Annotated in this window: 45 protein-coding genes; 25 read left to right on the top strand and 20 right to left on the bottom strand. The window is 65.6% G+C overall.

Annotated elements, in window-relative coordinates; all coding sequences use genetic code 11:
- The first annotated feature begins 357 nt into the window (after positions 1-357).
- Both mgtE and FEF27_RS10900 read left to right on the top strand, forming a co-directional pair.
- Positions 358-1,725: a magnesium transporter gene (mgtE, locus tag FEF27_RS10905; RefSeq protein ID WP_138170891.1), complete on the top strand. Its 1,368-nt coding sequence runs from the start codon at positions 358-360 to the stop codon at positions 1,723-1,725.
- Positions 1,726-1,924: 199 nt separating this feature from the next.
- On the top strand, positions 1,925-3,169 hold the full coding sequence (locus tag FEF27_RS10900) for a cation:proton antiporter (RefSeq protein ID WP_138170890.1): 1,245 nt from the start codon (positions 1,925-1,927) through the stop codon (positions 3,167-3,169).
- Between the two features lie 63 nt (positions 3,170-3,232).
- Here the strand turns inward: FEF27_RS10900 and FEF27_RS10895 are convergent, their stop codons facing one another.
- From FEF27_RS10895 to nth, 6 genes are all read right to left on the bottom strand, one after another.
- On the bottom strand, positions 3,233-3,808 hold the full coding sequence (locus FEF27_RS10895; protein WP_138170889.1) for a type II secretion system F family protein: 576 nt from the start codon (positions 3,806-3,808) through the stop codon (positions 3,233-3,235).
- Positions 3,801-4,556 (bottom strand): hypothetical protein, encoded by a 756-nt coding sequence (locus FEF27_RS10890; RefSeq protein ID WP_138170888.1) that lies wholly within the window; start codon positions 4,554-4,556, stop codon positions 3,801-3,803. The genes FEF27_RS10895 and FEF27_RS10890 overlap by 8 nt, the downstream gene beginning before the upstream one ends.
- Positions 4,535-5,656, bottom strand: coding sequence for a TadA family conjugal transfer-associated ATPase (locus FEF27_RS10885; RefSeq protein ID WP_138170887.1), 1,122 nt, complete (start codon positions 5,654-5,656; stop codon positions 4,535-4,537). The genes FEF27_RS10890 and FEF27_RS10885 overlap by 22 nt, the downstream gene beginning before the upstream one ends.
- Entirely contained in the window at positions 5,577-6,761 is a 1,185-nt protein-coding gene (locus tag FEF27_RS10880) for a CpaE/TadZ family protein (RefSeq protein ID WP_138170886.1), read from the bottom strand. The genes FEF27_RS10885 and FEF27_RS10880 overlap by 80 nt, the downstream gene beginning before the upstream one ends.
- Positions 6,762-6,870: 109 nt before the next feature.
- A complete protein-coding gene (locus FEF27_RS10875; RefSeq protein WP_138170885.1) occupies positions 6,871-7,746 on the bottom strand; it encodes an NUDIX hydrolase in 876 nt (291 codons plus the stop codon).
- Complete coding sequence (gene nth, locus FEF27_RS10870; RefSeq protein ID WP_138170884.1) at positions 7,739-8,518, bottom strand: endonuclease III; 780 nt, start codon at positions 8,516-8,518, stop codon at positions 7,739-7,741. Before nth ends, FEF27_RS10875 begins: the two co-directional genes overlap by 8 nt.
- 189 nt (positions 8,519-8,707) lie before the next feature.
- On the opposite strand from nth, the gene acs reads away from it, so the two are divergent.
- Entirely contained in the window at positions 8,708-10,699 is a 1,992-nt protein-coding gene (gene acs, locus FEF27_RS10865) for an acetate--CoA ligase (RefSeq protein ID WP_138170883.1), read from the top strand.
- A gap of 124 nt (positions 10,700-10,823) precedes the next feature.
- Positions 10,824-11,264, top strand: a complete 441-nt coding sequence (aroQ, locus tag FEF27_RS10860; protein WP_138170882.1) for a type II 3-dehydroquinate dehydratase — start codon at positions 10,824-10,826, stop codon at positions 11,262-11,264.
- A 228-nt stretch (positions 11,265-11,492) separates the two neighbouring features.
- Here the strand turns inward: aroQ and FEF27_RS10855 are convergent, their stop codons facing one another.
- Complete coding sequence (locus FEF27_RS10855) at positions 11,493-12,668, bottom strand: MarP family serine protease (RefSeq protein WP_166429999.1); 1,176 nt, start codon at positions 12,666-12,668, stop codon at positions 11,493-11,495.
- 89 nt (positions 12,669-12,757) lie between these two features.
- Between FEF27_RS10855 and FEF27_RS10850 the strand changes: the two genes are divergently transcribed.
- Complete coding sequence (locus FEF27_RS10850) at positions 12,758-13,435, top strand: Crp/Fnr family transcriptional regulator (RefSeq protein ID WP_138170880.1); 678 nt, start codon at positions 12,758-12,760, stop codon at positions 13,433-13,435.
- Positions 13,436-13,508: 73 nt separating this feature from the next.
- Here FEF27_RS10850 and FEF27_RS10845 read toward each other — a convergent pair whose 3' ends face one another.
- From FEF27_RS10845 to FEF27_RS10835, 4 genes are read right to left on the bottom strand one after another with little or no spacing between them, the layout of a single operon-like run.
- On the bottom strand, positions 13,509-14,780 hold the full coding sequence (locus tag FEF27_RS10845; protein ID WP_208009811.1) for a carboxylate--amine ligase: 1,272 nt from the start codon (positions 14,778-14,780) through the stop codon (positions 13,509-13,511).
- On the bottom strand, positions 14,773-15,231 hold the full coding sequence (locus tag FEF27_RS10840; RefSeq protein ID WP_138170879.1) for a RidA family protein: 459 nt from the start codon (positions 15,229-15,231) through the stop codon (positions 14,773-14,775). Before FEF27_RS10840 ends, FEF27_RS10845 begins: the two co-directional genes overlap by 8 nt.
- A gap of 14 nt (positions 15,232-15,245) precedes the next feature.
- Positions 15,246-15,410 carry a Sp36 family protein gene (gene sp36 / locus FEF27_RS13360; protein ID WP_166429998.1) on the bottom strand — a complete coding sequence of 55 codons (165 nt, stop codon included), beginning with the start codon at positions 15,408-15,410 and terminating at the stop codon, positions 15,246-15,248.
- Between the two features lie 9 nt (positions 15,411-15,419).
- Entirely contained in the window at positions 15,420-16,676 is a 1,257-nt protein-coding gene (locus FEF27_RS10835; RefSeq protein ID WP_138170878.1) for a carboxylate--amine ligase, read from the bottom strand.
- Positions 16,677-16,764: 88 nt separating this feature from the next.
- Here FEF27_RS10835 and FEF27_RS10830 point away from each other — a divergent pair, with 88 nt between their 5' ends.
- From FEF27_RS10830 to FEF27_RS10810, 5 genes are all read left to right on the top strand, one after another.
- Complete coding sequence (locus tag FEF27_RS10830) at positions 16,765-19,023, top strand: transglycosylase domain-containing protein (protein WP_138170877.1); 2,259 nt, start codon at positions 16,765-16,767, stop codon at positions 19,021-19,023.
- A 99-nt stretch (positions 19,024-19,122) separates the two neighbouring features.
- Positions 19,123-20,013, top strand: a complete 891-nt coding sequence (locus FEF27_RS10825) for a metallophosphoesterase (RefSeq protein WP_243729206.1) — start codon at positions 19,123-19,125, stop codon at positions 20,011-20,013.
- 48 nt (positions 20,014-20,061) lie between these two features.
- Positions 20,062-22,098 carry an ABC transporter ATP-binding protein gene (locus FEF27_RS10820; protein WP_138170875.1) on the top strand — a complete coding sequence of 679 codons (2,037 nt, stop codon included), beginning with the start codon at positions 20,062-20,064 and terminating at the stop codon, positions 22,096-22,098.
- 65 nt (positions 22,099-22,163) lie between these two features.
- Complete coding sequence (locus FEF27_RS10815; RefSeq protein WP_424991681.1) at positions 22,164-24,023, top strand: ABC transporter ATP-binding protein; 1,860 nt, start codon at positions 22,164-22,166, stop codon at positions 24,021-24,023.
- Between the two features lie 22 nt (positions 24,024-24,045).
- Positions 24,046-25,104, top strand: coding sequence for an ion transporter (locus FEF27_RS10810; protein WP_208009803.1), 1,059 nt, complete (start codon positions 24,046-24,048; stop codon positions 25,102-25,104).
- A gap of 446 nt (positions 25,105-25,550) precedes the next feature.
- On the opposite strand, the gene FEF27_RS10805 is transcribed toward FEF27_RS10810, so the two are convergent.
- Positions 25,551-26,453, bottom strand: coding sequence for a phosphoribosylaminoimidazolesuccinocarboxamide synthase (locus FEF27_RS10805; protein WP_138170874.1), 903 nt, complete (start codon positions 26,451-26,453; stop codon positions 25,551-25,553).
- Complete coding sequence (gene purD, locus FEF27_RS10800; RefSeq protein WP_138170873.1) at positions 26,450-27,778, bottom strand: phosphoribosylamine--glycine ligase; 1,329 nt, start codon at positions 27,776-27,778, stop codon at positions 26,450-26,452. The genes FEF27_RS10805 and purD overlap by 4 nt, the downstream gene beginning before the upstream one ends.
- 133 nt (positions 27,779-27,911) lie before the next feature.
- Between purD and FEF27_RS10795 the strand changes: the two genes are divergently transcribed.
- From FEF27_RS10795 to FEF27_RS10745, 11 genes are all read left to right on the top strand, one after another.
- Complete coding sequence (locus FEF27_RS10795) at positions 27,912-28,937, top strand: asparaginase (protein ID WP_138170872.1); 1,026 nt, start codon at positions 27,912-27,914, stop codon at positions 28,935-28,937.
- Between the two features lie 191 nt (positions 28,938-29,128).
- Positions 29,129-29,479, top strand: a complete 351-nt coding sequence (locus FEF27_RS10790; RefSeq protein ID WP_138170871.1) for a sterol carrier family protein — start codon at positions 29,129-29,131, stop codon at positions 29,477-29,479.
- A 10-nt stretch (positions 29,480-29,489) separates the two neighbouring features.
- A complete protein-coding gene (locus tag FEF27_RS10785) occupies positions 29,490-29,771 on the top strand; it encodes a hypothetical protein (protein WP_138170870.1) in 282 nt (93 codons plus the stop codon).
- 2 nt (positions 29,772-29,773) lie between these two features.
- Positions 29,774-31,405, top strand: coding sequence for an amidophosphoribosyltransferase (purF, locus tag FEF27_RS10780; protein ID WP_138170869.1), 1,632 nt, complete (start codon positions 29,774-29,776; stop codon positions 31,403-31,405).
- Positions 31,398-32,552 (top strand): phosphoribosylformylglycinamidine cyclo-ligase, encoded by a 1,155-nt coding sequence (gene purM, locus FEF27_RS10775; protein ID WP_138170868.1) that lies wholly within the window; start codon positions 31,398-31,400, stop codon positions 32,550-32,552. The genes purF and purM overlap by 8 nt, the downstream gene beginning before the upstream one ends.
- A gap of 39 nt (positions 32,553-32,591) precedes the next feature.
- Positions 32,592-33,650 carry a nucleoside hydrolase gene (locus FEF27_RS10770; RefSeq protein ID WP_138170867.1) on the top strand — a complete coding sequence of 353 codons (1,059 nt, stop codon included), beginning with the start codon at positions 32,592-32,594 and terminating at the stop codon, positions 33,648-33,650.
- Positions 33,634-34,542 (top strand): histidine kinase, encoded by a 909-nt coding sequence (locus tag FEF27_RS10765; RefSeq protein WP_138170866.1) that lies wholly within the window; start codon positions 33,634-33,636, stop codon positions 34,540-34,542. The genes FEF27_RS10770 and FEF27_RS10765 overlap by 17 nt, the downstream gene beginning before the upstream one ends.
- Positions 34,520-35,302 (top strand): energy-coupling factor transporter transmembrane component T family protein, encoded by a 783-nt coding sequence (locus FEF27_RS10760; RefSeq protein ID WP_138170865.1) that lies wholly within the window; start codon positions 34,520-34,522, stop codon positions 35,300-35,302. The genes FEF27_RS10765 and FEF27_RS10760 overlap by 23 nt, the downstream gene beginning before the upstream one ends.
- Complete coding sequence (locus FEF27_RS10755) at positions 35,295-36,782, top strand: ATP-binding cassette domain-containing protein (protein ID WP_166429997.1); 1,488 nt, start codon at positions 35,295-35,297, stop codon at positions 36,780-36,782. The genes FEF27_RS10760 and FEF27_RS10755 overlap by 8 nt, the downstream gene beginning before the upstream one ends.
- Before the next feature lie 93 nt (positions 36,783-36,875).
- Positions 36,876-37,388, top strand: coding sequence for an excisionase family DNA-binding protein (locus tag FEF27_RS10750; RefSeq protein WP_138170863.1), 513 nt, complete (start codon positions 36,876-36,878; stop codon positions 37,386-37,388).
- 27 nt (positions 37,389-37,415) lie between these two features.
- Positions 37,416-38,021: a PIN domain-containing protein gene (locus tag FEF27_RS10745; RefSeq protein WP_138170862.1), complete on the top strand. Its 606-nt coding sequence runs from the start codon at positions 37,416-37,418 to the stop codon at positions 38,019-38,021.
- A 62-nt stretch (positions 38,022-38,083) separates the two neighbouring features.
- On the opposite strand, the gene FEF27_RS10740 is transcribed toward FEF27_RS10745, so the two are convergent.
- From FEF27_RS10740 to FEF27_RS10725, 4 genes are read right to left on the bottom strand one after another with little or no spacing between them, the layout of a single operon-like run.
- Positions 38,084-38,635 carry a TetR/AcrR family transcriptional regulator gene (locus FEF27_RS10740; RefSeq protein ID WP_138170861.1) on the bottom strand — a complete coding sequence of 184 codons (552 nt, stop codon included), beginning with the start codon at positions 38,633-38,635 and terminating at the stop codon, positions 38,084-38,086.
- Between the two features lie 12 nt (positions 38,636-38,647).
- Complete coding sequence (locus FEF27_RS10735) at positions 38,648-40,252, bottom strand: MFS transporter (protein WP_341805720.1); 1,605 nt, start codon at positions 40,250-40,252, stop codon at positions 38,648-38,650.
- Positions 40,253-40,296: 44 nt separating this feature from the next.
- The gene (locus FEF27_RS10730; protein ID WP_138170860.1) at positions 40,297-41,226 is read right to left on the bottom strand and encodes a Sir2 family NAD-dependent protein deacetylase; all 930 of its coding nucleotides are present in this window, start codon (positions 41,224-41,226) and stop codon (positions 40,297-40,299) included.
- Positions 41,227-41,234: 8 nt separating this feature from the next.
- Complete coding sequence (locus FEF27_RS10725; RefSeq protein WP_138170859.1) at positions 41,235-41,420, bottom strand: DUF3073 domain-containing protein; 186 nt, start codon at positions 41,418-41,420, stop codon at positions 41,235-41,237.
- 145 nt (positions 41,421-41,565) lie between these two features.
- Here FEF27_RS10725 and FEF27_RS10720 point away from each other — a divergent pair, with 145 nt between their 5' ends.
- Positions 41,566-42,303: a hypothetical protein gene (locus FEF27_RS10720; protein ID WP_138170858.1), complete on the top strand. Its 738-nt coding sequence runs from the start codon at positions 41,566-41,568 to the stop codon at positions 42,301-42,303.
- Positions 42,304-42,318: 15 nt separating this feature from the next.
- On the opposite strand, the gene clpB is transcribed toward FEF27_RS10720, so the two are convergent.
- The 3 genes from clpB to cmtR all read right to left on the bottom strand — a co-directional run bounded on the left by clpB (position 42,319) and on the right by cmtR (position 46,310).
- Positions 42,319-44,928 (bottom strand): ATP-dependent chaperone ClpB, encoded by a 2,610-nt coding sequence (gene clpB / locus FEF27_RS10715; RefSeq protein WP_138170857.1) that lies wholly within the window; start codon positions 44,926-44,928, stop codon positions 42,319-42,321.
- A gap of 423 nt (positions 44,929-45,351) precedes the next feature.
- Positions 45,352-45,954, bottom strand: coding sequence for a cadmium resistance transporter (locus FEF27_RS10710; RefSeq protein WP_138170856.1), 603 nt, complete (start codon positions 45,952-45,954; stop codon positions 45,352-45,354).
- Entirely contained in the window at positions 45,951-46,310 is a 360-nt protein-coding gene (cmtR, locus tag FEF27_RS10705; protein ID WP_138170855.1) for a Cd(II)/Pb(II)-sensing metalloregulatory transcriptional regulator CmtR, read from the bottom strand. Before cmtR ends, FEF27_RS10710 begins: the two co-directional genes overlap by 4 nt.
- A 183-nt stretch (positions 46,311-46,493) precedes the next feature.
- On the opposite strand from cmtR, the gene FEF27_RS10700 reads away from it, so the two are divergent.
- The 3 genes from FEF27_RS10700 to FEF27_RS10690 all read left to right on the top strand — a co-directional run bounded on the left by FEF27_RS10700 (position 46,494) and on the right by FEF27_RS10690 (position 49,336).
- The gene (locus FEF27_RS10700) at positions 46,494-47,051 is read left to right on the top strand and encodes a dihydrofolate reductase family protein (RefSeq protein WP_138170854.1); all 558 of its coding nucleotides are present in this window, start codon (positions 46,494-46,496) and stop codon (positions 47,049-47,051) included.
- A gap of 201 nt (positions 47,052-47,252) precedes the next feature.
- Complete coding sequence (locus tag FEF27_RS13865; protein WP_424991680.1) at positions 47,253-48,059, top strand: TnsA-like heteromeric transposase endonuclease subunit; 807 nt, start codon at positions 47,253-47,255, stop codon at positions 48,057-48,059.
- On the top strand, positions 48,056-49,336 hold the full coding sequence (locus tag FEF27_RS10690) for a DDE-type integrase/transposase/recombinase (protein WP_138170852.1): 1,281 nt from the start codon (positions 48,056-48,058) through the stop codon (positions 49,334-49,336). Before FEF27_RS13865 ends, FEF27_RS10690 begins: the two co-directional genes overlap by 4 nt.
- Positions 49,337-49,415 lie beyond the last annotated feature (79 nt).

Genomic DNA, 49,415 nt, shown 5'->3' with positions numbered 1-49,415 from the left:
CCTTGCGGCCTTCATTGGAGGGAAGAAGCGGTTCGATACGCGCCCACTGCTCATCAGTGAGCTGCTGATAGCGAGAAGTGGCCGAAGAAGGCATGACCCCAGACTGCCGCAGGAATCACCTCACATATAGGAGACATGCCCTAGTCTCAGCGTCGACCGCCAGTTGTCTGCTCCCCTCTGGATTTTCTCATCTCGCTCGCTAACGAGCCTTTGAGCTTCTCTGGCGTTCGGCGCCCTCCACCTATGGTCAACGACCAAGCCACGCAAGAACCCTTCTGACCGCACGCCTTCTTCTCTCGCCTGAGAGCGTGGAGGGAGAAGTGTGTCCGTGGGTCCCGATACTTGAGGAGCACTGCCATGTCCACAGATGTCCTGGCCGATCTGATTCACACCAATGACACCGACCAGGTCCGCACCTGGGTCCAGGAAAATCATGCTGTGCGGGTGACCGAGGAGATTGCCCGTCTAGACCCCTCCGAGCAAGCCATCGCGTTTCGGCTCATGGAGAAGGACAAAGCGCTCGAGGTGTTTGAGCGCCTAGACCCGGAACACCAAAGCACCCTCCTTGAGGGGCTCAAAGAAGAACGCGTGCGTGAGCTCGTTGCAGCGATGCCAGCTGACCGACGTGCCCGCCTTCTGGATGAAGTCCCGGCCAAGGTTGCCACACGGCTCATGGAGGGCCTGACGCGAGCGCAACGAGACACCACAGCAGAACTGTTGGGCTACGGACCGGAGACCGCTGGGCGCATGATGGTCCCGGCCGTGGTCACCGTCTCTCCTGACACGACGCGTGAGGAGGCCCTGCAGAAGCTGCAGGACCGACCGGGCCGTTCCGATGAATACTCGGTGCTGCCGGTCACCGACCAGCAGCGGCGGCTAGTGGGCCTCGTCTCATTGAGTGACATTGTGACGAGCCCACAGGCCACCCCCGTCCAAGAGGTGATGCTCACCGACACCTACAGTGTCACTGCTCATCAGAGCCGGGAAGTTGCTGCACGCCTCATCCAGGACGCAGACCTTCTCGGACTCCCCGTGGTGGACTCCGAAGACCGCGTCATCGGAATTATCACCGTCGACGACGCCATGGAAGCGTTGGAACAGGAAGTCACGGAGGACGCCTACCGTGCCGGTGGTGCTGAACCGCTCGGCCGGCCGTACCTGGCGGCCACGGTGTTCGGGCTGGCCCGAAGCCGAGCCGTTTGGCTGCTGGTGCTGGTGGTCGCAGCAGTGCTGACGGTCAATGTGCTGGAGTTCTTCGAGGACACGCTTGAGTCGATGGTTGTGCTGGCCCTGTTCATCCCGCTGCTGATCGACACCGGCGGTAACGCGGGCTCCCAAGCAGCCAGCGCCATGATCCGTGCACTCGCCGTGGGGGAAGTCCGGTTCCGAGACTTGCCAAGAATTCTGTGGCGGGAGGCCCGGGTGGGGTTGCTCCTCGGTGTGATGCTGGCAGCTGTCGGGTTCCCGATCGCCTCGATCTTCTATGGCACTGACATTGGGCTGATCATTTCTCTGACATTGCTGGCCGTCTGCTTCTGGGCCTCGAGTGTCGGTGGAATCCTGCCGCTGATCGCCACTCGGTTAAAGATCGACCCGGCGGTGTTTTCGGCGCCAGTGGTGACCACGCTGGTCGACGCCACCGGTCTGGTGATCTACTTCTTGATCGCTAATGCTGTGCTCGGTGACCAGCTCAGTACAGCCGCCTCAGCGCTGACTGTCTGGTAGGCCCCGGCTCTTCGGATCTGGGGGTTGGTCTGGCGCGCTTCGCTGGCGGGGGCCAAGACCCACATCGCGGCCTCCGGCACCTCCCGGGCGGCCCGCCGGAGGCCTCACGATGACCACCCAGGCACGGAGTACACTGCTATTGCCCTTTGTGAGGTGACCCGGCGGCCTGAAGACCTGTTCTGAAGGGACAAGTTGAACAATGGATGTCAACGTAGTGCTTGCGCTCTTCGCCGGGTTTGTTGTTCTGTTCTCACTGTTCTCCACTCTTTGGCAGCGTCTGTCTCTCCCGGCCCCCACACTGTGTTTAGCATTTGGAGTACTTCTGGGTCCGTTCGCGCTGGATGTCATGCGCCTCGAAGACTTCGGCCCGCCGCCCAGCACACTGCTGGAGCAAGCAGCGCGCATTACCCTGGCGTTGAGCCTGGCAGGGATCGCGCTTCGACTTCCCCACGGATACTGGCGGCGCAACATTCGTTGGATTGCCGTCATCATTGGGCTGGGCATGGCCGGCATGCTGCTGGTCGCGGCTGGAGTGCTCTGGGCAGGGCTGCAGGTGCCATTGTTCGCAGCCTTACTGTTGGCGGCAGTGCTGACGCCCACAGATCCGGTCGTCACCACTCCCATCGTCACCGGGCCTCTGGCTGAGAAGCGAATTCCTGAGAAAATCCGGCACAACCTCTCCGCGGAGAGCGGCATCAATGACGGCTTAGCACACTTTTTTGTGATGTTGGCGGTGTTGTTATTCACCGGCTCGGCCACGGCACCTCAAGAACTCGTCGCCGTCCTGACATGGGAGATCCTGGGCGGGGCGCTCTTCGGTCTGGGCACAGGGTTCCTCATGGGACATCTGTTCATCTACGTGAAGAACAGGGGGCTGATGGACCAATCGTCATATTTGGTGTTTGTGGTGCCGTTCAGTCTCCTGGTCTTGGGCGGAGCCGAACTGCTGAACACTGAAGGCCTGTTGACTGTTTTCCTCGCCGCGGCAGTCTTCGCCCAGGTGATTCCGGAGCGGGACGAAGCGGAAGAGGACAGGATCGACGACGCGGTCAATCAGCTGTTACTGCTTCCTGCCTTCATACTGTTGGGGCTGGCGCTGCCCATTGAGCAGTGGATTCAGCAGGGTTGGTTAGTAGCACTGATAATTGTCGCCGCGGTCGTCCTGCGCCGATTGGTCACATTGTGGACGCTGCGGCCGTTGCTCAAACCACTGCACAATCGAAGTGAAACGCTGTTCCTCAGTTGGTTCGGCCCCATCGGGATCTCCACTTTGTATTACGCGTTGGTGGCGCAGAAACACACCGGCCACCCTGAGATCTTCGTGTGGGCCACGTTGGCAATCACAGCTTCCGTCCTACTTCATGGAACGTCCACCGGCATCCTGAGCCGGTGGCTGCAGCTGCACGACATGCCGAGCGGGGCGACTAGCCGTCAGAGACACTGACTCAGGTGGGCGCAACCCGTCGCTTTGCGGCGCATGAAGCACATACCGACTGGCGGGTGTTTCTCATATCCCGAGGGCCTCCGGGAGCATGCTGGCCACCACCGGCACCACACCCAGCAGCACGAACGCCGGTAAGAAGCAGACGGCTAGCGGCAGCAACATTTTCACACTGAGTTTCTCCGCCTCCGTGGCGGCCGCGTTCCGCGCCTGAGACCTGACTTGCCCTGCCGCCGCCTGCAGCATCCGAGCACTGGGAGCCCCCGTGGCGTAGGCGAAACTCAGATGTTCGCAGTAGGTGTGCAGCTGCGGGTGCTCGTCCACCGCCTCCGCCGCCTGGGCCCAGGGCGCCCCCGCGATGAGCCGGCGATGCACCCCGGCCAAAGGCTGGGCATCCGGGACCACAGCAGCCAAGCGATCTAGCGCCGCCTCGATTCCGACCCCTGCTGAGAGCAGCCCGGCAGTCAGGTCAAGCAGAAGATCGCATTCAGCAGTCTGCACCGGCTCTGCGCGACGGCGAGCCCGGAGGCCGAAACGGGTGCGCCACCTCCCTGCTGCACTGTGTCTTGTCACCGGCGGCAGGGCGATCAGGACGGCAGCCACCGTGGCGAGGGCGGCAAGCACTACCACCGGGTCAGGCATAGCGCCTCACTCGTTGGATCATGTGACGGCTCCAGAACCGACCACATCCCAAGAGCAGCAGCCCCGCCCCTAGGAGAACGAGACCGAACCAGCTGCCGAGCAGCATCGCCAACGGATCTGCACCCACCATGTGGCCCAGTGCCAGCCCGCCCACTGGGAGCAGCGTCAGGATCAGCTGAGTCAGTGTGGGACCGGCAATCGCAGTCTCCACCGCTGCCGCGAGCTCTGCCGCCTCGTCCACAGACTCGGCGAGCTGTTCGACCAGTTCGGATAGCGGTGCCCCGGTCTGCTCCGAGAGGGCAGTGACCGCCAGCAGCCGGCGGAGCAGCCGGTTCAGCTCGGGGTCGGACCCGGCGTCGGTGGCCAAGTACCGGCGCAGCCCGTCAGCGGTGCCCGTGCCCGCGGCCTCTGAGCCCGCGATCTGGGCGGTGACGTGGCGCAGCGGGTGGTCGGGCTCTCGGGTGCGCCACAGGTCGTGCAGCTGAGACCAGGCCTGCGCTTCACTGCGGCCGGAGACGAGCAGCGCTGCGAAGTGCCGCAGCAATTGGGCTACCTCCTGCCGCACGCGGGCAGGTCGGGGGCTCAACCGTCCCCGCAGCTGCTGAACCGCGATCCACAGGCGCTGGCCTCGCTGCGGGGTGGCTGTGGCCGCACGGGCAGGCGTGGGGGCGGCCACGAGAACCATGGCGGCTGCACACCCTGCGGCGGTGAGCACCAGCAGCGCCGTCACTGGGAAAGGTCCTGCCACGCCGGACCTCGTACCACGTCGCCTCCACAGGTCCTCAACGCCGGTACCAGCGTGAGCCGGCCGTCCTGGTAGCCCAGTGCGGAGAGCGCCACCGGCATTCGGCGCCCGCCGCGGCGCTCCACGTGGACCACCGCGTCCAGGGCCGCAGCCGCCTGCACCGCAACTGTCTCCGGCGCCAGACCTGCCAGCGCACCCATGGCGATGAGCCGGGCGGGCACCGCTTGCGGCGAATTGGCGTGGACAGTACCTCCGGCTCCGGCATGACCGGTGTTCATGGCGGTCAGGAAGTCCCGCAGCTCAGCACCGCGGCACTCGCCGACGATGAGCCGATCAGGCCGCATGCGCAGGGTCTCACGGACAAGCTGACCCATGTCGACCCGCCCAGCCCCCTCGACGTTGCCCTCCCGGCTCTGCAGATGCAGCACGTGGGGGTGCTGAGGTGTCAGTTCAGTGGTGTCTTCGACGACCACAAGGCGCTCCCCGCGGGAAACCTCACCGAGCATGGCCGCCAATAACGAGGTCTTCCCGGAGCCTGTGGCACCCGAGACCAGGTAATTGCGTCTGCGGGTCACGAGTGATTGAAGCGCCGCCACCCACTGTGCAGCGCCAGTCCAGTGCCGCGCCAGCTCACCCAATCCCGCGGTGGAGCGGCGGGCCACCCGCACCGAGATCATTGTTCCCTCCACAGCGATAGGGGGTATCACCGCATGGATCCGGCAGTTGCCGATTCTTCCGTCCGCGCAGGGGTGTCCTTCGTCGAGCCGTCCGCCGGCGACCGAAACCAGCCTGCGGGCCAACGCGCGGGCATGATCCTCCGATCCGACCCGCGCCCCGGTCTCGACCAGCCCCTCCTCGCCGTCAGTCCAGATCCTGCCCTGTCCGTCCAGGACCACATCTGTGACTCCGGGCAGGTCCACAAACTGCTGCAGGGGCCCCAGCCCCACCAACTGATTCCGCAAGGTTCTCACCAATTGGGCTGTGGTGCCGGTGCCCAGGGCTAAGCCTTCGGCCCGGACGGCTTCAGCGATCCGTTCGGCTGTCACCGGACCGGCCGAGGTGGTGAGTCGCTCCCGCACAGCGGCAATCTGCTCCCCACGCATCCGGTGCACCCACTGCGTGCAGGAGCCCGCCCAACAGCTCGGCTCCACGGCGGCTGTGCAGCAGCTCGTAGGCCTGGGTCAGCTCATCGTCACGGGCCAGCCACTTCTGCCGCGGCAGATCAGCAACCACCCGCGTATTCAGTGCGGCGGAGACATCCGCGGCACTCCACCCTGGTGCGGCAGGCCCATTGACCGCCAGACCGAGGCGCCGCTGCGGAACCGTGCTGATCAGCTCCCGGGCAGCGTCCACTCCCCTGCGGCTTGCCCTCACCACCACCAACAGGTCCTGCGCCAGCTCACCGAGACTCTCCAGCGCCGCGGTGCGCTGGCCGCTGTCAATCACCACGGCGTCGTAGCCCCGCCGGGACGCGACCGCCGCAGCGCGGACCGTGGCGTGGCTGGGCGCAGCGGCACCTGCGGTGAGGAACCCGATGCCTTCCCAGACAGGCACGGCTTCCCGCAACTGGGTCACCGAGAGTTCCCCCTCCACCGCTTCCAACTGCTGCCAGTCGAGGTCCCCGCCGCTGAGCTCACCGGAGGAGCGAGCCCCGCGCACGAGATCGGCCGGACCGCTGCCGGGGCCGCCGACGGCATCCAGCAGCAGCGGACGCATACCGCGGGCCGCCAATTCGGCCGCGCAGAGATAGGCAAACGTGGTGACCCCGATGCCTCCCGTGGCACCTGCCACCACAAGCACCCACCCCTGGGAGCGGTGGAGCACTTCACCTGCAAGGTGCTCAGTGAGCCACTTTTCCCCCGTGGGCAGCGGGACCGGCAGCAGACCAGGCCGCTGTGCTGCCGCCTGCCAGACAGCTTCGGCGTCATGGCCGACCACCAGACACGGCTCCACCTGCGCCGCCATGACCGGCAGGCATGTGGGGGCACACAGTACGGCCACCGCAGCACCAGCGGTGGGGCGGTCCACCTGGTCCCAGTGCCGGAAGACTGCCAGACGGGCTCCGACCACTGCCGCGATCAGCGCGACCTCATCGCGGAGCCGTTGGTCCTGCGCCACCAGGACCAGAACCGGCTCTGCATGGGAGGCCCCGGCCGCCTGGCCCGAGGACCGCCTCGACCGCGAAGCGGCACCTTTGGTCCGTGTCATGGGAACAAGCCTGCCCGCAGCAGTGTCCCAGCCGTGTGCTGCCCGTTCCGGGGTGTGCGGTCTCAGGCGCGCCGGTGACTGCGGGCGAACCCCTGGGGAGAACCGCGGTTCAGTTCGGCGGGCGGCGTCGGAACTGCCGGGGGTCAATCTCCCGGCCCCGGTCCCACTCCCCGGCCCACCCCAGTTGGGTGAGCATGCGGTCCAGCAGGGTGCCGGTGAACCCCCACACGAAAGCGCCGGAGTCACCATATTCGTGGGTCAGCGAGCCGGCCTCAGCATGCGGCTGGGCGTTGATCGACGACTGTCCCGCCCCGCCCTGGACCCCGTACAGGAAGGCTGGGGAGGGCAGCCGCGGCCCCCGGTGCACCACCACTGCGGTGTACCTGTGCGCCGGCTCCACCAGGTCCGCCACCCGGGTTCTCAGCACGCGGGAGACCTCCCCTGTCTGCGGGGCTAGTGGGCCCGGATCCTCCGCCACGGCGATCACCGGGGTGACATGGAACCCGCTGGTCAGAATCGGCGCCACCGGCAGCGTGCCCAGCACCTTCGCCCGCGCGGGGTCCAATCCGGTCTCCTCCCGGGCCTCCCGCAGCGCCGTCTCAGGAAGGTCGGCGTCGCTCTGCTCTGCTCCCCCACCTGGGAATGCGATCTGCCCGGGGTGCTTGGCCAACTCCGGGCTACGCTCGGTCAGCAGCAGCTGCGGCCCGCCCTCACCCACCCAGAACAGGGCCAACACAGCGGCTTCCCGGGAGGGTTCAGTCACCGGCATATGACGGTGCACCTCAGCGGCAGGCACCCCCCACCACCACACCCCCGAGCTCGCGTCTGCAGGGTTGTGCGCAGCGAACTGCTCTCCGTGCCCCACCAGCTGGGTCAGTGACTCGGTGAGCTCCGCCTGGGTCTGCGGCAGCGGGGCGGGCGTCTGAGCGGCCCTTTCGGCACCTGGGGTGGCTGCGGCGTCGTCGTGGTGGAATCTCTCAGGCACTGAGCGGGTACCCTTCTGCGCGCAGCTGGCGGCGAGTGGACCCGCTCATCAGCTTCTGGTGCAGCTCTTCCCGCCCGGGGGCGAGCTCATATTTCAGCAGTTGGCGGGCTGCCTCCGGGTCAGTCTCGCCCGCACCGTAGCTGGGGCACAGATGCGCCACGGGGCACGCCCCACAGGCCGGACGGCGTGCGTGGCAGACCCTGCGGCCGTGATAGATCAGCCGGTGGCTCAGGTCCGTCCAATCCTTGGGCTCGAACAGTTCGGCCACCGCATGCTCGACTTTGACCGGATCGGTGTGCTCGGTCATGCCCAGTCGCCGCGCCAGCCGCCCAAAGTGCGTGTCGACCGTCAGCCCGGGTTTGCCAAATGCATTGCCCAGCACCACAAATGCAGTCTTGCGGCCCACACCGGGCAGTGCCACCAGCCCCTCCAGGCTGCCCGGGACTTCCCCGTCGTGATCGTCCACCAGGGCCTGGGCCAGGCCCAGCAGAGCACGCGTCTTGGCCTGGTAGAACCCGGTAGGACGGATCAGCTCAGCCAGCTCAGACTCCTCAGCAGCGGCCATCGCGGCGGGGTCGGGGTAGCGGGAGAACAGCTCCGGGGTGATGGAATTGACCCGGACATCGGTGGTCTGCGCGGAGAGCACCGTGGCCACCAGCAGCTCGAACGGGTTACTGAAGTCCAGCTCGGCGACCGCGTAGGGATAGGTCTCGCCCAGGATGCGGTTGACCTTGCGCACCCGGCGCTTCTTCCCGATCAGTGTCTTGTCCATCACACCCATACTATGCGGCCCCGGGAGCGGAACGGGCATGCGCCGGACGCTTACCGGTTGCCGCTCATGGACGCATATCAACCGCTCACCTGTGATGCTGAGCACTCGGCCATATCACTCTCGCTTCCAGGGGCAGGACCGCGCTATTGTGAGGCGAGACACAGCCGTGAAGCTCAAGGAGGTACGTTCATGACCACCACGCCTGACACTGAAAGCGTTCAGACTTTCCCGCCCAGTGATGCGTTCGCCCGCGACGCCGTGGCCACCGCAGAGAAGTACGAGGCCGCGAAGGCCGACCGGCTCGGCTACTGGGCTGACCAGGCGCGCAGCACGCTCAGCTGGGACACCGACTTCACTGAGACCCTCGACTGGTCTGAGGCTCCGTTCGCCAAATGGTTTGTGGGCGGGAAGCTCAACGCGGCTTACAACTGCGTGGATCGGCATGTGGACGCCGGAAACGGCAGCCGGGTGGCACTGTACTTCGAAGGCGAACCCGGAGACACCCGGGAGATCACGTACGCAGACCTCAAGGAGGAGGTGGCCCGGGCCGCCAATGCCTTCGAATCCCTGGGCGTGACCAAGGGCGACCGTGTGGCCATCTACATGCCGATGATCCCGGAGACCATCGTCACCATGCTCGCCTGCGCCCGCATCGGGGCCATCCACTCTGTGGTCTTCGGCGGATTCAGCGCTGACGCTCTGCGCTCCCGGGTCGACGACGCGGAGGCGAAGCTGGTCGTCACCGCGGACGGATCCTACCGCCGCGGCAAACCCTCTCCGCTGAAGCCCAATGTGGATTCTGCCCTGGCCCGGACCGGGCACACGGTCGAGAACGTCGTCGTCGTGCAGCGCAACGGCGAGGATGTGGAGTTCGAGTCCGGGCGCGACATCTGGTGGCATGAGCTGGTGCCGAAACAGTCCGCTGAGCACGCCTATGTGCCCCACGACTCGGAGCACCCCCTGTTCATCCTCTACACCTCAGGCACCACGGGTAAGCCGAAGGGGATCCTGCACACCACCGGCGGCTACCTGACCCAGAATGCGGTCACCCACCGGGACAGCTTCGACCTCAAGCCCGACCAGGACGTGTACTGGTGCTCTGCCGACGTCGGGTGGGTGACCGGCCACAGCTACATCGTCTATGGGCCGATGGCCAACGGCACCAGCCAGGTCATCTACGAAGGGACCCCCGACACCCCGCATAAGGGCCGGCTGTGGGAGATTGTGCAGAAGTACGGGGTGACCCAGTTCTACACGGCACCCACGATGATCCGCACCTGCATGAAATGGGGCCGGGAGATTCCCGATGAGTACGACCTCAGCTCGCTGCGGGTCCTGGGCACTGTGGGCGAGGCGATCAACCCCGAAGCGTGGATGTGGTTCCGCGAGGTCATCGGCGCCAACAACGGGCCGGGCAAGCCGCCCAAGGAGCACCCGGCTCCGATCGTGGACACCTGGTGGCAGACCGAGACCGGGGCCCATATGATTGCCCCGCTGCCCGGAGTCACCCACACCAAACCGGGCTCGGCCCAGACCCCGGTGCCGGGAGTGGAAGTGGGGATCGTCAACGAGGAGGGCAAGGCCCTCGGCAAGGGCGAGGCCGGATTGCTGGTGCTGAAGGAGCCGTGGCCGGCGATGCTGCGCGGCATCTACAAAGACCCGGAGCGGTACAAGGAGACCTACTGGTCCCGGTTCGGTGATGTGTACTTCGCCGGCGACGGCGCCCGCTACGACGACGATGGGGACATCTGGCTCATGGGCCGGGTCGATGACGTGATGAACGTGTCCGGACATCGGATGTCCACCACTGAGATCGAGTCCGCCCTGGTCGCTCACGAGGCAGTGGCGGAGGCTGCGGTGGTGGGCGCCAAGGACGCCACCACCGGCGAGGCAGTGGTCGCATTCGTGATCCTCACCGGCTCGGCAGCTGAAGCGATCTCCGATGTGGAGGCGCTGGAGCAGCAGCTGCGCCAGCACGTGGGTCAGGAGATCGGCCCGATCGCCAAACCGCGCAATGTGCTGGTGGTCCCGGAGCTGCCGAAGACCCGCTCCGGCAAGATCATGCGCCGGCTGCTGAAGAACGTCGCCAACGGCGATGACGTCGGCGACGCTTCCACACTGGCTGATCCTTCAGTGATGGAGAAGATTGCCGAGGACATGCGCGCCAAGCACTCCAGCTGAGCCTGACCACACGGCGGGGCGCACGGGGACATCAGTTCTTCGTGCGCCCCGCCGTGTGTCGAGTAGTCTGAGCGGGAAACGCACCGGGGTCCCGGTGCCGCGGATCTGGGAAGCGAGCGAATTCATGACGGGGCGACTGCTCATTTTGCACGGGCCGAACCTGAACCTGCTGGGTACCCGGGAGCCGAACATTTACGGCTCCGCCACACTGGAGGACGCCAACGACGTCTGCCGCGCCGCCGCGGACGCTGCCGGCTTCGCTGTGGACATTGTGCAGTCCAATCACGAAGGCGCGCTGGTGGACGCGATCCAGGCCGCCCAAGGCACCGCCGAAGGGATTGTGATCAATCCGGCCGCCTACACCCACACCTCCGTGGCGATCGCCGACGCCCTGGGGGCGGTGGGCCTGCCGGTGGTGGAGGTGCACTTGTCGAACGTGCATGCCCGGGAAGCGTTCCGCAGCCACTCCTACGTCTCACCGCGGGCGGCTGCCGTGATCGCCGGGGCTGGAATTCAGGGGTACCGCTTCGCTGTGGAGCACCTCGCGGCTCTGCTGCGCGGGTAAGGCTTCGCGCCGCTGGCCGGGCGTTGGCGTGCGCGCGGGGATAGTGCCGCGGCATGCGCTGCGGATGACCCCGCCTTGTCGGTATGACCCCACCTTGTCCGGAGGACCCCACGCTATAGCGCCGTGTCATCCCGAAAGCGGGGGGTATTGCTGCGCTGGGGCAGGCGTGGGCCGACGCTGGGAACCCGGGGGCTAACGTGGTGGCCTATGAGGGGCTGACGTGGTGGTCTATGACCGGTCGACGCACTGACCGGTGGACACCGTTTCCGTGAACGCCTCTGGGTCAGTGAGGACCTCCCCGGCGGCGTCGGCGGTGACCGCGAAGCCCACCGAGTCGCCCTCCAGCGCGCGAGCGAACACGATTCCGGCCACCGTGCCGTCCTGGTTCACCAGCGGACCTCCGGAGTTGCCCCGCCGTACATCGGCGTTGAGCTGGTAGATCTCCATCTCCGTGGGTGAGGCGCCGTAGATGTTGTTCACCTGGGAGACCTCCCGGGCCTGCACCACCGCCGGTCCAGCCGTGAACGGCCCGCCGGAGGGGTAGCCCATCACAAAGCCGTGCGCGTTGGGGGCCATCGCCTCCCCGACTTCAGCCGGCGGCGCCTCCAGGGTATCGACCGCCAGCAGTGCCAAATCCTTGCCGGGGTCGAAGTGGACCACCCGCGCGGTGGCGATCTGCCCGTCGGGCATCTCCACCGAAGGCTCGCTGACGCCTCCTACCACGTGCGCATTGGTCACCACCCGGTGCGGGGAGATGGCCACCCCGGAGCCGAATTGGGACTGCCCGCACTGCTGGGCCACGCCGGTGATGCGCGCGACCGACTGCACTGTCGCGGATGCCGCCTCGGTCAGTTCCCCGTTCTCCGGGGGATCCTCTGCCATCGGCACCAGAAGCTGGGCAAGCTCTGGGATGTCCGAGGCCTTCACGGTGGAGCGCAGATCCGCGAAGAGTGACTCCACCTGATCGGGCATGGCAGCGTTGATGCCCTGCAATACAGCAGACTGTTTCATCTGGTGATTGACCTGAGGGAAACCCATGGCATGCACCGAGATGCTCAGCGCGGAGATCACCACGAACGCCACCGCAAAGTTGACCACTGCGCCCACCAGCGCGGAGACGGTCCGCAGCGTCGGGGAGCGGAACAACCGTTGCACCTCTGCTCCGGCAGCGGTGCCCAGGGCGTGCCCGGCGACTATCAGCACCAGCACACTGCCGATCACTGCCACCTCCCTCCACGGGGAGTCCGGGACCCAAGAGGCCACCAGCGGAATGGCGAAAAATGCGGCGGTCGCCCCGATCAGGAAGCCTGCGGCGCCACCGACAGTGGCCCAGACTCCGCGAGCGAAGCCTGCGAGCACAAAAAGAAGCACCACAAACACCAGGATGATGTCCAGTAAAGTCACGATCACTTAGGTTAGCCTGACAGCACTACAACCTGGTAACTTCTAATCAAACCAAATCATCAATCCCACCCCCCACGAACGGAACGGTTATGGATCTCGAAGTGCTGCGCCGCGCGCCACTGTTCGCCACGTTAGACGATGACGTCTTCGTAGCACTGAGCAACAAGCTTGTGGAAGTGGAGCTCTCCCGCGGAGCGTCGGTCTTCCACGAGGGGGATCAGGGGGATCAGCTCTACTTCATCGTCTCCGGCAAGATTAAGCTCGGCCGTTCCACCAGCGACGGCCGGGAGAACCTGCTGGCAGTGCTCGGCCCCGGAGAGATCTTCGGCGAGATGGCCCTGTTCAACCCGGCACCCCGCACCGCCACGGCCACCGCGGTGTCCGAGACCCGGCTGGCCGGTCTGAAGCACCAGGACCTCCGCGAGCTGGTCATCGACAACCCGGAGATTTCCGTGCAGCTGCTGCAGGCGCTGGCCCAGCGGCTGACCCGCACCAACGAGTCCCTGGCGGACCTGGTGTTCTCCGATGTGCCCGGCCGTGTGGCCAAAGCGCTGCTGGATCTGGCCGACCGCTTCGGCCGGCCCGCACCGGACGGCATCCTGGTGGCCCATGAACTCACCCAGGAAGAGCTCGCTCAGCTGGTGGGCGCCTCCCGCGAGACGGTCAACAAGGCGCTTGCGGAGTTCGTGCAGCGGGGCTGGATGCGGCTCGAAGCTCGTGCAGTGGTCATCCTCGACATCCAGCGCATCCGCCAGCGCTCGCGCTAGAGCGCACCTGCGGGCCCACCACCGGGTCTGAGCTCATTCTCTTCCGGTGGTGCGCTGCTGGCCTGCGGCCGGACTAGACCGGTTGCGCCCAGGTGGCGTTGGCGTACTTCCTGCGGTACCGCACCGCCCGCACCGCCAGCCAGGCACGGCGCAGCACTGAAGTGTCCCCGCTGTAGTACAGCGGGTTGCGGACCTTCTTCTGCCGAATCATACGGGCGACGTCGTCGCGCACCCCGGGCGCGGTGACGTACTTGCGCAGAATGTACTGCGGCACCACGGTGAACAGCACCTCCTCGTCCACGAAGGCGCACTCCCCCGGTTCACGGCGCTTGTCATGAATCAGGTCCTCCACCAGGTAGCCGGCCAGGTTGTGTCCCTGCGCCGTGGCGTACCAGCTGGAACGGCCCTGCCGCACATTGACCTCCAGGACTTTGAACGCGTCGTCGCGGGGGTCGTACTTGATGTCAAAGTTGGCCAGCCCGGTGTACCCGATGGCCTCCAGGAAGTCCTTCAGCTGTGTCATCACGTCCCGGTTGAACCGGGAGATGATCGCGGTGTAGTTCCCGATGGCCGAGGCCTCATGCTCCTGGAGCAGCACCTGCCCGAAATTCACAAACTCCGCCCGGCCGGCAGTGTTGAGATACAGCACTGAATCCCAGATGAAGGTGTCGTCCCCGGGAATGAAATCTTGGATGATCAGGGTCCCCCGGTACCCGGAGTCACTGATCCGGGCGACGACGTCGCCCACCTCCTGTGCGGAATTCAGCCGGTAGACCTTCTCCTGGCCCGGAAACTTATTGCGGTAGTACTCCACACTGTTACCGGGTTTGAGGATCACCGGGTAGCGGGTGATGCCCTGGGTGAGCTGATCGACGGTCTCACCTATCTGGTGGATGTGGGTCTCCGGGATCTGCAGACCGTGCTGCTGGGCCAAGGGGTAGAACGCGTCCTTGACGTGCAGGGCGTTGAGCAGCTCTTCAGTGGGGTAGTTGAACCGGTAGAGGTCCTCCAGCTGCGCCGAGTTCTCAATGATCAGCCGCACATAGTGATCACTGGTACCCACCAGAAGCAGTGCAGGCTCCGGCTGACCGGGACTCTCGGCTGCAGGATGGGACCGGCGCAGCTTCTCGGCGTAGTCGCGCAGCGCCGGAACGAATACCTCCGGGTTGTCGAGATCGTCCACGAAGGTGGTGCTGGCGATGATCGTGGAGTAGTGCGTGAAGCCCAGCTGGATCTTGCCGATCACATGCGGCTTGATGCCATAGGCCTCATGGAAGGAGGCGGCCATGTGATAGGCGTTGAGGTCAGTCCCGATAATCACCGGGAGGAAGTTGTGCTCAGCCAAGGTGCGCGATCAGGTCCACTTCGACCGGTGTGTTCAGCGGCAGCACCGGCACCCCCACGGCGCTGCGGGCGTGGATTCCAGCATCGCCGAAGGCCTCGCCGAGGATCTCGGAGGCGCCGTTGATCACCTGAGGCTGGCCGGTGAAGTCCGGTGCGGAGGCGACGAACCCGCCGACCTTGGCGATCCGGGTCACCCTGTCCAGGTCAGCGACAGACTTCAGCGCCGCAATGAGGTTCAGTCCGCACTGCTTGGCGAGTTCATAGGCCTGCTCGGGGGTGACGTCTGCGCCGACCTTGCCGACTGCGGGCAGTTCACCACTGACCAGCGGCAGCTGACCCGAGACGTAGACGACGTTGTCGACCACCACGGCGGGCTGGTAGGCCGCCACCGGAGGGACTACCTCCGGCACGGTCAGGCCAAGTGCGGAGAGACGCTGTTCAACTGCAGACACGGTCACCCTCCGCCCTACTGCTGAGGACGCTTCAGGTATGCCACCGGGGCGTTGCCGTCGGGGCCGGGGAGCACGGTGACCAGCTCCCAGCCGTCGTCTCCCCACTGGTCCAGAATGCCCTTGGTGTTGTGAATGATGAGCGGAATGGTGGCGTACTCCCACTTTGTCTGTTCAGCCATAGCCTCAGCCTAACTCAGACCGTCCCGCCACGTGGAGGCGGAGTACTTCTTTCCCTGACGGAGGTGCCGTCCCGCCAGGTAGGCCAGGCGTTTCGGCGAACGGTCGGCCCGGTACCACAGCGGATTGGTGGCTTTGCCCTGCTTGATCAGGCGCTTGACCTCGCCGCGGACCTCCGGGTTGGTCACGTACTTGCGCAGAATGTAGCGCGGCGCCACATGGAACAGCGCATCTCCCTGGGCCAGGGTGAGCTCCTTGCGCCGGCCGTAGATCAGATCATCGACCAAGTACGTCATCACGGGGTGACCCAGCAGCGCCGTGTAGTAGCTGGACCGGCCCGGACGAGCGTTGATCTCCATCACCTTGTACTTCCCGTCCCGGGGGTCGTACTTGATGTCCACATTGGCCACCCCGGTGTACCCGACTGCTTCGAGGAAGTCCTTGTAGGTGCGCATCAGTGACTCGTCATAACGGGACACGATGGCGGTGTAGGAACCCACCAGGTGGGATTCGTGCTCCTGGAGTGCCACCCGGCCCAGCGTCACCAGTTCGCACTCGCCCTCAGTGTTGACGTAGAGCACCGAGTCCCAGATGTTGGTGTCGTCGCCGGGGACGAACTCTTGGATGATCAGTGCTCCCCGATAGTCGGATGCCTCCACGGCGGAGACCACGGCGGCCACTTCAGCGGCAGTGTTCAGCCGGTACACCTTCTGGTGTCCGGCGATCTTGTACTGATTCATCCACCATTCGTTGGGGTTGGCGGGTTTGATGATGACGGGGAAGCGGTCGACTTCCAGTTCGAACGGTTCGCCGACCCGGTGCACCTGCGTCTCCGGGATGTCCACCCCGTGCTCGGCGGCCAGCTCGTAGAAGAGCTCCTTGTGCATGAACTTCTTCCGCACCGGTTCAGCGGGGGTGTTGAACCGGTAATGCCCGGCGAGCGCTTCCTGGTGCCGGGTGACCAGCTCCACGTAAATATCAGTGCTGGGCACCAGCAGCAGCGGCACTTGGTAGAGGGCGCTGAGCTCTTTCGCCCGCTCGGTGAGGATGCGGAGGAAGGCGGCGTCGTCGGCGATGTCCTGATGAAGCTCCACGTCCAGAATGCTGCTGTCCCAGGTGAACCCCAGCTTGATCTTGCCGATCATCAGAGGCTTGACCCCGTAGGTCTCGTGGAAGCTCCGGGCGTGGGTGTACCCGTGGATATTGGTCCCGAGGATGACAGGCAGGAAGCCTGCCGATTGGGCGGCGCGCACAGCTTGTGAAGTCACCGCCTCATGCTAGCCGACACCGCCGGCGTTCAGGTGGGGCTTGAGCCTGGAACCCGCGCGGTTTGACGGGCTCGATATCATATAGCTCATGGCTTCCCGCAAATCCCCCCTTTTTGACACGGCTACCACCGTGGGCAAAATTATGTCTTTCCTGGGTGTGAGCGCCCTCTGCGGCCTGCTTGCCGCTGGCCTGGTGTTCCCCCTGGCAGCCACCGGCGGGGCTGCCGCCTCGGCGGGAGGCGACATCCTTCATGAGGTGCCGGCCGAGCTGCAGGAGGAGCCGCTGTCGACTCCTTCGCATATGTACGCCAGTGATGGTGAGACCCGTATTGCGACGTTCTACGCGGAGAACCGCGTGCCGGTGGACCTCGAGGATGTTTCCCAGGAGATGCGGGATGCGCTGATCGCCATTGAGGATGAGCGGTTCTACGAGCACGGCGGCGTCGACGCCCAAGGTGTGGCGCGCGCGGCTGTGCACAACATGACAGCCTCCACTCAGCAGGGTGCCTCCACGCTGACCATGCAGTACGTCAACAACGTGCTGAACAACGCTGCCGTGGTCTCCGGGGAGGGCAACTTCCTGGCCGCCGGCATTCAGGAGAAGACCTACGCCGACAAGCTGCGGGAGATGAAGCTGGCGGTGCAGGTGGAGCAGGAGATGACCAAGGACGAGATCCTTGAGGGCTACCTGAACATCGTGATGCTGGGCGGACGGAACTACGGTGTGGAGGCCGCCGCGCAGTACTACTGGGGCATCTCCGCCTCTGAGCTGGACTATCAGCAGGCCGCCACCCTGGCCGGCATTGTCCAGGCGCCCAACTTCTACCGGCCGGACCTCGCCGACAACGTGGCACGTGCCGAGACCCGGCGCAACACCGTGCTGCGCAATATGCTCATCCACGAGTTCATCACTGAGGAGGAGTACGAGGAAGCGGTCGCTGTCGACCTCGGTGAGAGCCTCGACATCCAGTCCAATGAGATCGGATGCATCGCGGCGCAGTTCGCCGAGTACTTCTGCGACTATGTCACCGAGGACTTCCTGCAGAACGAGACATTCGGCGAGGATCCCAGTGACCGGGCTGAGCTGCTGGCCCGCGGAGGCCTGCGCATCACCACCACGCTGGATGCTGACATGCAGCGCGAGGCCGAAGACACCGTCTGGGATCACCAGCCGCGCGGCAGCCAGGCTGCAGCACTGCTGAACTCCATGGACCCCGAGACCGGAGACATCCTGGCCATGGCCCAGTCCACCACCTACGACCCCAATGAGGAGCTCGACGACTGGAACTCCACCTCGCTGAACCTCAATGTGGGCAATTCCCACAACGGGGGCCTCGGGTTCCAGGGGGGCTCGATCCTGAAGCCGTTCGTCGCGGCCGCCTGGGTCGAGGAGGGCAACTCCATGGATGACATGGTCGACGCCGACCAGACCGAGTACGACTACGGCGAACGGTGGCAGGCCAGCTGTATGCCGGGAGGCTCCGTCACCCTGCTGCAGGGAGAAGGCGAGCCAGACGCCTACTCGATCTCCAACGTGCTGGACGACACTGAGCGCGAGATGACGGTGGACTGGGGGCTCTTCCACTCCATCAACACCGCAACCATGGCCACCGCCAATGACATGGACCTCTGTGCCATCACGGATCTGACGGACCGGCTCGGCATCGAGGGCACCAGCGAAGGCATTGAATTGGGCCCATTGCGCCCGGACACGCCCTCGTTCGTGCTGGGTTCGGCCTCGATCACCCCGCTGGTGATGAACCGCGCCTACGCCGCCTTCGCCAATGACGGCACCATCTGCGCCCCACGGTCCATCCTGGAGGTCACCGACGCTCACGGCAACGAGTATGAGGTCCCGGAGCCGGACTGCGAGGACGTGGTGGACCCTGATGTGGTGGCCCAGGTCAACGACACCATGATCAACATCGCAGAACAGAACCTCTACGTGGGAGAACGTGACGGTGAGCCGCCGTTCCCGATGGCGGGCAAGACCGGTACCAACCACAACGTCTCCGGCATGTCTTTCCAGGGGTACACCCAGGGGGTCGCCACCAGCGCCTACGTGACCCGTATGCACGACAACAACCGCATGTGGGATGAGGGCAACGTGCCCCCGGACTCATTCGCCGGCTCGGTGGCCTTCCCGCTGTGGTACGACTTCATGCGGGAAGCTGCCGGGGACCGCGCCACCGGTGACTTCCCGGAGGCCCGCAACTCGCCCTTCGACGAGCGCCGGTCCGGATACGGCGGCCGCTACGCGATGTCCGAGCTCGGCCCCAGCACCGGCTCCAATGACGATGATGATGACGACGACGACAACGAGGGCTCTACCAGCGATGACAACTGAGCCGGTGCTGTCCGGCCCACAGCCTGGCACGCCGCCCAGCCCACAGTCCGGCACACTGCCCGGTTCACGCTGGGAGGCCGGTGACCAGTGCTGCGCGGTTTGAGTGCTGCCGCAGGTGCCGCCTGCGCACTCGGGCTGGGAACATTGGCGTACGCCAATCGGGTGGAGTTGAACCGTTTCACCCTCCGGCATGCGGAGGTGGTGGTCCCGGGATTGGCCGTACAGCTGCGGCTGCTGCACATCTCGGACATCCACTACGTGCCGGGGCAGCAGAAGAAGCACGACTGGCTGCAGCAGCTGGCCGCCTGGGAGCCCGACTTCGTGGTCAATACCGGAGACAATCTCTCCGACCCCAAGGCGGTCCCGGAGGTGCTCAGCGCACTGGGGCCACTGATGGACTTACCGGGCTGCTTCGTCCCCGGTTCCAACGATTACTACGCCCCGCAGTGGAAGAACCCGCTGAAATACTTCACCGGCCCCTCCACGCTTCACCCCACGGCGTCGTCGCTGCCCACCGAAGACCTGTTTGGCGGGTTCGACGCCGCCGGCTGGATCAATCTGTCCAACACCCACGCTGCCACCACAGTCGGCGGGGTGGAGCTGGCGCTCTCCGGCGTTGACGATCCACACATTGAACGCAACGAGTTCTCCGGCTGGCCGGAGACGGACCCCCAGCTGCGAATCGGTGTGGCCCACGCCCCGCAGCTGCACGTGCTGGAGACTTTCACCGCGGCGAAAGCGGACCTGGTGCTGGCTGGTCACACCCACGGAGGCCAGGTCTGCCTGCCGAGCCTCACCGGCACCGGGCGCGCACTGGTCACCAACTGCGACCTTCCGGTGCGCTACGCCAAGGGGCTGCACTCCCGGGAACGGCCCGGCGGAGGCCACACCCATGTCCATGTCTCCGCCGGCCTGGGCACCTCAGCCAAAGCCCCAGTGCGCTTGTTCTGTCCGCCCGAGGCCACCCTGCTGACCGTGCGGGGAAGCTGACCAGCAGTGTTTGGTCCTCCCCACCAGGAGGAGTAAAGTAGTTGCGGCATGCAACAATCTGATCAGAACAGCAGCGCGGCCTCTTCCCGCAAGCTCGGAGCACAGCAACGGGCCGCTCAAGCGCGTGTGGAATCCGGTCAGCGCCGCACACTCATCCAGGCTCTCGCCCGCCTGACCCCCTATCTGGAGGGGTTGAAGCTGCGGTGGTTCTTTGGCATGCTCTCCGCCATCGGTGCGGGCATCATCGCGCTGTCTGTGCCGGTGGTCCTGGGCAGACTGGTCGATGACATCGCCGCCGACGACGCCGCAGCCGCCGTGGTCTGGACCGCCTTCGGCATCGTGCTGGCCCTGGGTGTCCTGGAGGCGTTCCTGGTCTTCCTGCGCCGGTTCTTCGTCATCCCCCCGGCATCCGATGCCGAAACCAACATGCGCGTGTCCCTGTTCACGCGGCTGATCCACCAGTCGGCGGCGTTCCACGGTGCGTGGGAGGCGGGGCAGTTGCAGTCCCGCGCCATTGCGGACCTGAACATGCTTCGCCGGTTCTTCGCCTTCGGCTCGCTGATGCTGGTCACCTCATCCATCACCGTGCTGGTGGGCATCAGCGTGATGTTCACCTGGTCGCCGGTGCTCGGTGCCCTGTTCCTCTGCGCGGCGATCCCGGTGATGGTGCTGGGGCCTGCCTTCCGGAAGAAGTTCATCCACTACTCACGCTCCGCGCAGGACCAAGCCGGGCAGGTGGCCACCAAGGTGGAGGAGTCCGTCCACGGCATCCGGGTGCTGAAAGCGTTCGGCCGCGGCGACTGGGCCCGCTCCAGCTTCAAGGAAGAGGCCGCCACCCTGCGGGACCTCGAAGTGTCCAAAATGCGCACCCTGGCGAAGTTCCAGATGTTTATGGTGCTGCTTCCGGAGACGGTGCTGGCCCTGTGCATCTTCACCGGTCTCTACCTCGCCGCTCAGGGAGACCTCACACCCGGTTCATTGGCAGGATTCTTCGCCATGGCCGTGGTACTGAAACAGCCCATCGAGGGCATCGGCATGCTCATCGGCATGGTCTTCATGGCCAAGACCTCCATCGACCGGCATATCGACGTGATGGATGTGGAGCCCGACGTCGTCTCCCCCGCCCAGCCCCGCACCGCGCCCGAACGGGGCCTGGTGGAGCTGGAGGATGTTCACTTCCGGTACCCGGACGCTGGGGAGGATCTCATTCGGGGTGCCACCCTGCGTGTGGAACCGGGGGAAACTATGGCGCTGGTCTCGGCCACTGGGGGCGGCACCTCCACGCTGCTGAACCTGGTGCCCCGGCTCTACGACGTCACCGGCGGCCGGGTGCTGGTCGACGGCGTCGACGTCCGCGACTACAGCCTGCCGGATCTGCGGTCCCGCATCGCCGTCGCCTTTGAAGACCCCACGCTCTTCTCCGCCACAGTGAAGGCCAATGTGCTGCTGGGCACCGAGTACCAGCGTGAGGATGCCGCGCTGGAGAGGACCACGCACACCGAGGCAGCTGGCGCTCCCCCGGCCCGGCGCGAGCAGGCGCCGGACGCCGAGCACCTGGACCAGGTGCTCACTGAGGCGCTGCACACCGCGGACGCGGAGTTCGTCCACCATCTTCCGGAAGGCCTGGAGACCCGAATCGGCGAAGAGGGCATGAGTCTCTCCGGGGGACAGCGGCAGCGCCTCGCCCTGGCCCGCGCCATCGCAGCAAAGCCCTCAGTCCTGCTGCTCGACGATCCGCTCTCGGCGCTGGATGTGCGCACGGAGGAACGGGTCACCGCCCGGCTGCGCGAGGTGCTCAGCGGCACCACCACTCTCATCGTGGCCCACCGTCCCTCCACCGTCGCCATGGCCGACCGGGTGGCTCTGCTGCACCAGGGCCGGGTGGCCGACGTCGGGACCCACACTGAGCTGCTGGCCCGCAGCAGTATCTACGCCAGCATCATGAAACCCGCCCCGCCCAGCGGCGAGGAGCTCATGGACGCCATCCCCGCAGACCATCCCGCCAACCGAGACTCCCCAGCCCCGGGCGACGACGTCGCCCCCTCCTCAGCTGGTCCCGCTGACTTTCAGGAGATCAATCGGTGAACGCCCAGGACCCGGTGAGCACACCAAGCCGCAATGGACGCCCGGTGACGGAGGACACCGCCGCCCTGGACCTCTCCAGAGCGGCGCCACCGCGGGAGGAGGATGAGTTCGCTCATCTGCGCGGCACCGCAGCGGAGGAGGATGTCTCCTTCGGCAAGGCGGAGCGGAAATTCATTCGGCGCCGCTCGCTGGCTCTGCTGTGGCGAGCCTCTGCGGGAGTGCGCGGGAAACTGCTGCTGACCGCGATCGCCGTGGTCATCTCCCAGGCGGCTCAGGCTGCCACCCCGTTCATTGCTGGCGGACTGGCCATCGACTGGGGCCTGCCGCGTCTGCTGGACGGCGACGCCTCAGGCCTGTGGATTCCTGCCGCGCTGTATCTGATCTGCGCGGTGACCGCCGGGAGCCTGCTGTACTGGTACACCCGGATGACCGCCGAGGCCTCGCAGACCATGCTTTACAAGCTGCGCGACGAGGTCTTTCGGAAGACTCAGGCGCTGAGCCTGGACTTTCATGAGGACTACACCTCCGGGAAGGTCATCTCCCGGCAGACCTCTGACCTGGAGGCGCTGCGCGAACTGCTCGACGGTGGCGTGAACCAGCTGGTCCAGGGCGTGATGTTCATGCTCTTCACCACCGTCTACATCTGGATCAGTGATGTCCGCTCCGGGTTGGTGCTGCTGTGCGCTGTAGTGCCCATCTACTTCCTGGGGCGCTGGTACCAGAAGAACGCGGAGGTCGCCTACCGGCGGACCCGGATCTCCTCGGCCCGGATGATCGTGCATTTCGTGGAGTCCATGACCGGTATCCGCGCGGTCCAGGCCTTCCGCCGGGAGGACGCCCGGACCCGCCAGTACCGGAAGCTGGCGAAGATCTACCGCGATGACATGGTCCGCTCGATCGGCCTGTTCGGTGTGCTGCAGCCCTCCCTGATGCTGATCGGGAATCTCTCAGTGGCCGCGGTGCTGCTCTGGGGCGGGTACCGGGTGCTGCAGGGCGATCTGGGTGCAGGCCTGCTGCTGGGCATCGTGCTCTCCACCAAGCGGGTCTTCCAACCTCTGGACATGATCGCCATGTTCTACAACTCGCTGCAGTCTGCGACGGCTGCACTGGAGAAGGTCTCCGGCCTGCTGGAGGAGACCCCGCATGTCCGGCAGGCGAAGAACCCGCAGCGACTCCCGGAATGCCGCGGGGAGATCGAATTCCGCGGCGCCGAATTCCAGTACAGCGCTGAGGGTCCGGTGGTGATGAAAAAGCTTGACCTGCACATCCCCGCCGGCCAGACCCTGGCGGTGGTCGGGCGCACCGGTGCTGGCAAGTCCACCCTGGTGAAGCTGCTGGCCCGGTTCTACGACGTCACCTCCGGATCGCTGACCCTGGACGGGGTGGAGCTGCGCGAACTGGCCGAGGATGACCACCACCGGCATGTGGCCATGGTGACGCAGGAGGCGTTCCTGTTCTCCGGGTCCATCCGGGAGAACATTGCGCTCTCCCAGCCCGATGCCACCGATGAGCAGGTCATCCAGGCGGCAAAGGCGGTGGGCGCCCATGAGTTCATCATGAGCCTGCCGGAAGGGTATGACACTGACGTCAATAAGCGCGGGGGCCGCATCTCTGCTGGCCAGCGCCAGTTGGTGTCCTTCGCGAGGGCGTTCCTGGCGGACCCGGCGGTGCTGATTCTGGATGAGGCGACGTCGTCGTTGGATCTTCCCTCCGAGCAGCTGGTCCAGGAGGGGCTGCACCGGCTGTTGGGCAACCGCACCGCGCTGATCATCGCCCACCGGCTCTCCACAGTGGCCATCGCTGACCGGGTGCTGGTCATCGATGAGGGACGCGTGGTGGAGGACGGGTCCCCGGAGGAGCTGATCGCCGCCGGCGGGTACTTCTCCAAACTGCATGCGGCCTGGTCCGCCACCATGGGCTCCTAGCGCACCGGCTACCATAGGGGCAATGTCTGATCCTGCTTCCCGGGCCACACCTGTGACCACTTCCGAACACACCGACCTCCCCCACTGGCGCCGCCGGCTGGGCGCGTGGGTGGAGTCCACCGCTGTGGAGCGGTTCGTGATCGCCGTGATCCTGCTCAACGCTGTGGTGCTGGGCATGGAGACCTCGCCAGCACTGATGAACGCCTTCGGGGGTGTGCTGATCGGGATCGACGCCGCCTGCCTGGCGATCTTTGTGCTGGAGATCAGCCTGAAGCTGGTGGCCTTCGGCTGGAGGTTCTTCCGCAGCCCGTGGAACGTGTTCGACTTCGTGGTGGTGGGGATCGCCCTAGTGCCAGCCGGTGCAGGCTTCGAGGTGCTCCGCACGCTGCGTGTGCTGCGTGTGCTGCGGCTGATCTCGGCGTTGCCGCAGCTGCGCAAGGTGGTCAGCGCCCTGCTGCACGCGGTGCCGGGGATCCTCTCCACTGGTGCGCTGCTGGCGCTGATCTTCTACGTGGCCTCGGTGATGGCCACCACCTTCTTCCGCGACACGCTCCCGGAGTACTTCGGCAGCTTCGGGGCCTCACTGTTCAGCCTGTTCCAGATCGCCACCCTGTCCAGCTGGGAGACGATCGTCCGGCCCGCCATGGACGAACACCCCTGGGCGTGGGCCTTCTTCATTCCGTTCATCATCCTGGCCGCCTTTACCGCGCTCAACCTCATCATCGCGGTGATTGTGGATGCGATGAACACGCTGCACGACATGCCTTCGGCTGCGGTGCTCGCCTCCGAGACGGGGACTGCCGATGGCGGCGGCTCTCCCACCGCGACCGACGCCGCCGGGATCGACACCGCCGGCGGGATCGACACCGATGGCGCTGGGACCGATGGCGCTGGGACCAGCGGGGAGACCATTGGTGCTCAGCCCGGCAGTGCCGGGAGCGACGGCGCACGGGCAGGGGCCAACGGCACTTCCACCGGTGGGCTGGACGATCATCATGTGCTCTACCGGGAAATCCGTCAGCTCCGGGGCGACGTCGCCGCGCTCACCGCCCAGCTCAAAGGCGCCGACCAGTCCCGATAGCGGGCGCGCTGCCCGGGTGCCGGCGGTACTGCCCGGGGGATACAGGGGTACTGCCCGGGATCCGAGTGGCGCTGCCCGGGCGCCGGGGGTGGTCAGCGTGCAGTCCCCGCCTACGCGTTCCCCCGCTAAACGCAACATTCATGGGGATGCACAGCGCTTGCAGCGCCTGGTTTCCCATCGATTGTCCCGCTAACGGCCCCACAGCGCCCCCGAACGCTACATTCGTTGGGTTTCCGGCCTCCCCCACGCTGGGATGTCCCATCGGATGTTGCGTCCGCCCACCCGGTGGTGGCGCCTGAGGGCCTCAGCTCCGCCGCGCAGTGCCCGTCATACGCCCCTGAGGCTCGGGTACCAGTAATCTGTGGCGACCCGGCACGCCAGCGGCCGCACCTCACCGCCACACGTAGGAGCGCCCCCGCCAAGCCAGCGGCGCACACGCGGCGCGATCACACCGGGTGCGGCAGCTCCGCGCCGGTGAGGCGCCGGTAGGCATCCAGGTAGCGGTCCCGTGTGGCGGCCACCACGTCGGCCGGCAGCTCTGGTGGCGCGGCGCCTGAGCCGCGGTCCCATCCGGAGGCAGGGCTGGTCAGCCAGTCGCGGACGTACTGCTTGTCAAAGCTGGGCTGCGTCTGGCCCGGTGCCCATTGTTCGGCCGGCCAGAACCGCGAAGAGTCGGGGGTGAGCACCTCGTCGGCCAAGATCAGCTCCCCCTCGCCGTCGAGCCCGAACTCGAACTTGGTATCAGCCAGGATGATCCCGGCCGCCCGCGCCCTCCCCTCAGCCAGGGTGTAGATCCGCAGCGCGGCATCGCGCAACCGCTCAGCCAGCTCGGTACCGATGCGCTGCTGAAGCGTAGCGAAGCTGATGTTCTCATCGTGCTCGCCCTGCTCAGCCTTGGTGGACGGGGTGAAGATCGGCTCCGGCAGCCGGGACCCGTCGGACAGGCCTGCGGGAAGTTCGACGCCGGTGACGGTGCCCGCCGAACGGTATTCGGCCAGACCCGAGCCGGTGAGGTAACCACGCACAATGGCCTCGGCCTCCACCATCTTCAGCGAGCGCACCACGACGCCACGGCCGGCCACTTCCTGAGGCACCCCGGTGCTGACCACGTGGTTCCCGATACCGGCAGCGGCCAGCTGCTCGAACCACCAGAGGCTCAGCTGAGTCAAGATCACGCCTTTGCCCGGGATCCCAGGGCTGAGCACGTGGTCATAAGCGCTGATCCGGTCAGTGGCGACCATGAGCAGCACGTCCTGACCCGCCCAGTCGGACCCTTCCGCGGGAGTGTAGAGGTCGCGGACCTTGCCCGAGCTCAGGTGCCGCCAGCCAGGCAGCTCGGCGGCGGTCACTGCTGCGACCCCTCAGCCGCCGGAGCCCCCGGTCGGATGAGCCCAGCCAGCGCCTTGGCCGCAATGTCTGTGCGGTACTGGGCGCCGGCCCAGTCAATGCGCTCCACCCCGGCGTAGGCACGGTCCACCGCCTCACGGAGGGTCCCGCCGGTGCCCACCACTGCCAGCACGCGGCCACCTGCGGTGACCAGGTCACCGTCGCGCTCAGCGGTGCCGGCGTGCAGCACGGCGACGCCGTCGATCGCCTCGGCCTCCGCCACTCCGGTGATCCGGTCACCCTTACGGGGGGTGTCCGGGTAGTTCTCCGCCGCGAGCACCACATCGGCGGCGTAACCCGCGGTCCACTCCAGGTGGCGCTGAGCTCCCAGCTGTCCATTGGCGGCGTCGAGCAGCAGCCCGCCCAGCGGGGTGGCCAGGCGTTCCAGTACTGCTTGAGTCTCGGGATCTCCAAAGCGGACGTTGAACTCCACGACCCGCACCCCGCGGGAGGTGATCGCCAGCCCGCAGTAGAGCACTCCGACGAACGGGGTACCGCGGCGGGCCATCTCCTGCAGTGTGGGCCGGGCGACGCGGTCCACCACGATCTCGGTGAAGTCTCGGGTGACCCCGTCGGCGGTTTCGGTGTACCCGGTCAGCCAGTCCAGGGGCGTGTAAGCGCCCATACCGCCGGTGTTGGGGCCGGCGTCGTTGTCATAGATGCGTTTGAAATCCTGCGCCGGGGTCAGCGGCACCAGGTTCTCACCGTCACAGAGCACGAACAGCGAGACCTCGGGGCCGTCGAGGAACTCCTCCACCACCACGGTGCTGCCTGCGGCGAGGCAGGCCGAGGCATGGTCCAGCGCCGCCTGGTGGTCCTCGGTGACCACGACCCCCTTACCTGCGGCCAGGCCATCGTCTTTAACCACATATGGGGGGCCGAACCTGCCCAGTGCGTCCTGTGCCTCTGCGGCGTTGGTGACATGCACCGCCTGGGCAGTGGGCACTGCGGCTGCGGCCATGACGTCTTTGGCGAAGGCCTTGGAGGCCTCCAGCTCTGCGGCCGCCTGTGAGGGTCCGAAGACGGGGATCCCGGCGGCGCGCACGGCGTCTGCGACCCCTGCGGCCAGGGGGCCTTCGGGACCGACGATCACCAGATCGTAGGCACCTGCTGCAGCCAGCTCCGCCACGGCTGCCGGGTCTGCGGCATTAACTGGCCGGCACGTCACATCCCGGGCGATCCCGGCGTTTCCCGGCGCAGCCTCCACGGTCTGAACGGCCGGGTCGCGCAGCAGCGCACGGACAATGGCATGTTCTCGACCCCCGGGGCCCAACACCAGAATCTTCACGGTTCCTTACCTTACCGCCCGGCCCGCTGCCGTGGGATGGCGCTGGACCACGGTGGGGCGTCAGCACAGGGACCCAGCCTCAGCACCGGTTACACCAGTGCGCGCGCGGCCAGCTGGACGTATTGTGGGTTTCATGAGCACTGATGCTGCCGCACCACATACTGCCACCGCCGCAGAGTCCGCCGAGCTGGCCGTGGTCACCCGTGCGGGGCTGGCCGAGTCCCGCCATGTGGGTTCCGCCGTGCTGGTCGGCCCCGAGGGTGAAATCATCACGCGCATCGGAGCCCCGGAAGGCATCATGTTCCCGCGCTCGTCACTCAAGCCGCTCCAGGCCCTGGCCTCGCTGCGCGCCGGTGCGTTGGTCAGCCCGGAGGCAGTGGCCCTGGCCTGCGGTTCGCATGTGGGGTCGCAGCGGCACCAGAGCGCGGCGGCGAACATCCTGGCCCGGGAGCGACTGGACGAGTCGTATCTGAAATGCCCGGTGGCCTACCCAGCACGCCGCGCTGACCTGGAGGCGCATCTGCGCGCCGACCGGCTCGAAACCCCGCTGGCTTACAACTGCTCCGGCAAGCACGCGGTCTTCCTGGCCGCGGCCCGCACGCAGGGCTCACGCCTGGCCACCTACACTGACCCCGACCATCCGCTGCAGCAGGTGGTCACCCAGGTCTACACCGAGTACTGCGGTGAGACGCCCACCACGGTGGGGGTCGACGGCTGCGGAGCCCCGGCGGCGGCCATGAGCCTGACCGGCCTGGCCCGGGGCATCGGCCGGCTGGCCTCCGCCCTCACCCAGCGCGACGCCGAGGTCCACGCCTTCACCGTCGCCCAAGCCATGCTGGACTACCCCTGGGCGGTGCGCGGTGAGCGGGAGCCTGACACCGTGGTCATCGAGCAGCTCGGCCTGCTGACCAAGTCCGGGGCCGAAGGAGTGCTGGTAGTTGCCGCCCCCGACGGCACCACCGCCGCGGTGAAGACCCTGGACGGTTCCGGGCGCGCCAACCATCTGGTCGCCCTGAGTCTGCTGGCCGCCGCCGGCAAGATCGACCTCGATGACCTTGAGCGCACGCTGAAGATTCTGGTCACCCCGATTACCGGTGGGGTGGACCAGCGCCCGGCCGGGGGCCTGCGCCTGGCCGAGGCCGTCACCTCCCAACTGTGATGCCCTCCCGGTTCAGCACCGTCCCGCCCGGATCCTGCGCCCCTACCCCTGGATCAGGCCCTCCCCCTATATCAGGCCGGTGTTGATTCTTCAGCACACTATGGGAGCCTGAGACCTCAACAACCCTCTGAAGAACGGAGCCTGATGGCACGCCGCCGCCTCCGCCACCCCATCAACCCGAACGGAGCGTGATGGCACGACGCCGCATCACTCACCCGGACGGCCGCGCAGCGGTCCAGGCCTGGGCAGAGGGACAGGATGACCGCCGCACTCTCGCCACCGCAGTGCGGTACCTGTTGGAGGAGCTGAGTGAACGCGCCCCCGGCGGGGCAGTGGAAGTACGAGTCCCCCCATTCGGGGTCACCCAGTGCATGGCCGGCACCGCGCACACCCGCGGCACCCCGCCCAATGTGGTGGAGCTGACTCCTGCCACCTGGCTGGAAGTGGCGACCGGGAGACTGGCGTGGGACCAGGCGCTCCAGGCCGGGCGAATCACGGCGTCAGGCACCCGGGCGGACTTGAGCCGCGTGCTTCCCCTGTAGAATTGACCACATGCCTTCTGAGACGCAGCACCGCAAGGTCAGCGTGCGTACCGCCCCCAAGCTCGTGCCATTCTTAGCAGGCGCGGTTCTCCTGGCGTTCACCGTAGCAGTGATTGTGGTCTACAACACCCCCGAGGACCCGAACTACTCGCGGACCTCATCAGTGGGGTACATCACGCTGGTGCTCTGCATGCCGGCATTGGCACTGGCAGCTACCGCCTGGCTGGTGCTGGAGAGGGTGCTCCGGCGCCGCAGCACCACATATGACATCAAACCGGCAGGAGAACGCTGAGCATGGCCCGTGCAGACGGTCGCCTCAACCACAACCTACTCGACGAAGATCCCCTTCCGCAGGATGAATGCGGGGTCTTCGGCGTCTGGGCCCCGGGAGAAGAGGTCGCGAAGCTGACCTTCTACGGGCTGTTCGCCCTGCAGCACCGCGGCCAGGAATCAGCCGGGATCGCCACCTCAGACGGGGAGCACATCCACGTGTACAAGGACGTCGGCCTGGTCTCGCAAGTCTTCGATGAAGCCACGCTCAATGCGCTGCGCGGGCATATCTCCATCGGCCACTGCCGCTACTCCACCACCGGCGGGAACCAGTGGTCCAATGCACAGCCCACCCTCGGGGCCACCCCGCACGGGACAGTGGCCTTGGGCCACAACGGCAACCTCACCAACTCCGCCGACCTCTACGACCAGGTGGTCTCCCGGCACGGCGCCACCAAGTTCGGTGAGCTCGCTCAGGGCAACACCACTGACACTGCGCTGGTCACCGCCCTGTTGAAGGACCAGCCCGGTGACTCCATGGAGGAGCAAGCCCTGGCGCTGCTGCCCACGCTCAAAGGCGCCTTCTGCCTAGTGTTCATGGATGAGAACACCCTCTACGCCGCCCGTGACGCTCAGGGTGTGCGGCCCCTGGTGCTGGGCCGGCTGAACAACGGCTGGGTCGTGGCCTCTGAGCAGTCCGCGCTGGCCACGGTGGGGGCCTCCATCATCCGGGAAATCGAACCCGGGGAGCTGATCGCCATTGACGCCGCCGGCGTACGCTCCCACCAATTCGCCGATCCCGCCCCGGCCCGCTGCGTGTTCGAATACGTCTACCTGGCCCGGCCGGACGCCAACATCAATGGTCGCAGCGTCTATGAGTCCCGGGTGGAGATGGGCCGCCAGCTGGCCCGGGAGGACTCCAACGACGCCGACATCGTGATTCCGGTGCCCGAATCCGGCACCCCGGCCGCCGTCGGTTACGCGGAGGCCTCCGGTCTGCCGTTCGCCCAAGGGTTCATCAAGAACGCCTACGTGGGCCGGACCTTCATCCAACCCAGCCAGACGCTGCGCCAACTGGGCATCCGGCTAAAGCTCAACGTCCAAGACCACGTGGTGCGCGGGAAAAAAGTGGTGGTGGTGGACGACTCCATCGTCCGCGGCAACACCCAGCGGGCGATCGTCAGGATGCTCCGCGAGGCCGGCGCGTCGGAGATCCACGTGAAGATCTCCTCCCCGCCCATCAAATGGCCGTGCTTCTACGGCATCGACTTCGCCACCCGGGCGGAGCTTATCGCCAACGGCGCCACCATGGAGGAGATCACCCACGCGGTGGGAGCCGATTCGCTGGCCTACATCTCCGAAGAGGGCATGATCGCCGCCACCGGCCAGCCGCGCAGCACCCTGTGCACCGCCTGCTTCTCCGGTCAGTACCCCATTGAACTGCCACCGGAGGAGCGCCGGGGCAAGATGCTGCTGGAGCAGCCGGCCCTGCCCGGGATGCCGCACCGGCGGGCCCAGACCGGTTGCGAACCCGGGCCGGACACGGAGTTCGAACTCGACGACACCGAGGTCCCGCTCACCCAGGAGCAGGAATTGGAGCCTGCTGAGCGCAGCATGTACGAGCCAACACTGTCAGGAAGGGCAAGCGGTGACTGAGACTTCACCCATCACCTACGCGTCCGCGGGCGTGGATGTGGAGGCCGGCGACCGCGCCGTGGAACTGATGAAGGCCCACATCGAGGCCACGCACACCCCGCAGGTGATCGGTGGGTTCGGCGGCTTCGCCGGACTCTACGACGCCTCCGCCCTCAAGCGCCTGCCGCGGCCGCTGCTGGCGACCTCCACCGACGGGGTCGGCACCAAAGTCGCCATCGCCCAAGCCATGGACATCCACGACACCATCGGGTTCGACCTTGTGGGCATGGTGGTCGACGACATCGTGGTCGCCGGGGCCACCCCGCTGTTCATGACCGATTACATCGCCTGCGGCAAGGTGGAGCCGACCCGCATTGCGGGCATTGTCTCCGGGATCGCCAGGGCCTGCTCAGAGACCGGGACCGCACTGGTGGGCGGTGAAACCGCTGAGCATCCAGGATTACTCGGTGAGCAGGAGTACGACGTCGCCGGGGCCGCCACCGGCGTGGTGGACGCCTCCGCAGTGCTGGGCCCGGAGCGGGTGCAGGCCGGGGACCTCATCATCGGCATGGCCTCTTCCGGGATCCACTCCAACGGGTACTCCCTCATCCGCCGCATCGTCCGGGAAGCCGGCTGGGCGTTCTCCCGCGAGGTCCCGGAGTTCGGACGCACCCTGGGTGAGGAGCTGCTGGAACCCACCAGGCTCTACACGGTGCCGTGCCTGGAGGTGGTGACAGCCTTCAACGGTGACCCCGCCCAGCAGGAGATCGCCCCCGATGCTCCGGTGCGCGGTTTCAGCCACGTCACCGGCGGCGGAATGGCCGCGAATCTGGCCCGTGTACTGCCTTCAGGCATCATGGCCACCGTGGACCGCTCCACCTGGGCATGGCCGGAGGTCTTCTCCGTCATGGGTCAGCTGGGCCGGGTGCCGCAGGCGGACCTCGAACGGACCCTGAACCTCGGTGTCGGCATGATCGCGGTGGTGGCTGCCAAGTCCGCTGACGGCGTCGTCGAGCACCTCAACGCTGCCGGTCAGACCGCGTGGGTCATGGGTGAGGTCAGCACCTACTCGCCAGAGGATGTGGCCGGCGCTGGTGAGGACTTCGTGCAGGGCGCCAAAGGCGTGGACGGCGGCGGCGTGCTGCTGACCGGCCAATACCGGCGCTGAGTCAGACTCCCGGCCGGAACGTGCGGAGAAGGACGCCCCATGATTCCCCTCTTTCTGGACTGTGATCCTGGAATCGACGACGCCGTGGCCCTGGGTTATCTGGCATGTCAGCCCGACGTCGAGGTGGTCGGTATCGCCGCCTCCGGCGGCAACGTGCCCACCGCGCAGACGGTGACCAACACGCTGAGCTGGCTGGAGCTTGCCGGGCGCAGCGAGGTCCCCGTCCATCCCGGTGCGCCGCTTCCGCTGGCACAGTCGGATACGGACACACCGGCCGCACCAGCGCCAGCAGCGCCACTCTATGCAGATGACACCCATGGCCCAGTGGGCACCGGCCACGCTGTGCTTCCTGCACCGACGACGACGCCGTCGCCGGTCTCAGCTGCCGAGGCGTGGGTCGCTGCCGCCCGCGCCCACCCCGGGGACCTGATCGGGGTGGTCACCGGACCGTGCACCAACCTTGCGCTGGCGTTGGAGCTGGAACCGGAGCTGCCGCGGCTGATCCGGCGGCTGTTCATCATGGGCGGGGCGTTCAACTACCGGGGGAACACCAAGCCGACCACCGAGTGGAACATTGACCATGACCCGGAGGCTGCAGCCCGGGTCTTCGCCGGGTTCACCGGGGCCGACCCACGTCCGGTGGTGGGACCGATCGAGGCCACCGAATCCATTGTGATGACGCCGCAGCGGTTGGACCGAATCGTCTCCGGCGCCACAGAGCCGCGCTGGCGGAGGTGGCTGGAGCACCTGGCGGAGGCCCTGCGGTTCTACTTTGAATTCCACGCCGCCGATGGGCACGGGTATCTGGCTCAGATCCATGACCCCTACGTGCTGGCCGCAGCCCTGCAGTGGGCCCGCCATACTGACGCCAGTGCACCAGAAGGCTCAGCGGCCATCCCCTGGGCCGAATCCGCCGCCGCCGCGGTCGATGTGGAACTGAAAGGCACCCTGACCCGCGGGGAGACTGTGGCAGACTGGCTCGGGCGCTGGGGCGCAGCCCCGAACGCCGAACTGATCCGCCGGATCCAGGCGGAAAACTTCCTTGATCACCTAGAAAACACCTTGACGAGAGGACCGACCTATGACCACGCCCGATAACGGATCTGGGCAGGGGTCCGCAGCCGCTGCGGCCCCCGGAGAAACCCAGAACGCTCTGCTGACCGCCAACGCCGCCTCCCGTCCCGGACTGCTGTCCACCCTGCTGATCACCGCCGGTGCCGCCGTGATCACAGGAACATATCTCTGGGTGCTGGCCACCCAGCCCGCCACACTCGGCGCCGACCTCGGCCACACCACCCTCGGGGTGATGATGGGCTATCTGCTCGGCGCGGTGCTGATCGCCGCAGGCACTTTGCCGCGCGTTCCGCGCAGCGTCTTGGCTCTGATGCCGGTGATGATCGCGCTGAACACTGCCGCCGGGCAAATCGTGGGAACCATGACCCCGATCCCGCTCTACCTGGACTCGCTGGGCACCGTCATCATCGGCGTACTCGCTGGCCCCGCCGCCGGAGCACTGACCGGCATTCTGACCAATGTGGTCTGGGGATTGACCATCAACCCCACCGTTCTCGCCTTCACCGCAGGGGCGGCGTTCATCGGCGCTGCCGCCGGGTGGGCTGCCCGTCTCGGTGGCTTCCGCCGCATCTGGTGGGCGGTCATCGCCGGCGCCCTGGCCGGAGTCCCCACCGGACTCATCAGCGCCCCAGTGGCGGCTTTCCTCTTCGGCGGCGGTCTCGGCGTGGGCACCGGTGGGGTCGTGGCAGCGCTCCAGGGTGCCGGCATGTCCATGCTGGGAGCGGCCACCGTCCAGGGGCTCGGCAGCGATGTCGCGGACAAGGCCCTGATCTTCGCCGCCGCCTTCCTGGTGATCGCGGCGCTGCCGTCACGCCTGCTGAGCAGATTCCCCTACACCCAGCACTCTGCGCCGCGTCGGTATCAGCGTGGGGCGCCACATCCGAGGCCCGCGGATGCGTCTGCATCCAGCCACTGAGCTGGTTCTGCTGGGCTGTGCGCTGCTCCTGGTCTACGGAATCCCCTCCCCGGTAGTCCCCGCCGCGGTCCTGCTGGGTGCCGCCATGGCGGCGGTGATCTCCCCGCGGGTGCAGCTGCGCACCTGGCTGCTCACTGTCGCAGTCCTGGCTGGCCCTATGCTGATCATGGTCGGGGTCATCCAGGGACTTTTCTACCCCGGTGAGCCGGCGCAGCTGGTAGCCGAGTTCGGTCCGGCGGCGGTCACCGTCGAAGGTCTGGCCCTGGCGATGCAACTGTGGCTGCGGGTGGCGGCAATGGTGGCCGTGTGCGCTCTCTTCGCCTTAGGCTCCGACCCTTCCCGAGCTTTTGACGGTCTGCTGACACTGCGGATGCCACTGTCCCTGGCCTATGTATGCGCCTCAGCGTTGAGCCTAGTGCCGCTGGCCCGGCACCAAGTGCGCCGGGCCATGGCCGCCCGTGCGGCACGAGGCTGGGACACCGACCGGCTGCGCGTGCGGCTGAGACTGCTCACGGGTGTGCTCACCGGGCTGCTGGTCACCGCCATCACGCAGTTGGACCAACGCCAGCACGCGCTGGCTCAGCGCGGATTCGGGCAGACTCCGCGGCCCACCCCGGCTCAGTTCTACCCGCACGGCCCGTGGCAGGGCCGCCTACGCTGGGGTGTCTCCGCTGCGACGGTGCTGCTGGTGGCAGGCTCCGTCACAGGGGTGCTGCCGCTGCCCTCGGCCACGGAATTGTTGGGGTTCACCAGTGCCTGAGCACCCTGCGCTGCTGCACCTGGAGGACTACGGTTTCGTCTACCGCGGCGCGCAGGTGACCGCCCTGAACGGTGTGCACTTGACCCTGCGCAGTGGGGAGGCGGTGGCCGTACTCGGGGCTCAGGGCGCAGGGACCTCCACGCTGGCCCGCGCCGTGGCCGGACTGCTGGACGAGCATGGCCACAGCGCGGGGATCCGGCTATTCAGCGGATCCCGGATCGGGATGCTGGGTGAGGACCCCGAAGCGCAGCTGACCGGTCTGACTCGCACGGTCTGGGATGAGGCCGCGCTGCCGGGCAGGCTGCTGGGCAGGCCGCTGCAGGCGTGTCTGAACGACGCCCAGGACAGTCTGGCGGCCCTGGGCATCTGGGACCTGGCGGATCGGCAGCTGAGCACGCTCTCCGGCGGGGAGCGCCAACTCACCGCGCTGGCGGGGTTGCTGACCTTGCGCCCGGAGGTCCTGGTGCTCGATCAACCCTCGCAGGCGTTGGATCACGGCGCCCGAGACCGGCTGGCTCGGTGCCTGGAGCAGTTCCGCGCCAACGGCGGGGCTGTGCTGATCACCGGTCACCAGCACGATGAGCTGACCGCCACCTGCGGCCGCGTGGTCTTCCTCGACCATGGTCGCCTCGCGGAGGTTCCGCCCAGCAGCACCGTGCACGCGGCCGCGGCGGACAGAACGGAACTCGACCGCCACGGAGTCTGGCACACCCAAAACCAGCCTGTGGCTGATGCGCACGCTCCCCCACCCTCGCGCAGCGATGGAGGGCGGGCACTGCTGACGGTGACGGGCTTGTCGGTCCGCCGCAGTGGCACCCAGGTGCTCGACGGCGTCGGACTGGAGCTTCGTGCCGGCGAGACGACCGTCCTGCGCGGCGCCAACGGATCCGGTAAGTCCACCCTGCTCAGCGCGCTGGCTGGAGGCGTTGTGACTGAACCACAGACCCGGATCGCCGACTCCGCAGGAAGGGACCTCGCAGTACTGCCGGCCCACCTCCGGGCGGGCTGTCTGGCGTGGGTGGGACAGGATCCGGGCGAGCAGCTCTCCGCCTCCACTGTGCGCGGGGAGCTGCACAGTGCGGTGCCGCTGCACACTGCCGTGCAGCGGCACCGTGGGGGCCGTCGCCTGCGGCGGGAGGAGCGGCAGCGTGCCACCGCAGAACGCGCCGAGCAGGTCCAGCAGGTGATGACGACTGCCGCGCTGAGCCACCATGCGGATGACCATCCCTATGATCTACTGCCGGCGCGGCGGAAGGACTGCGTGATCGCCTCAGCGCTGCTGCTGAACCCGTCAGTGCTGCTGCTCGATGAGCCCACCCTGGGCCGCGACGCGAAGGACATGGCCCGGTTGAGCGCACTGCTGAAGGACTTCACTGATGCCGGTGGCGCGGTGCTTGTCGCCACCCATGATGAGCGCTGGGCAGCCGAGATCGGCGACCACCAGCTGCACCTGCGCGATGGCCGCCTGGCAGAACTCTGAGACCGGCGTGGGGAACGCCGCAGGACCGGAAAGGTTTCGTAACTTTCGAAACTTAGCTATGCTGGTCTTCATAGACCCGCTAAGGAATGCCTGATGAGCGAATTACAGCAACCCGACCAAGCATTTGCCTCCCCTGCCCAAGGAGAGAGGGAGAACGCCGCACAAGTGCTGAGCTTTCTCCAGGCCCACGAGGCCCGTCACGGCACTCCAGTTTCCCCCGGTTATTTCCTGTCCGGCGCAGATGAGCATGACCGCATTGAACTCACCGAACACATGCATCAGATGTTGAAGGGCATCGCAGAAGCCCTCTCAAAAGGTCGCTCCGTCAGCGTGCTGGCGCGGGATCACGAGATCACCACCCAACAAGCAGCCCAGATCCTCGGTTTGAGCCGTCCAACAGTCGTGCGCCTGATTGACGAAGGAGAGCTTGAAGCCTCCGTACCCGGCAAGAACAGAAGAAAACTCAAACTGGCCGACGTGCTGAGTTACCGTGAGCAATTACATGCTCGGCGAAGCACATTCGTTGAGGATTCTTCAGCGGCATATGCCGATATCGATGAAAACCAGATTCCAGACCTCCTCGCGCAAGCGAGGAAGAGCCGATAACTCGCGCCTCGTGCGACACTGACCCGCATGTTTCGAGCTGTTCTAGACACCTCCGTGCTCGTGCCGGGACTTCAGCGAGATTTTCTGTTACAGCTCGCCGCAGAGCGAACATATGCTCCTCTGTGGGGCACCGGAATACTCCACGAATTGGACTATGTCCTGGAACGCCTGGATGCCATGCGAAGTGTCACTGTTGCTGACAGCAAGAGTCGCCGCCAGCACCTGTTCTCACAGATGAAGCGCGCGTTCCCGGGCGCCTGCATGAATAGTCCCAAAGATGGAGACTACAGTTATGCGCTCACCGACGAGTTCGACGGTCACGTGGCTCACGCTGCGGTGATTGGCAAAGCAGATGCGATCGTTACCAATGACCGGCGTGCTGGATTCGAAAACTCTCCCATGCTTATCTCGGCTGAGGTTGAAATTCTCGCCCCTCACGTTTTCGCGGCCAACACTGTTTTCGCCCACACCGAGGGCGGACTCCAGGCGCTCTTGGCTATGGCCGCCCGGACCGGATCTCCCCCGATGGACCCACGCGCACTACTTGATCGCTTGGCCACCACGTATCAGATGGAGGAAGTGGCAGAAATGCTGGCTCCGCGCCTTGGCTCCTCCCACCAGGGTCATTCGTAATATCTCCTGGGTGAGCCGCAACGTCGCCCTTGCACAGCGGCGCATCACACGCGAGGGCTGGCTCAGTCTGTCGAGGCCTCGGGGGCGCCCCAGGCGGTGATTTGGTCGGCCAGCTTGCGGCGCAGCTCTGGGTCCAGGTGCTCGGTAGCCAGGGATTCATAGAGCCACAGGCCATCGGCGGCAAGACGAGCGATGAAGCGCTGCACCTCCTCAGCAGAGGCATCAGCGGAGTCCGGCACCGGGTCCACCCACCGGTGATAGATGTCATCCCAGATGGCATTGTTGACCGGGTTCTCAGATGCTTCGAGCATCAGCAGCAGCTCAGCGCGGTCCGGATACTGTGAGGCGCGGACAAACGCCCCGAAGCGTGAGGCTCTGTCCAGCTCGGCAGCCGGTGCGCCACCTTCGGCCTCCATGGCCTGTTCCCACCGCTGAGCGACATGCCCGTGCAGTGCGACCAGAAGGTCCTCCCGGGACGGAAAGTGGTAGAGAAGCCCGCCCTTGGTCAGCCCCGCCTCGGCCGCCACAGCCTCATAGGAGAGCCCGGTGACGCCGTCGCGCTGGATGATACGCTTGGCAGCTTCGAGCGCTGCTTCCCGTTTGGACTCCCTCATTGGACCACTACCTTAGTGGTTGTCCGGATAGGCCTGGGATTCGGTGCCGGGGGTATAGCGCCGCAGCAGCACCACACAGCCCAGCGCCCCCAGGGTGACGACGACGCAGGTGGCCACCAGAACTGCCAGGTAGGCCGAGTCGAAGGCTGCTGTGGCAGCTGCGACCACTGCGGCGTCGTCGCCGGTCAGCGCCACCGCCGGGGAGCTGCCGACCAGCTGTTGGTCTCCTGCGGGCAGGTCCAGTGTGCGGGTGTAGACGAAAGTCAGCAGCGACCCCAGGGTGGCCACGGCCACCAGCCCGCCGAATTCGTAGGAGACCTCCTCCAGGGAGGCCGCCATGCCCGCCCGGCGCGGGGGCACATTGCCCATGATCGCGGTGGAGGCCACTGACATGGACGCACCCAGTCCGATCCCGGAGACCACCAGCCCGGCAATGAGCAGGCCCAGGGCATCCTGTACGGCGGCGGCAATGACGATTCCGGTGCCGAGGGCGGCGGTGCCGATACCGCCGGCGATCAGCACCAGCAGCCCCACCCGGTGCAGGACTGCGCCACCGAAGATCGCGAAGGGCATCGAGGCCACCGCCAGGGCGGTGACGAGCAGGCCTGCCTGTAAGGGGGTGAACCCTTCCACCAGCTGGTAGCGCTGGGTGATGACCAGCTGAAGCCCCATGATGGTGAAGATGGAGGCTCCGGCGGCCACCACACCGCCGCTGAAGCCGCGGTTGCGGAAGACGGCGAAGTCCACCAGGGGTTCCACCGGTGAGCGCATCAGCCGCAGCTGGCGGCGGACGAAGAGGGTCATCGCGGCGGCACCGAATACGGTGGAGATCAATGCCAGCGGGAGGTTCAGCGGCGCCTCGGCCCAGGTCTTGATCGCCAGTACGGAGGCGGCCATGCCCACCAGCGCCTGAGTGGAGGACACCGCGTCCCAGCGGCGGGCCGGGTTGGTGAGATTGCGCGGCCCGATGGCGACCATCAGGATGCTGGCGGCCAGAACGATGGGGACGTTGATGAGGAAGACCGAGCCCCACCAGAACCATTCCAGCAGCACACCGGAGACCACGGGTCCGGCGGCCATCCCCACGGTGGCGGTGGCCGCCCAGATGGCGATGGCGATGTTGCGCTCACGTTCGGCCGCGAAGCTGATGCGGATCAGCGCCAGGGTGGCCGGCATCATGGCCGCGGCCCCCACGCCTTTGAGCAGGCGGGCGATGATCAGCGACTCAGGGTTGGCGGAGAAGGCGGCAGCCAGTGAGGCGGCGCCGAATATCAGCAGCCCGATCTGGAAGACCCGCTTGTGCCCGAATCTGTCACCGAGCGCGCCGGAGCCCAGCAGCAGCCCGGCCATGGTCAGCGGGTAGCCGTTGATGATCCACAGCTGCTGGGAGTTGGTGGCGCTGAGCTCATTGGAGAGGATCGGCAGCGCGGTGTAGAGGATGGTGTTGTCCAGCGCGATCAGCAGCAGGGCGGAGGAGACGATGCCCAGCACCGTCCACCGCTGCCACCTCGCCAGCGTCCGGTCAGGGGCAGCGGTGGTGTCTGCAAGCCCAGCCAAGCGCATGGATCCGGTGTCAGTCATCACCAGCTCGCGTTGACGCTTTCTGTTCACTACCACCACCCAAACTATACCGTACGTTCGGTACAGTTTGAAGCCTGAGGTCAGTTCAGCTCCACGCTGAGGCTCTGCAGGGCCGGGGTGATGGGGGTGCGCCAGCGCCAGGTGGCTTTGGCGTCAGCACGGGAAGGACCCCCGTTGATGACGCTGACCTGCTTGCCAGCACGGTGCATGCGCAACGCAATGGAGTACCCGCTCATCACCGCCATGGAAGACCCCACAATCAGCAGGGACTCCGATTCCGCGACCAGCCGGTCCACCGAGGCTTTGCGCTCAGCCGGCACATTCTCACCGAAGTAGACGACGTCGGGCTTGAGCGTGTCCGCCCGGCACACCAGACAGGCGACCAGCCGGAACCGCTGGACCCACTCCTGCGCCAGAGTCACGTCCCCGTCGGGGTTGACGTTCTCTGCCGCCACCGCGGCCGCCTCAGAGTAGCCGGGGTTGGCCTCCTCCAGCCGCTCATCCATCGAGCTGCGCGATTCGTAGTATCCGCAGCTGAGGCACACCACCTGGGATAAGTCCCCATGCAGGGGAACGACGGCGGCATCGGGCGGACTCGCCGCAGCGTGCAGCCCGTCCACGTTCTGGGTGACCAGGCCGGTCAGCAGCCCTGAGGCCTGCCAGTCGGCCAAGGTGGTGTGTCCAGGATTCGGTTTCGCCCGGCCCAGGTGGCGCCAGCCCACAAAGGACCGTGCCCAGTAGCGGTGCCGTGCCGCGGCGTCGTACTTGAACTCCTGATACGTCATCGGCCGGTGCTTCTTCAGCGACCCGGCCGGTCCCCGGTAGTCCGGGATCCCGGAATCGGTGGAGATGCCAGCGCCGGTGACACACAGGACCGCGCCGCGGCGCAGCTGCTGCAGAATCCCCGCCTTGGCTTCGGCCGGCTCATGCGGCGGCGCGGATTCCTCCACGGTGCGCGCAATGGACCTCAGTGCCCCTTGGTGGGCCTGCTCAGCCTGCGGAGTGAACACCTGACCGGTCAGCGGTCGTCGTCGTCCCAGTCCCCGCCGGGTTCCTCGTCAGCGTCATCGCTGCTTGGGCTGGGAGCCTCTCCCCGTGCCTGGGCAAGCTCGCGCTCCAGGGCAGACAGATCAGTATTCGGGGTGTAGTACTTGATCTCCCGCGCCTGCTTCGTAGCTTTCGCCTTCTGACGGCCACGCCCCATGAGCGGGACCCCCTTAACGTCGTCTCGAAATGGCCACACGATGAACATTCACCGCCGGCTTGACTCTTGGATGAAGTGGTTAGTGCTCTCTAGGTTAACATGAGTGCCAGCATGGCGTCGCACTGAAGGGGAGGCCCGCACACCGATGAGCCACACACCGCAGGAGAACGACGCCCCCGCACAGCCTTTATCACGCCGAGCTCGCCGCACCGCTGCTGGGGACACCGGCCGGCGGCTCAACGCGGTGCCGTTCGTGATCGCCGGGGCGGTAGTGGTCATTCTCACAGCGGCCCTGCTGTGGTGGTTCTTAGGCCGGAGCGAGCCCGAGCAGACTGGTGACTGGACCTGGACCGAGGAGCCTGCTGACGGCGTGCACGCCCGCGATGTTCCCCCCGAGGACTGGGAGACGGGATGGTGCTTGGCCGGCTTCTCCGATGAAGACTCCCCGGCGAATGTGATCGACTGTGAGCGCAATTATGACGTTCAGGTCCTTCACCGGCAGGAGCTGGACGATGAGGTCACCGATGGTGAATATCCCGGTGATGACATTGTGGCGCAGCAGGCGAATCAGTGGTGTCACGATGAGATTGAACTCAACCCTGAAGCGGTGCAGGCGGTGGATACTGAGCTGCAGATCAAGCTCTGGCACCCCAGCGAGTCCACGTGGAACAGCGAGGACGACCGGCTGGTCAGCTGCTTCCTGGCACGTGCTGATGGCGAGCGGCTCACCGGGGACTTCCTCGCCGATGAGCCAGATTCCGATGATGAGGGCGACGACGCCGAGGATGACGCCGAGGTAGACGTCGTCGAGGAGGGCCGAGAGGACGACCCGGAGGACGAGGACAGCGACGCCGAGTCCGAGGAGGACCCGGAGGAGGACTGACCTCGTCCCCCAGGCTTATGCGAGCCGCTTGACGCTCAGCCCCTGCAGTTCATCACCCTCTACCGTGAAGTCCTCCCGGTCCACCACCACTGAGGAGCCGTCCTCAATCTCGCCAGCCAGCATCGCTTTGGCAAGCTTGTCGCCGATTTCGCGCTGAACGAGCCGGCGCAGCGGCCGGGCACCGTAGGCCGGGTCATAACCGGTCAGCGCCAACCATTCCTTGGCGGCGTCGGTGACTTCCAAGGTCAGCCGCCGGGAGGCCAACCGCTCAGCCAGGCTGTGGATCTGCAGGTCCACAATGGAGGTCAGCTGCTCCATCGTCAGGGCGTCGAACATGACAATGTCGTCCAACCGGTTGAGGAACTCGGGCTTGAAGTGGGAGTTCACCACGCTCATCACCGATTCCCGCTTGGTGCGGTCATCGGTGGACTGGTCCACCAGGAACTGCGAGCCGAGGTTGGAGGTCAGGATCAGCACCACATTGCGGAAGTCCACTGTCCGGCCCTGCCCGTCGGTGAGCCGGCCGTCGTCGAGGACTTGGAGCAGGATGTCGAAGACGTCATGGTGGGCCTTTTCCACCTCATCCATCAGCACCACTGAGTAGGGACGACGCCGCACCGCTTCAGTGAGCTGACCACCTTCGTCGAAGCCCACGTAGCCGGGAGGGGCTCCGACCAGCCGTGCCACGGAGTGCTTCTCGGAGTACTCGGACATGTCGATGCGGATCATGGAGCGTTCATCGTCGAACAGGAACTCCGCCAGCGCCTTGGCCAGCTCGGTCTTGCCGACGCCGGTGGGCCCCAGGAACAGGAAGCTGCCGGTGGGGCGGTCCGGGTCGGAGATGCCGGTGCGGGCGCGGCGGACGGCGTCGGAGACGGCGGTGACGGCTTTGCGCTGTCCGATCAGCCGGGAGCCGATGAGGTCCTCCATCTGCAGCAGCTTCTGGGTCTCCCCCTGCAGCAGCCGGCCGGTGGGGATCCCGGTCCAGGCGGAGATGACCTCGGCGATGGCGTCGGCGTCGACCTTATCGGAGACCATGCGCTCTTCGGCTTCAGGTTCGGCCTCTTGGGCTTCAGCCTCAGCCAGTGCCTTCTCTGCCTGGGGGATCTCGCCATAGCGGAGGCGTCCGACTTCACCGAAGTCACCTTCACGCTCGGCGCGTTCAGCGGCGGACTTCAGTTCATCGAGCTTCCGGTGCAGCTCTGCCGCGCGGTTGTGGGCGCCTTGTTCGCGTTCCCACCGGGCGTTGAGGGCATCGAGCTCCTCGCGCTTATTCGCCAGTTCCTCCTCCAGGGCGGCCAGGCGCTCCTTGGAGGCGGCGTCGGTCTCTTGGGTCAGCCACTGACGTTCGGCTTCCAACCGGTCCACCGCACGGCGGAGTTCGTCGATCTCCACTGGATCGGAGTCGATCTCCATCTTCAGCCGGGAGGCGGCTTCGTCCACCAGGTCAATGGCCTTATCCGGCAGCTGCCGTCCGGTGATGTAACGGTCGGAGAGCTCGGCGGCGGCCACCAAGGCGGCATCGGAGATCTCCACACCGTGGTGGGCCTGGTACTTCTCCTTGATCCCCCGCAGGATCGCCACAGTGTCCTCCACTGAGGGCTCGCCCACGTACACCTGCTGGAACCGGCGTTCCAGGGCGGCGTCGGACTCAATGTTCTCGCGGTACTCATCCAGGGTGGTGGCCCCGATCATGCGCAGCTCGCCGCGGGCGAGCATGGGCTTGAGCATATTCCCGGCGTCCATAGAGCCTTCTGAGGTGCCGCCTGCACCGACCACGGTGTGAACCTCGTCGATGAAGCTGATGATCTCACCTTCGGCGGCTTTGATCTCATCCAGCACGGCCTTGAGTCGCTCTTCGAACTCACCGCGGTATTTGGAACCGGCCACCATGGCGCCGAGGTCCAGGGAGATCAGGCGCTTGTTCTTCAGCGCATTGGGCACGTCCCCGGCTTCGATCCGCTGGGCGAGACCTTCCACCACTGCCGTCTTGCCCACGCCGGGCTCACCGATGAGCACCGGGTTGTTCTTGGTGCGGCGGGAGAGGACTTGGACCACCCGTCGGATTTCGGCGTCGCGGCCGATCACGGGGTCCAGCTTGCCTTCTTTGGCCAGCTCGGTGAGGTCGCTGCCGAATTTGGACAGTGCCTCAAACGTGCCTTCGGGGTCTGCGGTGGTGACTTTGCGTCCCTGCCGCACGGCGTCAACGGCTGAACGCAGAGCTTTGACCTCAGCGCCGTTGTCCTGCAGGGCCTGGCCGGCCGGGTCATTCACCCCGGCGATGCCGAGCAAGAGGTGCTCGGTGGAGACGTAGTCGTCCCCCATACGTTCAGCCTCGGCCTGGGCATTGCGCATTACGCTCAGTCCGTTGCGGGAGAACTGCGCGTTCGCCACTGAGGCGCCAGAGGAGGAGGGTAGGTCTTTGATGGCCGTGGAGGCGCGGGTGGAGACGGCGTCAGGATCTGCGCCGGTGGCTTTCAACGCGGCCACGGCCACCGATTCCCGGCTGTCCATCAGGGCTTTCAGGATGTGGGCGGGTTCAATCTGTGGATTGCCAGCAGTATTGGCGTTCATGGCGGCCGCACTGACGGCCTCTTGCGATTTGGTGGTGAGCTTGATGTCCATGGCCTCGCGGCCCCCTTTCACAGCTGAGCGAAACTTGAGTCACTGATACTCAACTTTACCGGCACCCCCGTTATTCCGTCACCCCTTAGGTGAATCTGATCCAACACTTGTAGGTTCCAGCTAAGTTGTCAGTAGTGTCACCTATCTGTCAGTGGTTTGTCAGTGGTGTCATCTATCTGTCAGTGGGTCACGTTGAATCATCCCCATGGCCGCGATTCCCCAGCAGAGTCTCCGCCGATCTATCGAGACCTAAAAGCTCGCACGCACGGTGTCCCGGTTAGCCCCCCGTCAGCGGGACAGGGTGCGGACCACCTATACGGGACACCCTCTCTGGCCAGTTGGCGTTACGCCTGGTCAGAGGTGGGTGTTCCCGGTTGGGGTTCCCAACTGACAACGCCACTCACGGAGCTAGCCGGCTCAGGGTTAGAGCCCGAATGCGCCGCCAGTGACCAGGATGATGACCCCCAGGGTAATGAGCACAAGTGGAAAGAGGATGCTTTCCCACCGCTCCAGAACTTCAGCGATGGGTTTGCGTGAGGTGATCCACTTAGCAGCCAGGACCAGGAGCGCGACCAGTGATAGGAAGACGATGCAGAAGGCCAGGACAGCGGCCCAGCTGAGGCTGACGAAGACTGGTACATAGACACCGATGTTGTCTCCACCGTTGGCGAAGGTCACTAGGGCAACCGTGCCGACAGAGACTCGCTTGCCTTCCAGTTGGGCTTCGTCGTCGTCTTTTTCGTCGCGGTTGCGCCATGTTCGCCATGCTGCCCAGAGGCCCAGGCCCAGCGGGATCAGGCCGAAGTAGGGCAAGACTTCTTCTGGGAGCATCACTTGTGCGCCCAGCGCCACAACCACAGCAGTCCCCAGAATGCCGATGAAGCCCACGTACTGCCCTAGCAGTATTCGCCGGGTCGTACCTGGTTGCCCTCGGCCACGGCCGAAAAACAGGGACAGGACGATGATGTCATCGATGTTGGTGGCAACGAACAGGGCTAACGCCTGTGCAGCAACAGTCACTATCATGAGCGGCTACGCGCCTGAGCACAACCAGGAAGCGAGCACTGTGGATCGATGCAGGACGCGTATTCATCGATAGCAAGGGTGGTCTCCACCAGCGCATTCAATGCCTGAGCAAGGTGTGCATCAGCAATTTCGTACCGGGTCTGGCGACCTTCAGGCTCGGTGACCACGATCCCGCAGTCCCGCAGGCAGGCCAGGTGATTCGACACGTTGGTCCGAGTCAGCCCTAAGTCCCGGGATAGCTGGGCTGGGTAGCCGGGGCCATGCAGCAGAGAGAGTAAGATTCGAGACCGCGTGGGGTCTGCCATGGCGCGGCCGAGCCGGTTCATGACATCAAGACGAGAAGCAATAGTCAGCACACAGTGACTATACAGGGTTGACTGACTAATCAGCAGGGTCAAGCTGGCCGGCGTCCCGGTGGCGGATCCCCAAGCGGCACTACCCATTGACCAGTGCTTCGAAGACCCCAAAATCGGTCGCGCACTGGGTGTCAGTGCGGGAACCTCGATCTGAACTCTGAGCCTGCAAGTAGGGTCATGACCATGGGACAGATCATCTACGAAACGTCAACCAGCTTTGATGGATACATCGCTGACGAACATCACTCACTGTCATGGCTGTTCGCTGTACCAGGCGGGGACTCTCCCGAGCTGGAACCACCACAAGCTGCTGTGCAATTGATGGGTTCGAACACCTACGAGTGGGTGCTCGACCAGATCGATGGACTCAGCAAACCAGAGGCCTGGTCCAGCGCATTCGGCAACACTCGCGTCTTCGTCTTCACTAGCAGGCAACTCTCGGCCCCCAAAGGTGCCAATATTGGCTTCTTATCCGGCGCAGTAGAGGACGCTCTTCCCGCGATCAGAGAGGCCGCTGGAGATGGAACTGTCTGGATCGTGGGTGGCGGAGACCTTGCGGTCCAGTTCCTCGAAGCCGAAGCCCTGAACGAGTGCGTATTCACCATTGCGCCAGTGGCTCTGGGGAACGGAGCACCGCTTTTTCCCCGACGGCTGGAATCGAACCAATTCACGCTGACCTCAGCACAGCAGGTAGGCCAGTTCACTCGGGTCGCCTACAAGGTGACCTACCCCGACCGCTGACGGATCCCCAAGTGACACACCTTCACCGCGGGCTGGACTCCCGTAGCCTCTTCGCTGTGCTTCGATGCCGTTGAGGATTGTGACAGGTTACTGGGACAGGAGCCGTCTCACCGAGTTGTCATGCCCCAGGTCAGCACAGCGCGGTCCTGACAAGTTCAGTGAGAACCTACAACACTGTAGGTTCCAGTTAAGTTGTCAGTAATGCCATGTATCTGTCAGTGGCGTGTCAGTAGTCTCATCTTTCTGACAGTAGGTCACACTGAGGATATGGGCACGCGCGGGGTCTCCTTGCGATACTGCACCGTCGCCGGTGATGAAGTCACGACGACGTGGGAACAAGCGCGTGCTGACCTTATCGTTGAGGGCCTCCCGATTCGGATACCTCCTGCCTACAGGGGCCAGCGGAACTACCCCGGTCTATTCTGGGCATCGACGAATCATAGGACTTTAGTCTATGAAAGCCTGCTTGAGTTAGAGCGACTATGGTTAGCAGACTTCGACCCGACAGTCGCGCAGATAGCCACTCAGCCTTTCCAACTCGCCGGACGCGACATCAACGGGCCTCGCCGGCATGTGCCAGACATGCTCCTGACCCATCGGGATCGGCGGGTCACCCTTGTCGATGTGAAGCCTCAAGCTGCACTGAGCAGGCCCCAGGTTAAGGCGCAGTTCGACTGGACTCGCGATCTGTGCCGTGAAAAGGGGTGGCGCTACGAAGTCTTCGCCGGTGGGAGCCCAACCGTTCTGCGTAATATCCGCGCCTTGGCCGTTGCGCGACGTCATTCGCGAATACCGGATGACCTACTGGAGCATGCGTGGATAGTCCTACGCGATGCTGGCCGACTGCCCTTTGGAGAGGCCGTTACCCGCAAACCAGCTTCCTGCGAGGAGGCTCTTTGGCGCGTGGCGCTTTCGGCGCACATATGGTCCGGCAAGGTCACGGCCGACTTAAGTCAGCCTTTGAGTGACAAGACGCTCATAGAGACATCGGTGGAGGCAGCGGCATGAACGCAGAGAGCCTTGATATCTCGATTGGCGCTCGTCTTTGGTACCAAGGATCGGCCTGGGCTGTAGTCGAACATGACGGAAGCGGAGTGCTCCTGCGGTCAGGCAAGTCCTTCAAGAAAGTGCACGGGGCCTCGCTCGTCGGGCACGCCGAACCCTTGAGCGAAAAAGTTCAGGTCGAGAACAGGGAGCTCGATGTTGTCGTTCTTGAGACACTGGATAAAGTCCAGCGTGCAGAGGTAGAACGTCAGGCCAAGATCTTTGACGAAGTCTTCTTGACTGGCTCTCAAGCTTCGGCAGACGACCTCTACCAGGCTGCGGCGGACAAACTCGGGGTGTCTCTTCGAACTGCCTATCGACGCGGTCAACGATATGCGAAGCAGGGAATCGTAGGGCTGGTTGATGCTCGCCGGCTCAAGTCTCACCGCCCAGCCGTTGACCCTGAATGGGACACTGCCTGTCTGGAGGTCCTCCATAGTTTCCGGGACCAGTCAAATCCAACAGTAAAAGGCGTCCTAGCCAAGACGAATGCACTTTTCGCCGCACGGAACCCAAGCGGCGCTGCTCCTTCAAGGTCAGCGGGATACCGCCGCATACAAGAGTTAGATAAGGGACGCTACACTTTCGGATCCGCGAAGCAGCGGCGATCTGTCGCTGATCGCCCCCAAGGCGTTCTGGGACGCCTGCGGGCGGATCGGCCCGGTGAGTATGTCCTTCTGGACACCACTCGTCTCGACGTGTTCGCCATGGAACCTGCAACGGGTCGCTGGCTGAACACCGAGCTGACAGTGGCGATGGACTTGTACTCACGGTGCATCCTCGGACTCGTCCTCCGGGCCGTGTCCACTACCGCCCAAGATGTCTCTTCTGTGCTGTATCAGGTAGTCACGCCCCAACACTGGGGGCCCCTCGCTGAAAACGATGATCCAGCGCCCTACGTGGGGGTCCCGGACAATTTGATCGCCCAGTCCACTGGTGCCTTGCCCGATACGATCGTGGTCGATCACGGCAAGATCTATCTCTCGTCTCGGACAAAGGCTGTTTGTCATCGCCTCGGGATCAACATTCAACCGGCAACTCCGAACAAACCGACAGATAAACCAACCATCGAGAGGTTCTTCCGCACATTGCGCCAGCAGTTGTTAGAGCGACTGCCGGCATATAAGGGCCCTGATGTGTACTCCCGCGGCAAGAACATTGAGAACCAGGCGTTCTACACCGTAACCTGGCCTTGCCCGCAAATCGTGGACACTTGCTTAGTTCTTCAGGCGGCTTCCTGAATTCCTTGTGACTGTCCTTCTGCCTGGTGACGGAGGGATTCCTCGTATTCCACTGGCGGGATCATCCCAACAGCGGAGT

Source organism: Nesterenkonia sphaerica (genome assembly GCF_005771565.1).
GTDB lineage: Bacteria > Actinomycetota > Actinomycetes > Actinomycetales > Micrococcaceae > Nesterenkonia > Nesterenkonia sphaerica.
Note: the sequence above shows the minus strand (reverse complement) of the source record. Positions and strands in the feature narration are given on the sequence as shown.

Bases quoted from the DNA above. Each gene is read 5' to 3' on its own strand.
- mgtE (WP_138170891.1), top strand. From the start codon at position 358: ATGTCCACAGATGTCCTGGCCGATCTGATTCACACCAATGACACCGAC.
- FEF27_RS10900 (WP_138170890.1), top strand. From the start codon at position 1,925: ATGGATGTCAACGTAGTGCTTGCGCTCTTCGCCGGGTTTGTTGTTCTG.
- FEF27_RS10895 (WP_138170889.1), bottom strand. From the start codon at position 3,808: ATGCCTGACCCGGTGGTAGTGCTTGCCGCCCTCGCCACGGTGGCTGCC.
- FEF27_RS10885 (WP_138170887.1), bottom strand. From the start codon at position 5,656: ATGCGTGGGGAGCAGATTGCCGCTGTGCGGGAGCGACTCACCACCTCG.
- FEF27_RS10880 (WP_138170886.1), bottom strand. From the start codon at position 6,761: ATGACACGGACCAAAGGTGCCGCTTCGCGGTCGAGGCGGTCCTCGGGC.
- nth (WP_138170884.1), bottom strand. From the start codon at position 8,518: ATGGACAAGACACTGATCGGGAAGAAGCGCCGGGTGCGCAAGGTCAAC.
- acs (WP_138170883.1), top strand. From the start codon at position 8,708: ATGACCACCACGCCTGACACTGAAAGCGTTCAGACTTTCCCGCCCAGT.
- aroQ (WP_138170882.1), top strand. From the start codon at position 10,824: ATGACGGGGCGACTGCTCATTTTGCACGGGCCGAACCTGAACCTGCTG.
- FEF27_RS10850 (WP_138170880.1), top strand. From the start codon at position 12,758: ATGGATCTCGAAGTGCTGCGCCGCGCGCCACTGTTCGCCACGTTAGAC.
- sp36 (WP_166429998.1), bottom strand. From the start codon at position 15,410: ATGGCTGAACAGACAAAGTGGGAGTACGCCACCATTCCGCTCATCATT.
- FEF27_RS10830 (WP_138170877.1), top strand. From the start codon at position 16,765: ATGGCTTCCCGCAAATCCCCCCTTTTTGACACGGCTACCACCGTGGGC.
- FEF27_RS10820 (WP_138170875.1), top strand. From the start codon at position 20,062: ATGCAACAATCTGATCAGAACAGCAGCGCGGCCTCTTCCCGCAAGCTC.
- FEF27_RS10810 (WP_208009803.1), top strand. From the start codon at position 24,046: ATGTCTGATCCTGCTTCCCGGGCCACACCTGTGACCACTTCCGAACAC.
- FEF27_RS10795 (WP_138170872.1), top strand. From the start codon at position 27,912: ATGAGCACTGATGCTGCCGCACCACATACTGCCACCGCCGCAGAGTCC.
- FEF27_RS10790 (WP_138170871.1), top strand. From the start codon at position 29,129: ATGGCACGACGCCGCATCACTCACCCGGACGGCCGCGCAGCGGTCCAG.
- FEF27_RS10785 (WP_138170870.1), top strand. From the start codon at position 29,490: ATGCCTTCTGAGACGCAGCACCGCAAGGTCAGCGTGCGTACCGCCCCC.
- purF (WP_138170869.1), top strand. From the start codon at position 29,774: ATGGCCCGTGCAGACGGTCGCCTCAACCACAACCTACTCGACGAAGAT.
- FEF27_RS10770 (WP_138170867.1), top strand. From the start codon at position 32,592: ATGATTCCCCTCTTTCTGGACTGTGATCCTGGAATCGACGACGCCGTG.
- FEF27_RS10765 (WP_138170866.1), top strand. From the start codon at position 33,634: ATGACCACGCCCGATAACGGATCTGGGCAGGGGTCCGCAGCCGCTGCG.
- FEF27_RS10760 (WP_138170865.1), top strand. From the start codon at position 34,520: ATGCGTCTGCATCCAGCCACTGAGCTGGTTCTGCTGGGCTGTGCGCTG.
- FEF27_RS10750 (WP_138170863.1), top strand. From the start codon at position 36,876: ATGAGCGAATTACAGCAACCCGACCAAGCATTTGCCTCCCCTGCCCAA.
- FEF27_RS10745 (WP_138170862.1), top strand. From the start codon at position 37,416: ATGTTTCGAGCTGTTCTAGACACCTCCGTGCTCGTGCCGGGACTTCAG.
- FEF27_RS10740 (WP_138170861.1), bottom strand. From the start codon at position 38,635: ATGAGGGAGTCCAAACGGGAAGCAGCGCTCGAAGCTGCCAAGCGTATC.
- FEF27_RS10725 (WP_138170859.1), bottom strand. From the start codon at position 41,420: ATGGGGCGTGGCCGTCAGAAGGCGAAAGCTACGAAGCAGGCGCGGGAG.
- FEF27_RS10720 (WP_138170858.1), top strand. From the start codon at position 41,566: ATGAGCCACACACCGCAGGAGAACGACGCCCCCGCACAGCCTTTATCA.
- clpB (WP_138170857.1), bottom strand. From the start codon at position 44,928: ATGGACATCAAGCTCACCACCAAATCGCAAGAGGCCGTCAGTGCGGCC.
- FEF27_RS10710 (WP_138170856.1), bottom strand. From the start codon at position 45,954: ATGATAGTGACTGTTGCTGCACAGGCGTTAGCCCTGTTCGTTGCCACC.
- FEF27_RS10700 (WP_138170854.1), top strand. From the start codon at position 46,494: ATGGGACAGATCATCTACGAAACGTCAACCAGCTTTGATGGATACATC.
- FEF27_RS13865 (WP_424991680.1), top strand. From the start codon at position 47,253: ATGCCATGTATCTGTCAGTGGCGTGTCAGTAGTCTCATCTTTCTGACA.
- FEF27_RS10690 (WP_138170852.1), top strand. From the start codon at position 48,056: ATGAACGCAGAGAGCCTTGATATCTCGATTGGCGCTCGTCTTTGGTAC.